Below are 57,671 nucleotides of genomic sequence, written 5' to 3'. Positions count from 1 at the left end.
TGTCTTCGAAAGGAACATTGACTGATGATTATTACTTTACAAAAGCGATTAATGTTTCGGAACAATCTGGAAATGTTTTGGGAGCTGTTGCACAACGTCAAGTTCCTGATAACTTGTTATTGTTTACGCCTGGTGTTAATATTTCTTCGACTGGAGATAACAAAGGACAACAGTACAATACGCCAGAATTGGTTTTCAAAAATTACCACACAGACTTTATGATTGTTGGTCGTGGAATTTACAAAGCTGCTGATGTAAAAACTGCGGCAAAAGAATACCAAACGTTAGGTTGGGTTTCTTACTTACAAAGTTTGAATGACTAAGATTTAGATAAATTTCAAAAATATAAAAGCAAGCTATAATAGCTTGCTTTTTGTTTTTTATTTATGATGAAATTACTTCAACACAAATTTATGCGAAACACTATTTCCATTATCATCTTGAAATCTTGCTACATAAAATCCTGTAGATAAATTAGAAAGATTTACACTTCCGTTAGAATTTTCTGTATTTATTGTTTTAATCATTCGTCCAGTTGCATCAATTATTTTGATCGAAATTGGAGATTTAAAATTTAGTTGGTAATTATAGATTACTAATATTGTTAAAAATTAACATTTTTTTATTTGATCTATGAAAACTTTTTTTTAAAAAGTGATTTTTATAAATTAACGATATTTTAAAAACTATTGTTTTATAAATAAAAATGTTAATTGCGATTATTTTATTAATACTAATTCTAAATAACTAATTTTTGATTGAACTTTTTCAGAAATGATAAAAAAAAATCATTGTATTCCCATAATTAATGTTAAAAATTAACATTTTAATTATGTTAATTTTTGATTAGATGTTAAAAAATCTTTAAAACTTAATATAATTACTTCATCTAATTTACAATATTGATAATTTATTAACTATCTTGAATAAGATATAATAATTAATATTTAAGATGTTAATTGATTTTATAAAATTTTACCATAATTTAACAATAATCTCATTTAAAGTATAGAAATTTGCCGAAGTAAACTTTTAAACTATTTCAAAAGATGAGGTTAAACTCAACTAAGCTTTTACTAGTAGGAGCTTTTGCCTTAATGGCATCATTATCGTTCGCCCAAGTTGTTGAACCAACAGATTCTACAAAGGTTGAACAGGACGAAAACGTATCTTTAGGAGAAACATTAATCATTGGTAAAGGGGTTATCGATATCGTAGAGGATCGTAAAACACCAGTTGCTGTATCTACAATTAGTAAGGCAGCTATCGAAGATAAAGCGGTAGGAAATGTAGATTTCCCAGAAATCTTCGCTACAACTCCATCTGTATATGTTTCTGGACAAGCGGGAGGTTTTGGAGATTCTCAAATGTTTTTACGTGGATTTAGTAGTCAAAATACAGCTTACTTATTGAACGGACAACCAATTAATGGTATGGAAGATGGTAACTTGTATTGGTCTAACTGGTCTGCAATGACTGAAGTTGCAAATGCAGTTCAGATTCAACGTGGTTTAGGATCTTCTAAATTAGCTATTTCTTCTGTTGGTGGTACTGTAAATATGGTAACAAAAGCTACAGATAAAAAGCAAGGAGGTTTTGTAAGATTAAACACAGGTAACGATAGTTACATGAGTGCTACTATTTCTTACAATACAGGTATGAAAGGTAAATGGGGAGCTTCTTTCTTGTTTAACCAAACAACTATGCACAGATCTTGGGCTCAAGGAACAAATGCAAATTCGCAAGCATATTTTGTTTCTGTAGGGTATAAACCAAACGATCGTCATAACATTAACTTTATGATTTTTGGTGCGCCGCAAGAGCACGGACAAAACTATTCTACAAAAAACACGAAGCAATGGGCTGATGCAGAAAAGTATGGATACGGAAATAAGTATAATACAACTTACGGATATTTCAACGGTAAAGGAGAAAATTTAAGAACTAACTTTTACCACAAGCCAGTAGCAAACTTAAACTGGGACTGGACAATTAATGAAAACATGAACTTGTCTACAGTATTATATGCTTCTACAGGTACAGGAGGAGGAACTTCTGGAGTTGGTAAAGCAACAAGTACATTGAAAAATGGATTAGTTGATTTTGATTTAATTCAAAGCAATAACTTATTAGATCCAGACGGTATTGGAAATAATGGAGGTAAAGATGCAAACGGTAAACCAGTATCGAATGGTGCTATCCGTACATCTGTTAATAATCACTTCTGGTATGGAGGTGTAACAAACTTAAACTTTGATACTAAAACAGGATGGAACTTTAACTTAGGTGCTGATATCCGTTTCTATCATGGTAATCACTTCCAACAAATGAATAATTTGTTCGGATTAAAAGGTTGGTCAGAATTGAATAAATCAAACAATCAAACAGTTGTTGTAACAGAAACTTTTGGAACAAATCCTTGGTCTGCATTATTCAAATCGGCTAAAAAAGATCAAAGAACAGCAAGAGATTATTCTGAAGATATTAATTATCAAGGAGCTTTTGGACAAGTTGAATACTCTAATGATATTTTCACAGTATTTGGACAAGGAGCAATCTCTAATCAATTCTACCAAAAATTTGATACTTGGAACTACGGAGGTGTAGAAACAGCTTCTAAAAAAGTAAACAAAACTGGATGGAATGTAAAAGGAGGTTTATCTGTTAATATTAACGAGGAAAATACAGTTTTTGCTAACGCAGGACGTTATTCTCGTCAACCATTCTTAGATAATGTATTCGAATACAACAAAGTTGATTTACGTGAACCAAATGTAGATAACGAAGAAATTACTGGTTTCGAAGTAGGTTACAAATACGAAACAAGAGGTTTAAGAGTTAATATTAATGCTTATTCTACAAAATGGGGTAATCGTTTCTTAGGAATTTCAGGTTCTGTAACGCAACCAGATAACACAACTCGTCCTATTTATACATCTTATACAGATATCACACAATTACACAAAGGTGTTGAAGTTGATTTTGATGCTAAAGTTTCTCAAATGTTTAGCTTATATGGATTCGCATCTTATGGTGATTGGAAGTATGATGGAAAAACTCCATTTGAATCGATGTATACTGATGACGATACAATTTTCGAAAAAGGAAATGTTGATTTGACAGGAACTTATATCGGAGAAGCAGCTCAATTTACTTTCGGTATGGGAACTAAAGTTAACTTTACAAGAAACTTATATTGGGATGTAGATTTTATGTACAATGCTCGTACTTATGGACAAGTTAATCCAGAAGATGTTGTTAAAAGTGCATTAAAAGGAGAAGTTTATCAAGCTGAAAAAATCTCTCCATTTGCAAAAGTTAATACAGGTGTTGCATATGAATTCAAATTTGGTAAACAAAAAATCAAATTTAGAGGAAACGTTCGTAACTTATTCAATGATCAATACGTAAGTAGAATTGATAGAAATGGATACGGATATGCAGTAGGTAGAACATGGAATGCTGGTGTTACTTATAGCTTCTAATAAGAATTAGAATTTCTTAACATATTCAAGTGGACTTAGTAATAAGTCCACTTTTTTTATGAAGTGTTGTGACTGAATTATTTGTCTTAAATTAATAAAACCTTAAAATATAATTTATAATAAATCTAAATAAATTTATTTTAAGAATAATTATTCAATTGTTAATGAATTATTATGCATATTGTTTTTTTTAAGTGTTATTGTTTATTTGGTCTGTTTTTGATAAAGAATTAAAATTCTTATTATATGGTAATTTTATTTTAATTAGATTTTCATATTCATAAAATATTAAGAAAAATATTATAATCATTTAAAATTGATTTTTTAAGTAATAATTATTCTTAATTAACATAACGTTTGTAGTCGTTTTAACATATATACACCTCAACTTTGCAGCGGTAAACATTTAAACTATTTCATAAGATGAGGTTAAACTCAGTAAAGCTTTTATTAGTAGGAGCTTTTGCCTTAACGGCATCATTATCTTTCGCTCAAGTTGTTGAACCAACAGATTCTACAAAGGTTGAACAAGACGAAAATGTATCTTTAAGTTAAACATTAATCATTGGTAAAGGTGTAATCGACGTTACAGAGAATCGTAAGACTCCTGTTGCTTCTACAGTTATTACAAGAGAGGAAATCCTTGATAAAGGAGTTGGAAATGTAGAATTTCCAGAATTATTAAAAAATTCGCCATCTATTTATGTTGCAGACCAAGCTTCAGGTTTTGGAGATGCAAAAATGTATATGCGTGGTTTTGATCAATCAAATACTGCTTTCTTATTGAATGGGCAACCAATCAACGGAATGGATAACGGTAGTTTATATTGGTCAAACTGGCAGTCTGTTTCTGATATTGCAAATGTTATTGATTCTCAACGTGGTTTAGGATCTTCAAAATTAGCTATTTCTTCTGTTGGAGGAACTGTAAATATCGTAACAAAAGCTACTGAGAAAAAAGAAGGTGGTTTTGTACGTTACTTAACAGGTAACGATTCATACCAAAAACAAACTATTGGTTATAATACAGGTATGAAAGGTAAATGGGGTGCTTCATTTATGTTTGATAACTGGTCTGCTCACAGAAGTTTTGCACGTGGAACAGAAGGTAAAGGTCAATCTTACTTTGTTTCTGTAGGTTTCAAACCAAATGCACGTCATACATTCAACTTTATGATTTTTGGTGCTCCGCAAGAACATGGTCAGAACTATTCTAAACCAATGGATACTCAATATCGTAATATTAAAGTTAATGGTGTAAATAAAAGTATTATTGCAACTCCAGGTTATGATATTACGGGTCGCTTAGGAAACTCTAATTATGGTTTCTATAATGGAGAATCTTTATCTGCTAAAACAAACTATTATCACAAACCAGTAGCTAACTTAAACTGGGATTTTACAATTAACGAAAACTTGTCTTTGTCTACAGTGATTTATGCATCTACTGGTACAGGAGGAGGGACAAGTACTTTAGGTAATGGTCCTGGATATACTGATGGAGGTTATAAATCTAATGGAGAAATTGATTGGGATGTAATAGCAGCGAAGAATCAAGAATTAAAAGATGGAATTTCTAATGGAAATAACGGAACTGTTTTAGCTTCTTCAGTAAATAATCACTTTTGGTACGGAGGAGTTTCTAACTTAACTTTTGATACAAAAAAAGGTTTTGTATTTAATGTAGGTACAGATTTACGTTTCTACCAAGGGGAACACTATCAACAATTAAATAATTTATTAGGAGCTTCTGGTCGTGCTGCATCTAATGCGCAACGTTCAAAAGACTATGTAGTTGATAAAACTTTCAGCTCAAGCCCTTGGAATTCTTTATTCAATAGAGCTAAACATAGTGAGAGAATTGGATTTGATAATTCAGAGAGAATTAATTACCAAGGTTTCTTTGGACAAGCTGAATACTCAAACGAATTATTCTCAGCATTCTTTCAAGGTGCTTTATCTTGGCAAGAGTATGAAAAATATGATAACTGGAACTATACTGCAGAATCTGCAGAAAAACAAGGTATCAAATTCAAAAACGGTAAAGCTTATTCAGGTGAGCGTACAGAAATTGGTTATAATTTAAAAGCTGGTTTCTCTATTAATTTAAATAAAGAAAATAGCGTTTTTGTTAATGGAGGTAAATATTCTCGTCAACCATATTTAAATAATATGTTTGTACGTAATACAGTTACTTTTGTAGATCCAACAGTTAAAAATGAAGAGATTCAAAGTGTTGAAGCTGGTTACCGTTACAAAACTCGTACATTAAGAGTTAATGTGAATGCATATTACACTGAATGGGATAATAGAGCAGATACTTACAACGATAGAGATTTTACAGATGCTAATGGTTTAGTACACTCTAATGTTCGTTATTTATTAAATAATTTATCTCAAGTACACAAAGGTTTAGAGGTAGATTTTGATGCTAAAGTAACACGTGATTGGACAGTTAGAGGTTATGCTTCTGCAGGAGATTGGAGATACCAAGGAGATTTTACTTACCAAGTTCAAGATACAGATACACAAGAGATTGTAGCTGGAACAGAGAATGGTAAAGGTAACTTAGACGGTGTAAGAGTAGGTAATGCAGCTCAATTTACATTTGGTATGGGTACTAAAGTTAAAGTAACAAAAGCTTTATCTTTTGATACAGATTTTAACTACTATGCTCGTTTATATGAAAACGTAAACGTTGCTGATGTTGCAAAAGCAAATATTAATGGACAAGTCTACAAAAATGCAAGTATTAGCCCATTTGCTACAGTAGATTTAGGAATGTCTTACAACTTTAAAATTACAAATAGTCAATCTATTAAATTTAGAGGTAACATCAAAAACTTATTCAATGATCAATACATTTCTCGTAAAGATAACTACGGTTACTTCTGGGGGAATGGAAGAACTTGGAATGCAGGTGTAACTTACACTTTCTAAGAAATATTTCATTATCATAACAAAAAGACGAACGCTTGTAGTTCGTCTTTTTTTTGTGTTTACCTTTACTAAAATTTTATAGAAAAATGATTCAACCCGATTTTCTAAAAGAAGGTGATAAAATAGCAATTGTTGCGCCAGCAAAACGAATGTTACAAGGCGAATTGGAGGAAGCAATAGACTTAATAAAATCGTGGAAATTGATTCCTGTTCTTGGGAAAAATATTTATGCTGAATATGATTTTGGCTACAAATATGCTGGAACAGATGAAATCAGAACCGAAGATTTTCAATGGGCATTAGATGATGCTGAAATCAAAGCGATTTGGTGCGCACGTGGTGGATATGGTTCAGTAAAAATTATTGATGAATTAGATTTAACCAATTTCAAAAAATCTCCAAAATGGATAATTGGTTATTCTGATATTACTGTTTTTCATAATCATTTTAACCGATTAGGTTTTCAAACAATTCATGGTGTTACAGCGAAGAAATTAGCAAATACCGAATATCATCCAACATCTTATCAAAGTGTTTACGAAGCATTGTTTGGACATGAAATTAATTACCAAATTCAATCACATGCTTACAATAATTTAGGCGAAGCAAAAGGAGAATTAATTGGCGGAAATCTTTCGATTGTGTATTCACTTTTGGGGAGCGAATCTGCGATTACAAATCCTTCGGATAAGATTTTATTTTTAGAAGATTGGTTCGAGAATTGGTATGCAGTTGATCGAATGTTGATGAATCTTAAACGCAACGGAATTCTTACTCATGTAAAAGGAATTATTTTAGGAAACTTTACGCATATGGATACCGAAGAAGAAAATGCTGATAACTACAATCATCCATTCGATCCAAAAACTTTTGAAGTCATTTATAGTTTTACAAAAAAAATAAATATTCCAGTAGCTTTCGGATTTCCTGCAGGGCATACAGGTCACAATGTTGCACTAAAAATGGGTGCGAAAGTTCAGTTAAATGTTACTTCAAATAATGTAACTTTGCATCATTATACAAACAAATATGAAACAAGATAATTTAACAGTTATTACTCACCCGTTGGTAAAAGCAAAAATTACGCAAATGCGTGATAAAAACACAACAACGAAAGAATTTGGTGAATTAGTAGACGAAATTTCAGGTTTAATGTGTTACGAAATTACACGTAACATCGAGCTTGAAGAAGTAGAAGTTGAAACGCCAATTATCAAAACAATCGGTTACAAATTAAAAGGAAATGATATGGCTATCGTTCCAATTTTACGTGCTGGATTGGGAATGGTAAAAGGAATTCATCAATTAATTCCAACAGCTAAAGTTGGTCATATTGGGCTTTATCGCGATCATGATACATTACAACCAGTTGAGTATTTGTGTAAGCTCCCAACTGATTTAGATTCTCGTGATGTGATTTTGGTTGATCCAATGTTAGCTACAGGAGGTTCTGCAATCAAAGCAATCGAAATTTTAAAAGAAAAAGGAGCAAAATCTGTTCGTTTGGCTTGTTTAGTTGGTTGTCCAGAAGGAGTGGAAGCAGTACAAAATGTTTATCCAGAAGTTCCAATTTTCTTGGCTGCTTTGGATGAAAAATTGAATGAAAATGGATACATCGTTCCAGGTTTAGGTGATGCTGGAGATCGTTTGTACGGAACAAAATAATTTTTTTGAATGAGTATTAGTTACGATTTCGGGAAAGAAGCAGAAGATTTTGCTGTCAATTATTTAATCCAAAATGGATACAAAATATTGGCTCGAAATTATTTTTTCAGAAAAGCCGAAATCGATATTATTGCTCAATTTGAAAATGAGATTGTTATTATAGAGGTTAAGAGTCGTACTTCAAATTATGTTGCCGAGCCAGAAAGTTCTGTTAACACAAAGAAGAAGAAATTGTTAATTCTTGCCGCAGATGATTTTATTCAGAAAAATAATTTTATTTCTGAGGTAAGATTTGATATTTTAGCACTTTTAAAAAAACAACAATCTTGGAGCGTAAATCATATCAAAAATGCATTTAATGCTTCAGAAATTTAATCAACTTTTATGGAAGTATTTATGAGTCTTTTTGACTTTATTATGCATATCGACCAGCATTTAGCAGAGTTTGCAAATGAGTATGGTTTGTGGCTTTATGCAATTTTATTTTTAATCATTTTCGTGGAAACAGGTGTGGTTGTGATGCCATTTTTACCTGGAGATTCACTGTTGTTTGCGGCAGGTATGTTGGCTGCGCAAGAAACAAATGATATGAATGTGTGGATTATGATTGCAATTCTTTTGGTGGCCGCTATACTCGGTGATACGTTGAACTATACCATTGGAAAAAAAGTTGGTTACAAAGCAACTAAAGTGAAGATTTTTGGTAAAAATTTCATCCAAGAAGAACATATCAATAAAACGCATGAGTTCTACGAAAAATACGGTTCAAAAACCATTGTAATTGCTCGTTTTGTACCAATAGTAAGAACTTTAGCGCCTTTTGTTGCAGGAATTGGACGAATGGGATATTCTATTTTCATTACATATAATGTAATTGGAGCTGTGTTATGGGTTGTTGGTTTAACGCTTATTGGATACTTCTTAGGAAACATCGAATGGGTTCAAAAGAATTTTTCTAAAGTAATTTTAGGAATAACAATCGTTTCAATACTTCCAATTTTTGTAGAAATTATCAAAGAAAAGTTCGGCAAAAAAAAGGTAGCTGAACAAGAATAACAATAAAAAATTAACTCGACTTCGGTCGAGTTTTTTTATACCTTTAAATCATGGAAATTTTAGATTACATACTACATATCGATAAATATTTAGAAACCATTTTGAATGATTATCAAAACTGGTTTTACTTGATTTTGTTTCTCTTAATTTTTATCGAAACAGGTTTGGTTGTCATGCCTTTTCTACCTGGCGATTCGCTTTTATTTGCGGCAGGAATGTTGGCTGCAGCTTTTCCAGATCAACTCAATATTTATATCGTATTAGGTTTGCTTTGGGTTGCAGCGATTGCAGGCGACACGGTCAATTATACGATTGGAAAAACCTTAGGAGCGAAATTAGTCACAGCCAAAATTTTCGGAAAACGAATTATTAAAGATTCTGCCATTCAAAAGACTGAAGATTTCTTTACAAAATATGGTTCTAAAACCATTGTAATTGCACGTTTTGTTCCGATTGTAAGAACGCTTGCTCCCTTCGTTGCAGGAATTTCTAAAATGCATTATGGTACATTTATCAAATATAATTTTATAGGTGGAATAATTTGGGTTTTCGGGATTACATTGGCTGGATATTTTCTAGGAACAATTCCATTTATCAAAAACAATTTCGAGATAGTTGTCATGGCAATTATTGTTTTTTCTTTAGTTCCGATTGTTGTAGAATTCGTCAAAGAGAAAATGAAAAAATAAAAAAATTCCGCAAGATTTTCTTGATGGACATAATATTGTACAAGTTAAAGTTTCGAAACTTTTTATTTGGATTTAGATAATCATTCAAATAATTCATATCTTCTATCCTCAAAAAATATCAACTAATGAAAAACCTATTAATTATTTGCTCTATCCTTTTTTCTTTTGTTGTAAATGCACAACAAAGCTATCCCGTTCCTCCAAAATCAGAAAATAGACTATTCTATATTCAGCACAACGACAATAAAAATACGTTTGTTTACGATGCACTTTTTTCGAGCAAAGGGATTTTAGATGATGATAATCCAGTTGATATTTATCGCATTCTTTATGCTGAAGATGGTTCGAAAAAGCCCTTGACTTCTATACAAAAGAAATTGGCATATGGTTTAGATATTAAGAAAATTGAAAGGAATGTTTTTCAGTTGACATTAGTATCTTATCCAACTCAAAAATTAACGCTTAAGCTTGATTCTCAAAAAAATCCAATTGTTCAAACAACTGTTAATAACAAGTTGATAACATTGAATCGCGTTTTCTTAAAACAGAAGAAAGGAACGGCTGGAATCTCCGTAAAGCTTGATTATATTTTATTTTACGGAAAAGATAAAAACGGAAAATCTGTAGAAGAGAAAATTGTTCTCTAAAAAAATCTTCCTAAATTAGAATTTGTAAGACGCAATTTAATAGCATATGATCGAAGTAAGGGAGGTGAACACGCCAAGTGAAATGAAGAAATTTGTCGATTTACCTTTTGAAGTGTATAAAGATAATCCGTATTGGGTGCCTTCTTTAAAGAAAGATGAACTCGCAAGTTTTGATAAAAACAATCCTATTTTTAAAACAGTAGAAGCAAAATACTTTTTGGCTTACAAAGGCGAAGAAGTGGTTGGACGAATTGTTTCGATTATTAATTGGACCGAAGTAAAAGAACTTGGAAAGACTAAAATTCGGTTTGGTTGGTTAGTTTTTAAAGATGATATTAACATTCTGAAAGCTTTATTAACAACTGTTGAAAACATTGCTAAAAAAAATAAACTGAGTTATATAGAAGGTCCGATGGGATTTTCGAATATGGATAAAGCGGGGTTATTAACAGAAGGATTTGATAAAGTTGCAACTTTAATCGGTTTGTATAATTACGAATATTATCAAACATATTTGCAAGAATTAGGTTATCAACCAAAAGCCGAATGGTTAGAATATTCTATTGATATTGCTAATTTGGGTAAGGTAAAACAAATGGATAAATTGTGCGAAATGCTCAAAAAACGTTACGAAATTGATACGTATAAATTTGAAACAATTGACGAAATGTTACCTTATGTTGATGAGATGTTCGATTTGTTGAATGTGACGTATGCAGAATTGCAAAGTTTTGTTCCGATAGAAAAATTTCAGGTTGAACATTACAAAAAGAAATATCTAAAATTTATTCATCCTGATTTTATTTCGTGTGTAAAAGATAAAAACAACAAAATGATTGCTTTTGCGATTACAATGCCTTCATTTTCGAAAGCATTTCAGAAAACGAAAGGAAAATTGTTTCCATTTGGTTGGTGGCATTTGATGCAAGCGCAAAAAAAGAACGATCATGTCGAATTTTATTTGATAGGAATTGATCCTCATTATCAAAATAAAGGTGTAAATGCCTTGATTTTTAAAGAACTTTATGATCGATTTATAGCAAGAGGAATTAAAACTTTAGAGACCAATCCTTTGCTAGAGGAGAATACAAAAGTGCAACAATTATGGAAAAACTTTGATCCGGTTATCCATAAACGTAGAAAAACATTTTATAAAGATATAGAAGCATAAAAAAATGGTTAGAATCTAAATTCTAACCATTTTCTATATCAATTAAGGTTGTGGCTGATAATTTTTCGCATTATCTTCAGCATCATCATCAAACTAATCTCCAAATTTTTGCTTAACAGATTCTTTGATTTGATTCTATTTTTCTTCTAAATAATTATAAATTAATGTTTAAAAAAATGAAGAATAATTTCCTTAGAAAACTGCGAAGTAAATCAAAATAATGATGATAATTACAACCACTATAAATTCAAAAATGGGGATAGTTCTCCCTCCAGATTTCAAATTTCTTTTTCTTTTCGAATACATACCAAACAACTTGTAACCAAATAATTATCTAAATTTATAAAAAATATTATAAAGTAATAAGTCATAAAAAAAGACTTTGAAATATTTTTCAAAGTCTTTGCTGTTGTACGGGCGGGGAGACTCGAACTCCCACACCTTGCGGCACTAGATCCTAAGTCTAGCGTGTCTACCAATTCCACCACGCCCGCTAAAATCTCACCGATTTGGATTGCAAATATACACAAGTTTTCTTTCTAACAAAATTTCGAAATAAAATTTTTTTAATCTTTTTTTACATTCTAAATTTGTACAAAGCTTTTACAAAAATGGAAATTACAGGAAGAATTAAGAAAGTATTTGAAACTCAAAATATTACTGCAAGTTTCAAGAAAAGAGAATTTGTTGTTACAACGCAAGAACAATATCCACAAGATATTTTAATTGAGCTTACACAAGATAAGACTGATGTGTTGAATGCTTACAAACCTGGTGATGAAGTGAAAGTTTCTATCAATATTCGTGGTCGTGAGTGGATTAATCCAGAAGGAGTAGCAAGATATTTTAATACAATCCAAGCGTGGAGAATTGAGAATATGGCGAATGCAGCTGCACAAGCACCTCAAGGTTACGATAATTTTGCACCAGCGCCTCCAGTTGATACTTTTTCTAATGGAGATGATGATGATTTACCATTCTAAGTAAAAAAACATCAATTAATACTAAACGTGTTCTTTATTGGACACGTTTTTTTAATTTTATATAAATTATACACAAAACGATATGTATTGGTTAAGTTCTGATTTAATCTTTCCTGATTACGATGAAGTGAATAGCGAGGGAATTATAGCTGTTGGAGGAGATCTTTCGCCAGAACGCCTAATTTTGGCTTATCAGAAAGGAATTTTTCCTTGGTTTAATGAAGAAGATCCAATTATTTGGTGGTTTCCACAAGATCGATTTGTTTTATTTCCAGAAAATTTACATGTTTCGAAATCGATGAAGAAAGTTTTTCGAGATCAAATATTTACGTATTCAGAAAATAAAGCGTTTCGAGAAGTGATTACAAATTGTTCGCAAGCGTATAGAAAAGATCAGGACGGAACGTGGATTACAAATGATATGATCGAAGCATATTGTACGTTACATGAAATGGGAATCGCTAAAAGTATTGAAGTTTGGCAAAACGACGAATTGGTTGGTGGTTTTTATGGAATTGATATGGGCGATGTTTTTTGTGGAGAAAGTATGTTTGCGAAAGTGAGCAATGCTTCCAAAGCTGGTTTTATACAATTTGTTGCAAAATACCACAAGAAATATAAATTGATCGATTGTCAAGTTTATACCGAACATTTAGCGAGTTTGGGTGCAATGGAAATTCCGAGTGATGTTTTTTTGGAATATTTGGAGAAATAAAAAAAAGCGAAATTCGGATTTCGAACTTCGCTTTTTCAATTTACTTCGTAAAAGTAATAGGATATTTTAAATTTTTATATTCATTTAGATCTGCATTTAACGATCCAACTAATAAACCCGCTTTTATTTTTAGCGGAACTAAGTTATCATCGTCAGAAATCCACATTGTAACCGATTCTGATTCTTTGAAAACACGACCAGATTGTACATACGGACGAATTTTGATTGCTGCAATTTTTCCGAATTTTGTTTTTAGGGTTTCACGTCCCAAAACTTTCAATCGAAATTTAAGCGTTTCATCACCAAGAAAAATATTTTCGTTCAAATAATCTCCTGTTTTAAGAGTGGCATGATTGGTATTACGTAAACTGTAAAAAGCAGAAAGTAAATCTTGCGCATCGTACGGAATTGTTTCTGTCGTTACTTTTCCATCTCGTTTATTTTCAACTTTTGCTTTTCTATTGGCATGATCAAAATAATAGATTTGATGACGTTTGTAACTTCCTTCTACAATATTTCGAACAAATTTTGTTGGTTTCAAATCTGTTTTATCAATATACGATTCGTAATTATCATCTACCTTAAAAAAAGCACGCACAGCACCAGTAGAAGTTCCTTTTCCTACGATATGAAAATGACTTTTTCCGTTCAAAGTAGCTTCTTTTACATCAATTGATGCATATCCTGCATTCAATCCAGAATAATGAACTCTAAACTTTAGATTTTCGCCAACTTTGTAGTTGTTTTGAGCATTTAAAGGCAATGCAAAAGAAAGGATAATAAAAGTAAAAAATAAAATATATTTTTTCATTTTGAATTTTTGGTTTTGTGGTTAAGATTCAAATTGTTTGCCAAAAATAATAAAACGCCTTTATAAATTGATATAAAGGCGTTTTAATTTATGAGAATCTAATGATATTCTAATTTTCTTCTTTTAGTGAAGATATTTGATCTGCTTCAGTTGAAGTTTCAAAATCTGAAACATTGATAACCGAAACGATTTCTGGAACATATTTTTTGATGGTCATTTCAACACCTGACTTTAAGGTCATTTGGTTGACAGAACATGCTATACATGCACCTGTAAGGCGAACTTTTACAATATTATCTTCTACAGATACTAATTCGATATCGCCTCCATCTGAATTTAAGAATGGTCTAATTTCAGTTAAGGCCTTTTCAACTTCTGAATATTTTTCTTCTGGAGTCATGATCTTTTACTTTTTTAATTTTTTGCCGAACAACCTGCCATCGTTGTAATACGAACAGCTTCTGTTGGAGGCAAAGTATTGTTACGTTCTACTAAACTTTGTACTGCGTTACGTGCAATTTCTTTGTAAACATTAGCCACAACAGTATCTTCTTGCATTGCAGCTGGACGACCAACGTCAGCAGCTTCGCGAATAGATTGTACAATTGGAATTTCGCCTAAGAAAGGAACACCAATTTGTTCTGCTAAGTTCTTTGCACCATTTTGTCCAAAGATATAATATTTATTGTTAGGTAATTCTTCTGGTGTAAAATACGCCATATTTTCTACAATTCCTAAAACTGGAACATTAATCGCTTCCATTTGGAACATTCCAACTCCTTTTTTAGCATCTGCTAATGCAATATTTTGAGGCGTAGAAACCACAACTGCTCCTGTAATTGGAACTTGTTGTACGATAGATAAATGAATGTCACCTGTTCCTGGAGGTAAATCGATTAATAAGAAATCTAATTCTCCCCAATGTGCATCACGAATCATTTGATTCAATGCTTTTGCAGCCATCGGTCCTCTCCAAACAATTGCTTGATCTGTATCAGCAAAAAATCCAATTGATAATAACTTGATTCCGTAAGCTTCTACTGGTTTTATTTTCGTTTTTCCATTAACTTCTACAGAATATGGACGAGCATCTTGACAATCGAACATAATTGGCATAGAAGGTCCGTAGATATCAGCATCTAATAAACCAACTTTGAATCCCATGTTTGCTAAACTAATTGCTAAGTTTGATGAAACAGTAGATTTACCAACACCACCTTTTCCTGATGCTACAGCGATAATATTTTTAACACCTGGTAATTCTGAACCTTTGATTTCGTTCGGATTTTTTTCTTCAACTTCAACAGAAATGTTAAGTTTAAGATTTGACTCAGGTAAATTTTCTTTAAATGCATTTTTCAACGCAATTTCCAAACGCTTGCGTTCGTGCATTGCAGGCGAAGGAGAAACAATATCCAAAATAATATCATTTCCCATCACTTGAGCGTTACGCATCCAATTGCGAATACCCAATTCTTCTAATACTTGATATATTTGATCTCTTGTGTAAGCCATCTTTTAAATTTAATGAGACAAAATTACGAAGAATCAAAGACTTTAAATAATCTAAAAACGTGATTTTAATTGTTTTGCTTTATAATTTGATAAATAGACTTAATTTGATGTATATTTAAACTTTAAATCTGACTATGGAAGAGCATATTATTTATCTGACGAATATAAGAAAACAGATTATTGATGAGCTTGAACAACACTCTCTGAAACAACTACTTTATATACCTGTTGGCTATAAAAACAATTTGTTTTGGAATGCGGCTCATGTTTTGGCAACACAGCAATTGATCCATTATTATTTAACCGATAATAGGATGTTGGTCGATATTCAGTTTATTCAGAAGTATAAAAAAGGAACAATCGGAAATACGGAAGTAACGGAAGAAGATGTGACAGAATTGAAGGAAATGTTGGAAAGTACACCAATGCAGATGTTCAAGGATTATCGTTCGGAAAAACTATCGTATTATCGATCATATAAAACAAGTTTTGGTATGACATTAGAATCGATTGAAGATGCAATTTTGTACAACAATATTCACGAAGCAATGCATTTGGGCTATATGATGGCGATGAAAAAGAATATTCCTTTTTAAAATCAAACGCAGAATAAAATTTAAAAATTTAGATGTTAACATACAGAGATGCTAAACGAAGCGATTTAGAAAAAATAACAGAAATTTATAATTCGACAATAGCTTCGCGATTAGTAACTGCCGATACAGAACAAGTTTCAGTTGAAAGTAAAGTAAAATGGTTCGAAGAACATTCACCTGAAAAAAGACCACTTTGGGTTGTAGAAAATGAATCGAAAGACATTGTAGGATGGGTAAGTTTTCAATCTTTTTATGGAAGACCAGCTTATGATGCAACTGTAGAAATCAGCATTTATTTAGATGCAGCGCAACGTGGAAAAGGTTTAGGAAAACAAGTGTTGGAATATAGCATTACGAAAGCGCCAGAATTTGGAATCAAAACTATTTTAGGTTTTATCTTTTCGCATAATGAACCGAGCTTGAAATTATTCAAACATTTTGGTTTCGAAGATTGGGGAAATTATCCCAATATTGCAACTTTAGACGGAATAGAAAGAAGTTTAACTATTTTAGGAAAACGAATCGCATAAAAAACCCTCACTTCAAATGAAGTGAGGGTTTTTGGTTTATAAACTTTTTTTGAGTTTTAATTCTCTTTTTACTTTGGTATTGTTAAATTCACTTAAGCTGAATCTGTACATTTCGCTTGAAAGATCTTTATTATCAACAATTCCACCAAGAATATACATAAAATCATTGTAGATAAATATTTCACCATTAAATGCAAAGATGTTGTTTATTGCATATTCTTTCAGAACTTTTTCCTGTGTATCAAATGTATAAAATATACCATTTTCGTAGATATAAATGAGATGTTCTTTTTTTGCTAATGATGGTCTACTCATGGCGATAGGAAGTTCAAATTCTTTTGTCCATTTTCCATCATTTAGATTAAAAGAATCAATTGATTTTAATAAATGATTTTTGTTACCTCCGATCAAATAAATCTTATTATCAACTAGAATTGCTGGCGCTTCTTTCGCGTCTGGCATAGGATCCATTTCGTACCACAATCCAGTAGAAAGATTGTACATACTAACTTTGTTTGTGAAAAACTTTGTTCCATTATTATATTTTTTTGTAGAACCTCCAAAGAAAAGTACTTTGTTATCAACTTTTACTGATGCAAAATTGACAGCCTGATGAGCCATTACATTATCTATGATTAAAGTGTCATTTTTAACATCATAAACATCTATTTTGTTGTTCAAAAGTTCTCGATTTCTGTTGTTACCGAATCTTCTTCCTCCAAAACTATAAAGCAAACCATTGTGACTAATGATAGAATTATTTGCAATGGTTGAAGATTTAGTTTTTGATGTTTTCCAAAAATCTCGTTCCAAATCATAAATATAAATTTTATTACTAAATCCTTTATATTCTGTTCTCACACCAACATTAGAAACGTCTCCGCTCATCACATATAATTTGTTGTTTTCTACTATAACTCCAAAAGAATAAACACCAATTTCTGGCATGTTTTTCAATTTCTCATATTGTACAGAGTTATTTAATTTAGTTTTAGCGTTGATTTGTACTTCTTCTAATTCTATTTTTTCTTGGGCAAAAGATTTTGTTTGCAGAAAAAAGATAAATAGAAAACTAATTAACGAAGCTGACGATATTGATTTCATATTTAAATAGTTGATTTATGTTGTAAATAATTTTTACCGAACTGTTTTTATAGCCTCTTTAATATGATTTCGAGTGATGAAAAAAATGATAAAGTATAAAAACATTCCGACAAAAATATAGATGTAAGAATAATCGATAGATTCATCATTTAATATGACAGATAATTTTCTTGCGCTTGAAAAAGATAGAAGAATAAAAATCAACATTATAATATAGAAAATATATCCTGCGTAGGAAGAATCTTTCATGAGAAAAATGGATATAATGTTTAAAACTAATGCAATTATAGAAAATAATTTATATTGCTGATAGGTTTCCACTGCAGCATCGTAAGCTGTATTTTTTATTTTTCCAGTTAATTCTAATTGATCCATTTTAATTCCTCTTTGCTCAAGGATTTTAATAGCTTCATTTTTTATTTCAATTGGATAGCCAAATTGTTGATAGCGTTTTACAACATCAATTAGCAGATTCGTCTGCATTGATTTTAATTTTTCGATACGATTGTCCATAGTAGTAGAGAGGTTAATTATTTTATTTCCCAATACTCCAAATCAGAGCTTTTTCTTTAGTTGCTCTGTAAATTGTAGCATGTTCTTCTTTCGGTTCTGGAGAATAATTCCATTGTAGATTTGGAAGTTTTTCTTGCGTTAAAATATTCTTCAAATCATCTGTATAAGGCAAAATATCACTTGCTCCCGATCCTGCAAACCATAACTTTTTTGGAGTAGAAGGAAATTTAGCTAAATAATTTTTTGCATTCAATAACATTTTATGATCGTTCCACCAAAGTGAAGGATCAATTGCGATATAATAATCAAACATTTCGGGTTGTTTCAGAAAAGTTTCCATAATAAATAATCCAGCCAACGATTCGCCAATAATTCCTTTTTGGGATTGAGTGCGATACTTTTTCGTGATTTCAGGAAATAATTCATCCTTGATAAAACTTCTAAATTCATTCGAACCTCCCACAACATCGGCTATTTTTTTATCTTCTTCGTTTTCGGTTGGCGGACTCAAATCTTTGCGACGTTGTATGTTTTCTATTCCAACTAAAATAACTGGTTTTATTTTTTTCGAAATAATCAAGCTATCCAATGTATTTGCAATATGCGGAAAATCCTCTTTTGTTCCGCCATCTGGCATATACAAAACGGATAATGAATCCTGAGAAGTCGAATATTCTTTTGGAACCCAAACATTAATAATTCGCTTTTCATTTAGAATTTTAGAATCAATTGTAAATGTTTCATGTTTTGGAATAGGATCATTGTAAACAACGGGATTAGAGTTTTTGCAAGATGTCAAAAAACTAATAGAGATTACAACTAATAAGTAGTTAAAAATCGATTTCATGTATTTCATATTAAAGTATTTAATCAAATATACAAAAATCATAAAGAGTTGATTTTCTATTTAATAAAAAAGACCACTAAAAAATTAGTAGTCTTTTTCAAATTATTTTCTAAAGAGTTTTTAATACTCTAAAAATCTCACTTTATCTTCGATTGGTTGACGAACAGCTTCTGGAGAATTTCCTTCAATTTTTCCCATATAGAAAACACCAACACATTTTTCGCCTTCTTCCATAGTTGTAAACTCATCAACATTGGCGATAATGTTTGCTGGAGAAGACCAATATGCACCAATGTTTAGCGCACTTGCCATTAACCACATATTTTGAACAGCCATAGAAGTCGCAGCTAATTCTTCCCATTCAGGATTTTTTTCTGTGTTGATAAAATTGATTAATACAATTTTATTCGACTTATCACATTTCTCAATTAATGCATTTATTTTTCTGTCGCTCAATTGATCTGTTGGCGTTCCTTGCACATAAACACGCTTCACGTATTCGCGGAAACGGTCTTTTGCAGGACCTTCTAAAACGACAAAACGCCAAGGTTCAGTTTTTTTATGAGAAGGCGCCCAATTTGCTGCCTCAAAAATTTGATTCAATTCTTCGCGCGTAATTTCTTCTTGATTGTATTGCGGAGGAAATATAGAGCGTCTATTTTTTATGATTGATAATAAATCGTTTGCATTCATGTTGTAACAATTATTAATTTTATTCTACTAATCAAGCAAATTTACATTAATTTCAATTAAACCAACGTTAAGATGAAAACATTAGATTACAACAAAATTGAATATTAAAAAAACAATAAATTTCAATTTGATATTGGGAAATATTTCAATTAATCATTAGAGCTTTTCCAAAACAATTGGCAGCTATTTGTGATTTATGCCCTTATGGTAGCCATTATTTATATGTTTACTTCGTGCACTGTAATTGGTTATTTTTTGTGATGTATCCACTTATAACGGGATTTATGATTGGTGCAGACGTACTGAAAACAAAATGTCGTTAGAGCTAGGTGACTTTTTTGGAGGTTTCAAAAATATAGGAAGCTATTTCCTTTTAACGCTTATCATTATGGGAATTTTGCTAATTTGAGTTTTATATGCAATGCTTCCAGTAAGGTTTCCAAAATTAAAATTATAGTAAATCAAGTAAGTATTTTAAAAAAAAAAACTATCCCAAGGCAAAATTTATTCTTTTTTCTAACGCTCATCAGCACATTTACAAAAAGTCAACGCTAAACCAACAATTTATTTTGTAAAAGAATTGTTTTCCATTCTTATATGAAACAGTTATTTTGAAATTTCATTATTTTTGTACATACTTATAAAGAATGAATCACTCAAAAATAAATTTTTTACTATTTCTTTGTCTTACAACATTCTGTTTTGCTCAGCAAAAACTAGATGAAAAGAAATCTGTAAATTTTGAGTATTATAAAAAATTGCTGAATACAAATTCGAATAACTATAATTTTAATTCTGAAGCCCTTCTTCAAAATGCATAAACTTCTGATGAGAAGTTTTACGCAAATTATATTATGGGTGGAATGAAATATAGAAATGGCTTTTATATTCAAGCAGTCTATTATTATGAAGAAGCTGGAAAAATAGGCAAAAATATTGATTCAATAAATCTAAAAATGGCCTATACAAATGGTTTAGTAATGTCATATAGAAGGGCAGGGCTTATAGAACAATCAAATGATGCTTGGCAAAACTATATTAAATTACAAAAAGAATATAAAAATCCCTTCAAAGAAGCTGAATATTATTATAATCTATCCAAAATCTATGATATTGATGCGGATTATTGTAAAGCTTCTGAAGCTAGAATAAAATATTTAAGTTTAGTACCTTTAGACATTCAAAAAAAAGATCCTGATTACATTTTTGCAGTGTATGCCCAAAATGCTTTTACTCAAATGAAATGCGGTAATATTTTTGAAGCAGAGAAAAATATAAAAAAAGCAGATAACACAATACGTGATGTAACCATAAGGGAAAACTCATCGTTATATGAAATTTATGAATTAGCTAAAGCTCTATTAGCAATAAAAAATGGAAAAAAAGAGGAAGCGAAAACTTATTTTTCTTCAGCATATTCTAGATCTAAAACCAAAAACACAGTTGCAGCTACAAAACTTATTTTAAAAGAGAGACTCGCCGCAAAAATAGATTCACCTGAAGAACAATTATCCTTTGTCGAAGAAATAGATAAGTTAACCCATAATGAAACCTTAAATATACAAGAGTTAATTAAATATGAAACGAGAAAGTCAAAAAATAAGATTCAAGAAGAGAAATATAAAACAAGTATTAGTTTTATTATTATTTTATTCTGTACAATAGTTGTGATTATTTTGATTTGGTATAATAGATTTAAGCGTAAAAAGCTAACTTCTGCATTTCAGGAGATTATTGCTGGTCTTGAACAGAAAAAAAATGTAAAAACAACAACTCATTCTATAATTTTCGAGAAGTCTAGAGAAATTGAAAATGAGGATCAAATTATCAAAAAATTGAAGAATTTAGAGCAAAAACATTTCTTTTTAGCTCAAAATTTTTTAGCAATCCAATTAGCATCGAAACTTAATATCACTCCCAGAAATTTAAGTTTTCTACTGAAAAAATACTACGATCAAGACTTTAATAATTATATGAATGATTTACGAATCGATTATTTTACTCAATTATTAAAGGATAAACCACAATATCGCAAATACAAAATTTCTGCTCTTGCAGAAATGTGTGGTTATAATTCGTACAACCAATTTGCAGTAAATTTTAAGGCTAAAACAAAAATTTCTCCTTCACAATACATTACTTATTTACAAAAAGAATCACATCAATAATAAATTTTTTGTTTAGATGACTCAGCTATTTTTATTGCAAATTTCTTTAATAATTCCATTTTTACCTATCAATTTTATTTGTTTAACTAGATATCATTGTCTCAATGACTACACATCTAAAATTCTTTTTTCAAAAAATTCATATCACTGATAATCAATTGAATGTGTTCAATTGATTATCAGTCATTTAATATGTTGTTATAATTGATTAGTCTTGTATGTTAAGCTTTCATATTGTGTTTTAATGCTTTCTCTTTGTATCTAATTGAGATCATAATCACAAATGAAAATTATGTTTTCGGAAAAAGCACATTCAATATTTTTTACACATTCAATATTTTTTAGAAATAAAAAGTATTGTTGTGCTTTCTTATTTTCATTGATCTCTATTTCTTTTCACGCTCAGATTTTTCAGAGTAGCAATTCACAACTTTATGTTTCTGAGGGAGCCACAGTAGTAGAAATTCATGATGAATCATTTATTGAGAATATCAAACCTACAAAGGGGGAATTTTATATTTCTAAAAATGCTGTTGTATCCGATAATCAAAAAATTCTTTTTGCGAAAGTAGTTGCCTTAAAGGGCTCCAAAATTAGCACTGCTCCATTAAAGCACTTAGCAGTTTCTCACAAGAAACAAAAAGAAAAAGAACAAATAGAACCTACAATAAAATCGTCATACAGCTTTGAATGCTCAAGGTCTTCTTTGTTTTATGATATTGGGAATCAGATAGGAAAGTTTATATCTACAATTAGTAATACACAATTAGTAGGAGTTTTTTCAAGCCAAACAAAAATCGACTATCGAAAAATTATTTTAGGAAAATCAATTAAATCTTTCTATAAAAACAAAGGTTTAAGTAAAATAAGCGAAACATATTTTTCAATTCGACCACCACCTATAGTTTGTTGAATAATAATTAATAAAAAGTAACAAATAAAAATAACCAAATGAATAAAAATCTTTATATAATAATTGCAATTTTAATTTCAGGAGTAGCATTCTCACAAGTAGGAGTAAATACATCAAATCCACAAGGGGTTTTTAATATAGATGGAGGTAGAGACAATCCTCTTACAGGTGCAGGTTCTACTTATACTCCAGCACAACAACTTAATGATGTAGTTGTTCTTAGCAATGGGAATACAGGACTGGGGACAACAACTCCTACACAAAAGTTAGACATTGTAACTGGGGGAACTTCTGCTTCTCCTATTGCAGGATTTAAATTAGATGATGGCACACAAGGTGAAGGATATTTTCTTATGAGCGAAGCAGACGGTACAGCTTATTGGAAAGAAGTAGCAGTAACAAAACCAACCATTTTGGGAACTTGGGGGACTTCTGTCATTACTTCTGATGATTCATCTTCTGCACCTCTAGAAATCTATACGGGAGCAAACATTACCCTTCCAAAAGGAAAATGGGTGGTAAACTTCGGTTTGAATTTAAATATAACAGCAGATGTACCGCATAAATCTGGATTTTGGCAAAAAGCATATCTTTCATCAAGTTCTACTACCAGAGAACAAAATGGTTTTGAAATCATAGGTTCTAATACAACTCCATATATGGGATATGCAACAGCTATCACCAAAAGTACGAATGCTGCTAATTCTATCAATTTTTTATCTGGTTCTTCTGTAGTGGTGGTTACAGGTAATAGTGCTACTATTTATGTTTTACTCAAAAATTCAAAAAGACAATTAGGTGCTACTACGGGAAATATGTGGGAGTTCGACCCATCGTTGAACGATATGTATTTATATGCAATGCCAGTAAACCAATAATAAACCAGCCGATTAGCAATTAATAATAATGATTGTGATACGGCATAATACTTTTATAATATGAAAAACAATATAAAATTTATCTTTTTAGCACTTATTTTGTTGTCTGGTACCGGCTTTTCTCAAGTCGGAATAAACACAAAAAATCCACAAGGTGTTTTCAATATAGATGGTGGAAAAGACAATCCTGAAACTGGAAATGCACATACCGCTGAACAGCAACTAAATGACCTAACGGTTTTAGACAACGGAAATATGGGACTTGGAACAATAAACCCATCACACAAAGTTCACATTGTAACTGGTGGTGATGCAACAACTCCAGTAAGAGGTTTTAAACTGACTGATGGAAATGAGGGCGACCAACGAGTTCTTGCTACTATAAGTGGAGCAGGAATCGGAACTTGGAAAAAACTTGATGCTACAAAGAAACTAGTAGAAGGTGATTTTTCTGCAGTATCTCATATAACATCCGATAATAGCGGTGGAGCAAAATATTCTGGAGCAAAAATTACCCTTACTCCTGGTGTATGGATTGTGAATCTTGGGATGACTTTCTACTACCCAACCACAGGTGCAGGTAGTACTTACGAAAATCCTTACTGGTTACACGTTTATCTATCTACCAGTACTACAACCAATACAAAAGCTGGTTACACACCACTTGGTCCATCTGGAGGAAACAGTGGATATGCAGGTGTGATACTAAAAACCACTGACCCAGGTTCTCCAAATTTTCTTTCTGGTTCTATGGTAATCCGTGTAAATGGCACAGACCCAAGAGAGATTTATGTATTGATAGAAAATAAATCTTTAGTAAGTCCAGCAACAGGTGGTAGTATGTGGCGATATGACAATAGTAGCTGGGAAAATTACCTTTATGCAATTCCTGTAAACGAATAACGCTTTAAACAAAATCAAAATGAAAAAATATATACTTGTACTATGTACATTTTTAGGATATACTTCGGTATTTTCTCAAGTGGGAATCAATACCAATACACCACAAGGTATTTTTAATATAGATGGTGGAAAAGACAATGCAAATCCGCCAACCGCTACACAACAACTCAACGATTTGGTCGTTCTCCCGAACGGAAATATGGGGTTAGGAACTACTACACCCACTACCAAACTAGATATTGTAACAGGGGGTACCAGTGCTTCGCCCGTTACAGGTTTCAAATTATTTGACGGTACACAGGGTACCAATAAATATTTGCGAAGCGATGCCAATGGTGTAGGAACTTGGCAAGAGATTAATATTACAAGAAAAGTACAACTAGGCAAGTTTCCATCATCTCAGACAACAGTATTGTCCGATGGTGGCGCAACGCCCAAATATTCTACAACTTACCTAACATTAGGGCCAGGGAAATGGGTGGTACACGTTGGTTTAACGATTTCTGAAAGATCGTCAGGACTTGCTAATGGAGAAAATTATCCTATTAGACTATATTTATCATCAAATCAAACAGTATTAGAAAATACGACTTTTAATTTTATCGGTAGCAACCAAATAAGAGGAAGAATGATAAGAAATACTTCGAGCTCTTCTCCTGTATTAATACAAGGTGTAAATGTAATTGATGTAACAGACCCAGCAGGTACAACGATATATGTAATGATAGAAAACAAATCTGCCTCTACAGAACAATGGCGTTTTGTTACCACAAACTGGGAAAATTATCTACACGCATTCCCAGTAAACTAAGATTCTAAAAACACAACATAAATGAACTTCAAAAAAAATTCCCTATCACACAAATGATGAGAGAGAGGTTGCAGAAAGTGGGATAGCAATATCCCACATCTGTAACTAAAAAAAGTTGCAATAAAATCTATTGATGTAAAAGGTGAATTTTAAAAATATTCATATAGGCACTTTAATCAACCAAGCTGTTACAGAAAGCGGGATAGCAATGTCCCGCATCTGTAATTTTATGAAATGTGAGGAAGAAGAAGTAAAACAAATATATCTACAGGAAAACCTGTCCACCGACATTCTCCTAAAATGGTGCAAACTATTTCTCTATTCGTCCTCCGCCTGTGGTTGAATTTATTTCGAGTATGTAATTAGAAAAAATTAATTCAAATTTTAAAACAAATGAAAAAAAATATCATAAATTTTTATACTGCAGCAATATTTTTTACACTATCTGGAAATGCAATGGCGCAGGATGGAGGTGTGGGTATCAATACATCAACACCAGCAGCAACGCTAGATGTTGTTGCATCTCCCAACATTTCTACAAGAGTTGATGGCTTTATTGCGCCTCGTCTAAAAGGGTCTGAATTACAATCGAAAGATGCTTTATATACAACAACACAAGATGGTGCAATTGTTTATATCACAGAACCATTAACAACGACAACAGATAAGACAACCAATGTTACATCTATTGGTTATTACTATTTCGATAAGACCCAAGGTACAGTAGGTCGTTGGATGAAAATTGCAAATCCAGCAGCCTACCAAGAACCTTGGAATGATATTACAACACAGGCGCCCGCTACTTCGAATACGCAGAGTATCTACCAAATGGGATCTGTGGGAGTTAGCCGCAATTCTGTGTATGATGGTACTACAACTTCTACCGAAGCTGATAATGCAAATGGTGTCCGTTTGGATGTATATGGTTCTGTGAGATTCGGCGCGAGACAAAGAGGAGCAGTAGGAAATAACAGTTTTGCTGCTGGTTCAGAAAATATTGCAAGCGGAGATCATTCGACTTCTTTTGGTACTCTAAATGAAAATACTGGCGTCTATACATTTGCAACTGGGTACAATAATAAAGTGGGCGGCCGAACAAGTTTGGTATCCGGAGCCAATAATACCAGTACAGCAAATAATTCTTTGATAGGAGGATTCGGTAACATAGTATCGGCAAATAGTGCATTTACAGTTGGAGAAAACAATACTATTAACCAAATTCGTTCTGGTGCAATTGGCTATGGTAATGTACTGAATGCGCAAGATAGCTTCGCAGCTGGGTATGGCAATGTAATAAACGCAGGATCTAATGGTATTGCTATTTTTGGTACTAAAAACAATATAACTGGAGGTTTCTCTTTAGTAGGAGGTGTTTCTAATGTGGTCTATAGTAATAACAATTTAGTTACAGGACAAGAGAATAAAGTTGGCGCTTCTGGAACAAACTATTTTAACAATGCAGTATTTGGCAATAATAATACGGTTTTGGGCGAAAATACTGTAGTAGGCGGAGCTGGTAACAAGTTATTGAATAAAGCAAACGGAAGTTTCATCGCAGGAACTAATAATACCATCGATTCTGGATTTAGTAATTTTGCCGCAGGTGATGGCAACTATATCTATGGGCCAGATTTCCCAACAAGATCATTCAATTTTGTAACGGGGCGCTACAATATTTTGGGTAGTACTACTAAAAAGATTGTTGGAGCTACCGCCTCTGGTTATTATCTTAATCTAACAAATGATTATTCTACTGCATTCGGAAAGTTTAATGCAAACTACTCTAATGCAATTTTTGAAGTTGGAAGTGGTAACAACGGAACAACTTTAAATTCACCATTAGCAATTGCAACAACTGGTACCAACAATTGGGTAGCCATTGGTGCGCCTAGTGCAGCAGCTAGAGGAACAACACTCGCACCAGTTGGATCGGAAAAATTACGCGTGTATGGAAGCATCCAAACGGCGGGCGCTAATTATCCAGATTACGTTTTCGAAGATTATTTCAGTGGAAATTCTAGCATTAATTCTAGTTATAAATTCAAATCAATTTATGATACCGAAAACTTTATTAAAGAAAATCATCACTTACCTGGTGTAACTTCTATTAAAGATTTACAAAAAAATGAAAATGGATATTCTTTCAATATCACAGAACTTTCCACACAGACTTTAGAAAAAGTAGAAGAATTGTATTTGCACACTATTGAACAGCAAAAACAAATCGATGAATTAAAAGCTCTTGTAAAAACACAACAAGAACAAATTAATAAGTTACTGTCTAAATAATAGTTGTGAATTTCAAAGAAATCCATATAGGGAAAATGCTAAAAATAGCAGTTACAGAAAGCGGAATAGAAATGTCTCGCATCTGTAACTTCTTTAAATGCAAAGAAAAAGAAGTTACTGAAATGTATCAGGCTAAAAGTTTAGATACAGAAATTTTATTGAAATGGAGCAAGCTCTTAGAATATGATTTTTTTAGAATATACACACAGCATCTTATTTTGTATGCACCACCAGTCAAACAAGAAGAGAATGAAAATAATAAAAAATCATCACTCCCGCAATTCCGAAAAAATATCTATACCAAGGAAATAATCGATTTTATTCTAGAACAGATTTCAAATGGTAAGATGACAAAAAATGAAGTAATAGAACGGTACAGAATACCAAAAACTACTTTGTACAAATGGATAAGTAAATATAGCGAGATAAAATAAGCAACCATAAACCAAGAGGATGGACTTAACTAAACCATTTTAAACCTAAATTCAAGTTCTGCTAACTGTTGAAAATATGGTTAGCAGTTTTTTTATAATGAACATTTTGAAAAAAAATACTTCAAACAAAGAAGATAAGGTAATAGTTTAATACACAAAAAATAAATATGAAAAATAATCAGCCCAACTATAGAAAAATTTATTCAGATATCCTCAACAAACACCCAGAAAAGAAAGCGGAATGTTTTCCTTTATTAGAAAAGGAAAATCTTTCTGTATTAGACATCATCGAGCTCAACAAAAAAATATTTGGTATTGCCGATAAAGAAACCCAAGCCGAAAACCAAAAACACCGCTCTTATTCCAAATCAGATATTTTAAGCATCCTTGACTATCAGAAAAAACACAAACTAAACAACATTCAACTCGCAAGACATTTCGGACTTAGCAGAAATACCGTTGCCAAATGGAAAAAAATGTTTTTAATTATATAATACATTATACAAATCAAACATCAAAACCCAAGACTGTAATAGAGCTTTTCTATGCTCTTATTTCCTTACTGCCAAAAAAGAATAAATTTTCCTCACCATTCCGGTATATTTCATGTTAAAAGATATGATTTTGACAGATGATGAAAAAACAGAAATTGATCTACTTGGTACAAATCAAGAATAATATTAATTTTATCGAATGTTAGCAAAGCATTCGATTTTTACGAAAATGAATGAATTGGGAGCTGCAAAAGTTCCCTTTTTTTTTATGATCGATTTTTTGAAAGAAAATGGAGAAGTAATTCCGTTAAATGAATTACCTGATGAGATAAAATTTGAAATAGATTCGCGAAAAAAAGAATCTTTTCAGAAAGATTTTAAATTCAATAAATTCCCGATTTCCTTTGACGAATATTTGCCAAAATTCAATTATGTTCATGAGAATCTTTTGTTTGGAAATTCATATTTAACGAATTTAACGCTTCCAACAAAAATCGAAACTGATTTGTCTTTGAATGAAATTTTTCAGTCTTCTGAAGCAAAATATAAATTAAAATATAAAGACGAATTTGTTTGTTTTTCTCCCGAACGTTTTGTGAAAATTGAAGATCAAAAAATCTTTTCAAATCCAATGAAAGGAACTATTGATGCTTCGATTCCTAATGCGAAACAACTTATTTTGGATGATGAAAAAGAAGCTGCCGAACATGCTACAATTGTCGATTTAATTAGAAATGATTTGAGTCTTGTTTCAGAAAATGTTGAGGTGACAAATTATCGATATATCGATGAGGTGAAGACAAATGATGCAACACTTTTGCAAGTGAGTTCCGAAATTAAAGGTGATTTGAACGATGGTTATTACCAAAACTTAGGAACGATTTTCGATCAACTTTTACCTGCTGGTTCTATTTGTGGTGCGCCCAAAAAGAAAACCGTCGAAATTATTTTAGAAGCAGAAAAGTATAATCGAAATTTTTATACAGGAGTTTTCGGTGTTTTTGATGGCGAAAATCTTGATAGTGCTGTGATGATTCGTTTCATTGAAAATAATCAAGGCGAATTGTTTTTTAAGAGTGGAGGAGGAATAACGGCGAAAAGTAAGGCAAAATTAGAATACGAAGAATTAATTCAGAAAGTATATGTTCCAATTTATTGAATCGATTTGTTGTGTGAATAAACAACTTCGAAATTTAGAATTTCATCAAACGAGATTTGATCGAACAAGAAATGATAATTTTACCGAAATCAATCCGATTTTATTAGATGAAATTATTAAGTTTCCGACAGATTTAACGGACGAAAAATATAAAGTTAGAATTGTTTATGATCGAGAAATTCAATCGGTAGAATTTCAACCGTATCAAATCAAACCAATTGAAAGTATTCAACTTTTTGAGATCGAAAATAAAATTAATTATTCCTACAAATATTTAGATCGTTGGTTTTTTGATGAGTATTTAAAAGAATCAAAAACAGATGATTTGGTGTTGGTGAAATCAAATTATATTACCGATTGTATTTATTCGAATATTGTTTTTTTTGACGGTTCTCAATGGATCACGCCACGAACTTTTCTGTTGAAAGGAACAATGCGAGAAGCTTTGTTGCAATCAGGCGAAATTATTCAGAAAAATATAAAGGTTTCAGATTTAGTTAACTTCAAATCATTCAAACGAATCAATGCGATGATGAATTTAGATGAAAGTCAAGAGTTAGATATTTCATTGTTAATTCAATAACTCTATAAAATTGATAGAGTATTATTTGCATTTTCATTTTTTAACATTACCTTTGCATAACTTATCAAGAAAGGTGGAGGGATTGGCCCTGTGAAACCTTAGCAACCAGATGACTTATAATCTAAGGTGCTAAATCCAACCTATTAGAGGGAAAGATGAGTAAAAGTATTTCACTTTTATCTGTTGGTTTCTTGAAAGTTTTATGAAAATTAAAAATGAAAAGAAACAAATTTTTACTTGCTTCATTCGCATTTATTTGCGCATCTACACTTTTCGCTCAAGAAGTTGAAAAGGAGGAAACAAATCTTAACGAGGTTATTTTAATCGGTGGTCGTACATCAGAAAGAACGGTGGTTAATTCGTCAGTTCCTGTCGATATTATCGATGTTGAGAAATTGAAAACGTCTTCTCCTCAATTGAGTGTGAATGATATTTTGAATGTGGTTATTCCTTCTTTTAATTCGGTTCGTCAATCATCTGCCGATGGAACGGAGCATATCGATCCTGTAACATTGCGTGGAATGGGACCAGATCAGGTTTTGGTTTTGATTAATGGAAAACGTCGTCACACAACTTCGTTGGTGAATTACCAAAATACGGTAGGTAATGGTTCTGTAGGAACAGATTTAGGCGCAATTCCGATTTCGGCGATTGACAAAATTGAAGTTTTACGTGATGGTGCGGCTGCGCAATATGGTTCTGATGCGATTGCGGGAGTTGTAAATATTGTTTTGAAATCTAAACCAGGTGGTGATGCATCTTTGACGTATGGTCAGACTTCTCGAAATGATGGTGAAACGTATAATTTTAACGGAAGTTATGGAACGAAATTAGGACAATCAGGTTCAATTGTTTTTTCGGCGGTTGTAAGTGAGCGCAGGAAAACGAATCGTTCTAAAGATCATAATTTAGATATTTTTGGAGATGATTTCGCGTACGATTTTGCAGATGATCCAGATGCAGCAAGAGCTGCGGATGATGCTAAAATTGCTGCTTTAGGGCTTTCGAGAAAAGATTTTAGATTTCAAATTGGAGATGCGGCAATCAAAAATCAACAATTTTTTGTAAATGCTGAAACGACGATTAATGATCGATTAGATTTTTATTCATTTGGAGGAGTTTCTTTACGTCAAGGAAATGGATTTGGTTTTAGAAGATTACCAAGCGAATTGTCTGAAGATGCGTTAAAAATTTATCCAAATGGTTTTCAAGCAACGTTAAAATCTAATGTAAATGATTATTCAAATTCGACAGGATTACGTTATTCATATGATGGATGGAAAGTTGACTTGAGTAATACTTTTGGTTTAAATTCATTCAAATATGATTTAGAAAATTCAATTAATCAATCATTAGGCTTAAACTCTCCAACCGATTTTTACGCAGGAAAACATCAATTTTTACAAAATACAGTCAATTTAGATTTTTCGAAACGAATTAACCAAAATGTTAGTTTAGCGTTTGGTGGAGAATATCGTTTTGAACAATATAAAATTGAAGCTGGAGATGAAGCTTCTTACGCAGGTTCTGGATCTGAATCTTTTGTAGGATTTTCTCCATTAAATGCTGTAAAAGGTGATCGTCATTCAGTTGCGGCTTATGTAGATGGAGAATTGAAATTTGGAGATTTTACGGCTGATTTAGCTGGACGTTTCGAAAATTACTCAGACTTTGGAAGTACAATCAACGGAAAATTAGCGATGCGATATGAATATGCAAAAGGATATTCGGTTCGTGGAGCAATTTCGACAGGATTTAGAGCGCCTTCTTTACAACAAAAGTATTTCAGTAATTCATATACTGATTTATTCTTGAATGATAATGGTGATCAAGTTTTGGTAACAAAAGGAATTATCCGAAATGAGTCTGAATTGTCGAAAGAAATTGGTTTAGATAAATTGAAAGAAGAAAAATCAATCAATGCAAGTTTAGGTTTAACATTTCGTCCAACTTCAAAATTATTTATCACATTGGATGGATATTTTATAAAAGTTGATGACCGAATTGTCTTGACTTCTGATATTACAGATCCTGCTTTAGAAAAATATAATGTTGCGACAGCGCGTATTTTTACGAATGCAATTGATACAGAAACCAAAGGTTTGGATTTAGTAATTTCTTATGATACTCGTTTAGGTCGAGGAAAATTGAATGCAAGTTTATCAGGAAATATCAATGAAACAAAGATTGTCGGTTATCATTTTCCAACAACTTTGACAATTCCAACAGAAGAATTTTTTGGTCCTGATCAAGTCAATATTATCGAATCATTAAGCCCAAAAACAAAAGCAACTTTAGGATTGAATTATGCAATTTCTGGATTCAATTTTATGGTACGTAACACGTATTTTGGAAAAGTGACTAAAGATGGATATCCTTGGGGAAGTATCCAAGAGCACACGGGAAAAGTGGTGACGGATGCTTCGATTGGTTATGATATTACAAAGAATTTCAACTTTACAATTGGTGCAAATAATTTGTTTGATGTTTTCCCAGACAAGCAAGTTTACGAAAATTCTTATTATGGAGTTTTTCCGTATGCACCGGTGCAAATGGGGATGACAGGAGCGTATTATTTTGCGCGTGCAAGTTTTAAATTTTAATCAATAATAAAATATTCTAAGTGTCAATTTTAATGTAAATTCAAACATTCAATTGGCACTTTTTTGTGTATGGCACATTCAAAAATTGGTTGGAAAACCGCAGCAGCATTAGTGATTTCGAATATGATCGGAACAGGTGTTTTTACCAGTTTGGGTTATCAAATTTCTGATCTAAAAAATACAACTTCTATCTTATTATTGTGGGCAATAGGAGGATTGTTAGCGTTGATTGGCGCATTTATTTATTCGGAATTAGCGTCAAAATTTAAACAATCAGGTGGAGATTATATTTATTTATCTCGGACATTTCATCCCGTTTTTGGTTATTTATCAAGTTGGATTTCTTTGTTTGTAGGTTTCTCTGCTCCAATATCTTTAGCGGCTTTGGCAATGGGAAAATACCTCAATGTTTTTGGATTGGATTTAGGAAAAGAATTTGCAATAGCAATGATTTTGATAGTCGCAGTTTTTCAATCATTCAGTCTAAATTTGAGTAGTAAATTTCAGAATGTTTTTACTATTCTAAAAGTTGTATTTATCATCGTTTTAATTGCTTTAGGTTTTTATTTTGCTCCAGCAGTTGAGCCAAACGCGGTACTTTTTGATTCGACTTGGAAAAATGAACTATTACTTCCAGCATTTGCGACTTCTTTGGTTTATGTCACTTTCGCATATACAGGTTGGAATTCGGCTTCATATATCGTAGAAGAAATTGAGCAACCAAAACGAAACTTACCAAAAGCGTTATTTATAGGTGTTATTTTTGTCACGATTTCTTATGTTTTATTAAATTATGTTTTCTTGAAACATTCATCATCAGAAGCTTTGGTTGGACAAGAAAATGTGGCGAATATTTCGTTTGGTAATCTACTTGGAAATAATGTAAAATGGGTGAGTTGTTTTATTGCTTTGCAATTGATTGCGACGATTAGTGGTTATTTGTGGATTGGTTCTCGTTTGACGCAAGCCACAGCGCGTGAAAATAAATTGTGGAATTTTATGGCGAAAGAGAATAAAAATAGAATTCCGGTTCGCGCAATTTGGGTGCATACAGCAATTAGTATTTTGCTGATTTTCTCAGGAGATTTTGAAGTGATTTTTACTTACACATCTTTCGTTTTACAAATATTAGCAACATTAGCAGTTTGTACAGCGTTCTTCATCAAACAAGATCAATTAACCATTATCAAAAGTAAATTCTTTTATGTTTTACCTGCCATATTTTTAGCATTTAGTTTATACATCTGTTATTTCGTTTTGATGCAAAAACCAAAAGAAAGTTTATTTGGTTTAGGTATTATTGCATTAGGAATTGTATTATTTTATTTTGATAAGAGAATTGAGAAAGATAAAAATTAACTATAAATCTTAAGATTAAAAGAATAATTAAACGTTTAAAATAATTTAAACGTTTAATAAGCGGATAATTCATTTATTATATAGAATTTTAACATATTAATTAACATGAATTAGTATGATAAAAAAATTACTTCTATTTAAATGTGTAGTATTGTCATTTTTATTAGGCAATATTTCTTTTGCACAAAACAAACCTATTGAAGTTTGTGGAACTGAAGATTTACAAGCTGATTTTTTTAAAAACAATCCTGGATTTAAAGAAATTTATGAAGCTAAAATTAAAGAATTTGAGCGATCAAGAAAAAATGGGGAATTTGCTAATAAGGCAAATCAAATTATTGAAATTCCTATTGTTGTTCATATTCTAGATGATGGAAAAGGTTTATACGTGCCAACCAATGCCCAAGTAAATGCTTGGATTGCTAGAGCAAATGCAATTTGGGACGGATCAGCATCTGATATTAAGGGTCCAGGAGCTGGAGGTACTACATTACCTGTTCGTTTGGTATTAGCAAAAAGATCACCAAGTTGTGAAGCAACAACAGGGATTATTAACCATGATTTATCAAAAAATCAAACGTATGTAGACAGTGGAATCGCAAATGGATCTTCTAATCCTGGTATTCCTTATACTACGATAAATTCAACATATAATTGGGATCCTAGTTCTTATTTTAATATTTATATTACAAATAAGATAAACGGAGTTAATCCTTCTACTCCTGGAATTGTCTCATATACAGCAGGTTTTGCAACATATCCAGGGCAATCTGTAGATTTATCTGTGATGTTATATCATGTTGTTATAAAATCAACAGATACTGTATTAGCACATGAAATGATGCATGCATTTGGTATAAAACATGTATTTGCAGCTGATTCAGGTTCAGATGATGGGAATGGTGCAACTTGTGGAGGTGTAGTAAATGATGGAATAGAAGATACACAAAGAACTAGAAGTGGACTATTTTTTGGTTCATCAAATAATCAGAATGGTCAATACAATCAATATAAAGTGTATCCAGATAATAACACGATAAATGATTGTACCAATACAAAATTTGATGGTGTACAATATAATATGATGAATTATGGTTCTAAATTAGATCGCTTTACACCTGGACAAGGAAGCTATGCAACTGATGTTATTTATGCGATGAGACCAAGTTTCTTAAAATCTAAAGCTTTAATCTCTATTACGGGTTCAGAAAATAATCAAGCTCCAAAAGAAGCATGTAAACCTGCTAACTTGATAAATAAAGCTCCAGATGGAAGTACTTATAATATTGGAATAAAAAATGTGAAGATTGGAGATATTAATGTTACTTCTGGTGTACCAATAGGTACAACAGGTGTAGTATTCTATTCTGATTATACTAAAAATAGTTGTATATCTAATGCTTTTACAACAGAAATAATGGAAGGTAATACAATAGATATTCAATTAACTGGTGGTGGAAAAATACAAGAATCATTTTATGTTTACATAGATTATAATAACAATGGTACATTTGAAACTGGTGAATTAGTCATGTCAAAAACTGCTACGAATAATATAGCAAGTTCTACGATTAAAATTTCTACAACTTCTGTTAAAAATACACCTTTAAGAATGAGAGTTATTGGTGATTATGGAGGTAGTAACTTAGCTTGTAATGATAGAAATTATGGTGAAGTAGAAGATTATACGATAATTATAAAAGAAGCTGCTTCTACTACTTATGAAAACATGGCTTGGAGTGTTGGAGAACCAAGTGCTACCAAGGAAGCTATTGTAAAAGGCGATTTAGCATTGACTAAAAATATTACGGCAAAGAAATTAACATTAGAGTCTGGATCAGTAACAGTAAAATCAGGAACTGTATTAAAAGTTGAAAACGAAATCATTAATAAATTAACTGCTGATAAATTTATTATTGAAGATGGAGGAAATGTTATTCAAACAAATGCTGTAACAAACACAGGAAGCTTCACAGCAATGGCGAATAGTACACCAATGATTTTTAATGATGCAACATTATGGTCGTCTCCAGTAAATGGTCAAAATGTACGTAGTTTTTCACCAAATACTTTAGATAAACGTTTTTATATTTATAATGAACAAACGAATAAGTTTGCAAGTTTGTTTGTAAATGATCCGTTATATCCAAATAGTAATTTACAAAATCCAGCAACGTATAATTTTGAGAATGGATTAGGTTACCACATTCGTGTAGCAAACAATCATACACAAACAGCTCCAGGAGCCATTTTTGCTGGTAAGTTTATAGGAAACTTAAATAATGGAAATTATACAAAATCTGTTACGAAGCAAAATTTAGGTTATCATTTAATAGGAAACCCTTATCCTTCTTCTCTTGACGCTAAAAAGTTCTTGCAAGCAAATCCTTCTGTAAAAGCATTGTATTTTTGGACACACCAAGCTCCATTAACTTCTGCTGGTTATGCTAGTAATAACTATGCTTCATATAATCTAACAGGAGGAACACAAGCTGCTGCTGGAGGTGTTATTCCGAATGGGATTATAGGTAAAGGACAAGGATTTATTGCAGAAATTAATGCTGCTACTACTTTAAAATTTGATAATACTCAACGTACAGATTTGAGTGCGATTTTTTACAAAAATGAAGATGATTCAAAACGAATTTGGATTGATTTATTTGAAGGAACTCAAGCTAAAAACCAAATATTAATTGGTTATGTACAAGATGCAACAAACGAATTTGACGAAAGAATGGATGCGAAACTTAATCAAAATTATGATGGTTCTGCTATTTACTCATTGATTAATAATTTGTCTGATCGATTTGTAATTCAAGGTAGAGCTTTACCATTTAATAATGATGATATTGTGAAATTAGGACTTGATGCAAAAGCAAATGCATCATATACAATTCAATTGAATAATACAGAAAATATTGCTGAAGATGTTTCAATCTTTTTGTATGATAAAGTAGATAAACAAATTGTTGACTTAAGAAAACAAGCTTACACATTTAATGTACAAGAAGGTATTAATAATGATCGTTTCGAATTAATGTTTACGAATAAAACATTAGGAATTAGTGATGTGACGAAGCAAGAAACAGTTGTATTTAAGAAAAATAATACAATTGTAATTCAATCTCCAAAAGAAATAAAATCAGTAGAAGTTTATGATATTTCTGGACGAAAAGTTTTATCTAAGTCTACTTCTGGAAAAGAAATCTCATTATCTAATTTACCTAAAGCGAATCAAGTATTGGTAATTAAAGTAATCAATACAGATCAAACAATTACTAACACTAAAATCTTATTCTAATGAAAAAAATTATCTTAATAACATTATTTTCATTTTCACATTTAGCTTTTGCTAATGAGCAGGAAGAAGTTTCTTTTTTTTCAAGCTCTAATGCTTCAAATGATATTGCAACTGTAGATGATCCTGATGATCCAAATGCTGCACCAATCTCGGATTATGTTTATCCATTAATAGTTTTAGCAACTGCCGTTGGATTTTATTATACTAGAAAGAAAATAGTAGTCAAAAATTAAAAACAAAACCCACTCAAATTTGAGTGGGTTTTTTACTTTTAGTCTTTTATTCCATTAAAAATATATTGTAAAATCGGATTGATTTCTGGATTTTCAAGATGTTTTTTGAAAATTTTGGTATGATATTTTGGTTTGTTAATCATTTTACGCTCAACTAATTCGTCAATTGTATCAATGTATTCAACCGAAGTTTTTCCAATCAATAAATTATCCAAAGAACGTCCTTGATCAACATAATTCAAAATTGTTTTCAAACCTTTCAAGTAAAGCGCATCTTTTGTAAAACCACCACCACGATAAACGCGAGTTGTCAGATAAAATGCGTCTTCAGGTTGCATTTTATATTCTTCCATCAACGTCATAAATGTTTCATTGAACGATTTTCCATTTGTCAACATATGTACCGCCATAACGCGTAAACCAAGTTCTCTTAATCGGCTATGATTAATAGAATCAGAGTAATATTCGCTTAAAATCGCTAAACCTTCTTGCGTCAACGTATTCACAGGTAAACCAATACTAAAGATTTTTAATGGTTGATCCAATGCATTCATCGTTGTTACCATGTGAACTCCAATTTCGTGCTCGATTAAACCATTTGTAAAACGTTTGTCAAATTTAACGCCACGTTTAATCACAACTTTTCTCTTACTATTGATCACAAGCGCTTTTGATGCGATATCATCCGAAACTTCGATGTCAAATTTGAAGCCATAATCATTTGTAGCATTTCTAAAAAGATCAACCACTTCTTCCTCTGTATAATTGCCTTGTTTATCCATTCTAAACTCAGGACAATAAAGGATAAAGTTCGCATTTTCGATATCTTTTTTAGATGGTTCGCCAAAATAACGCAACGAATTGTACAAAAATTTATCCGTACCAAGATTCGCCAACAAATCTACCTTGTCAAAATAAGCGTTAATCGTGTTAACATACATATTTTGAATACTAATATCATTGATTTTCTCGACTTTAATATTCGATAATTTTCGTTTAAATTCGAATGGATCAATGTTAAGCGGATTGTACTTAAATTGTGGTTCGTATGTATATTTTGAAGCTAAGAATTTCTTCTTTTCAAATTCTAAATTAATCGGATTGATGACACTCAACAACTCAAAATTTTGAACCAATTGATACAATTGTTTATCAATTTTGACCAAATCAGATTCTAATTCATTGTGCAAAATATTCACTTGCTTAGAACCTACTTTGTACGTCGTTTCCGTTTTTACAAACTCGTAAGCGTGGTTAAGAATCGCCGATTTAAAACCTTCTTTTATTTGGTTAATAATCTCTGGAAAAGATTCTCCTGTCAATTCATCGCAATAAATTTTTGAAACTTCTGTCGCTAAAACCAATGTATTTTTGAATCGATTTGTAACAAATTCTAACAAATATCCGCGTCCATAAAATACATCGTTAATCGCTGAATAATTGTGAATATTTTCTAACTCAATATTCGCTAATTCATCGCGCCAACTTTCTACATAATTTCCGTAACGTTCGTTATCAACTCGCTCCGCACCAATGTTGAACACTGGAACCGGACGATCCCAACGTTTCCAATTGTACGAGTGAATATCATAAACCAAACACGACTTAAATTTAGTTTCAAGCTTGTTGATTAAAGCTTCCAAAACCTCATAAAAAGCATGATGTTTTGCAATACTTTTTTGTTTTTGAGAAACCGACAAAGGCTCTTTCCAAACCTGTTTTCCCCAAGCTTCTTCGTACACAGCAGTTTCTGGACCACGATTTAGATCGTATTCAAATCGAGAATCACAACCTTGAATTAAGATTGGAAAAGTTTCTACAAACTCAGCTGTATGCGGATCTTCCTCGTACCAACGTTCATAATTGCTTAATAAACATTTTTCGCGAATATCTTCGCGCATTTGTCCACCATCATGAATGGCAGCACAAACGTAAGGAATGTATTCGTCGATTTTTATTTTGAATGATTCGTCTTCTGCATAAGCTTCAAATACAATTTCGTTCTCAATATTATCTAAAATTTGCTGTATACTTATGGATTTCATGCTTTAAATTCTTTATATTTCTCCAATAACATCGATACGATTTGTTTCTGAATTTCGTTGTTATTGTTTACATTATTGTGAGGAACAATTCCTCCAGGACTTACGACATTTAGCTCAACCATTTTCCCGTTAATCAAATCGATTCCGCAAAAATAAATTCCATCTTCATTTAATTGTTTTCCTATTTTACGGCACAATTCTAACTCATGTTCGCTCATGTCATGTCTAATCGCAGAACCACCAGCCGAAATATTAGAACGGTGATCGCCTTCTGCAGGAACACGCATAATTGCACCAATCGGTTCACCATTAATCACAATGGCGCGAACATCACCTTTTTCTGCACCTTCTATATAATTTTGACAAATAATAGGCTGAGAATTTCCGGTATGATTGATATAAAAATCGCAGATCGAGCTTAAGTTACCAATATTTTTTCGTTCGAAAAGTATAACTCCTTTACCTCCCATTCCGTCTAATGGTTTGATGATAAATTTCTCGAAATTATTTTCCTCTACAAACGATTTTATCAAATCGATGTCTTTTGTAATAAGCGTTTGAGGAACAATTGTTTCTTGACCATCATCAAAAGAAGCAGCGTATATTTTGTTATTTGCTTTACGTAATCCCGAAATTTTGTTAACGAAGAAAACTTTTTCTTCAATTAACTCTAACATATTCAACAAAAGCGGATCAATTGGTGGATCGGCTCTCATAAAAATTATGTCAAATTCGGTCAAATCTTTTATACTACTTTCAAATTTCATGGTGTGATAAAATTCAACACAATCATTTGTTTCTGTAGTTATCATCTTTTTGCAGTTTCCTACAACTTTGCCCTTGGCAATAGAGATATCTTTTTTTGTTAAATAGGATACTTCAAATCCACGATCTACGCATTCTTTAATAATTCGCATAGTGGTGTCTTTTCCTGGTTCAACCTTGTCCCAAGGATACATTACGAAGCATATTTTCATATAAATAAAAAGGGTATTAAAATCAATGCAATAATAACTAAAAGTTTGATACAAAAAATGATCTATAAAAAATTATAGAATATTTATTTTTATTCTATGAAAGATATTGATTTCTAATGATTAATAAAAGAAAATGGTGATTGATTTTTCAATTTCAATCACCATTTGGTTGGTAAACTATAAACTATTTATTTCTTAAACGATCAATTGTTTCTTGAACTTTAGGATCATCAGCTTTTACGCTGTAATAATCTGCAATTTTTCCATTTTGATCAAGAACCAAATATCTCGGTATCCAATTTAAATCAATCCCTGTGCCAAAATTGCCTTTCCAGTTGTTTCCTAAGTAAAAGTGTTGACCCTCAATTTGATATTTTTCAATACCATTTTTCCAAGCTTCCTCATTCTTGTCCATTGAAAGGTAAACAAAGGTTACATCAGGATTTTTTTCGTGCAAAGATTTCAAAGCAGGCATGTTTTTGATACAATCTCCACACCAAGTTGCCCATAAATCTAATAGAACAATTTTTCCTTTATAATTCGAAAAAACTTTTTCTATGGTTGTCGAATTTCCATCCAAATCAACTACACTATCTTGCAAAGCAGCAGCGGGAAATTCAGTTTTCATCACCGACGGAATATTTTGCGCAAAGGCATTCATTCCAATAAATAATATAAAAACGCTAATTATTTTGTTCATGATAAATTTTTATCGATTTCTTGTACTTTCAAAATCTATACCAATTTAGTAGATTTTAAAGCGAAGTTAAATATTTATTTCGAATCATTGCAAAAAGATGTAATTTTGTTTCATGCAAAAATATCTGATTATTGGGCTTGGTAATATTGGTGCTCAATACGAAAATACTCGTCATAATATTGGCTTCAAGGTTGTTGAAGAAGTTGCTAAAAAAGTTGATGCTAAATTTTCTCCATCAAATTTTGGTGAAGTGGCTCAATTCAAATACAAAGCGCGTCCAGTTACGTTGTTAAAACCAAATACATACATGAATTTGAGTGGAGATGCGGTTCGTTTTTGGATGAAAAAAGAAAATATTTCGTTAGAAAATATTTTTGTCATTACTGATGATTTGAACTTGCCTTTCGGAACAATTCGTATGCGTGGAAAAGGTAGCGATGGTGGACACAATGGTTTGAAAGATATTCAGAATAAAGTTGGCGGACAAAATTATGCGCGATTACGCTTTGGTGTAGGAAATGAGTTTTCGGAAGGTAAACAAGTGGATTACGTATTAGGCGATTGGTCGGCAGAAGAAAATGAAAAAATGAATGAACGATTAAATTTGGCTGCTGATGCAGTTTTGTCGTTTGTTTTTCAAGGATTAGGGAATACAATGAATCAATATAATGGTAAATAAAATTTTAGGAGTTGCAATGATTGCAGGAACACTTTTTTTAGGTTCTTGTGCAAGCAATTCGTCAAGTTCAGAAGGAAAAGAAGCGAGAATAGAAGAAGTAACTTCGACTTTAGACAATGTAAATGAAATCAATTTCAAGAACAAAAAGAATGTTTTGTTAGACGTTCGTACACCTGAAGAATTTGCTGAAGGTCATGTTCCTGGAGCGGTAAACATTGATGTTAAAAATCCAAATTTCGAAGAAGAAATTCAGAAATTAGACACAAAAAAGAATTATTTCATTTATTGTAAATCTGGTGTTAGAGCAAAATTAGCAACAGAAAAAATGCAAGAAAAAGGTTTCAAAAATGCGAAGAATTTCAAAGATGGAATGTCGACGTACAAAGGAACTATAGCAAAATAATGGAAGGATTTCATCCCGAAATATTAAAAGAAATTGTCACAACAAAAATGCCTTTCGGTAAATACGAAGGGCGATTGTTGTGCGATTTACCTGTTTCTTATTTGGAATGGTTTGTTGGTAAAGGTGGTTTTCCGAAAGGAAAATTAGGTGTTTTATTATCGACCGTTTACGAAATAAAACTAAATGGTTTAGAAGATATTATCTACGAATTGAAACGTCAATTTGGCTAAACTTCCCATTCATAAAAATTTGCATCATCGCGCAATTGAAATCCAGCACTTGGATACAACGAATTTCCAATATCATTCGTAACACTAGTTTCTAATAACATCGCGCAAGCATCTGTTTTGCGACATAAACTTTTTGCTTCTTCTATCAATTCTCTTGAAAAACCTTGTCCGCGAAATTCTGGCGAAACAAATAAATCGTTCAAAATCCAGAAACGTTTCATTCGTGTAGATGAAAATGAAGGAAATAATTGTACAAAACCAACTGCTTTTTCGTCTTCATTATAGGCTAAAAAGATAACCGATTCATCATTTACAATTCTGGCTTCTAGAAATTCTTCCGCTGCTTTTACATCAGATTTCTTACTATAAAATTGACGATACGCATCAAATAAAGGAACTAATTCGTCTAAATTATTTATAGTAGCTTGTTTTGTCATGATTTTTTAGTTTACGATAAATTATTAGTGTATATAAGATTAGAGAAGTGGAGAAAACTGTAATTAAGAAATATTTTGTTTGATTAAATTCAGATTTTGATATTAAAATATTTTTGCCTTTTTCTAATTGAATGATAGAAATTGTATTTTGATATTTTTGAGGTTTTTCATAATAAATGTTTACATAATCTCCTTTTTTAATTTTTTGAGTTATAAGGTGTTTTTTGATTGAATACGAATATTTATTTGAATCATTTTCCAATTTTAGAAAAAACACCATCTTTTTATTAGAAAGATTTCGAAGACTTTTTTGTCTATATATACTTTCAGTTAAACCAATCTCTGATACTTTTCCTTTAATTAAATTGCTTTCAGAAGTATTTATATCTATGATAGAATTAATTATTAAAAAAATTAATACTATTGGAAGAATAGAAAAGGCTATCCATTTTTTTAAATCAGAAATACTCAAATTATTAAATTAAAATTAAAAAATTAACCATACAAATTACTTCCATCCAAATATTCCCAAACTTTTGGAGGTAACATAGGCTTGATATTTTTTCCATTTTTGATTGCATTTCTGATAAATGTAGAAGAAATTTCCATCAAAGGGGCTTCAACCATTTCGACATTATCGAAATTTTCTTCTTGCGAATAACCAGGACGCGGATAAACATACAATTGATAATCGCGCATTAAAATATCGGCATTTTTCCATTTCGAGATTCCATCCAAATTATCAGAACCCATAATCAGTGCAAAGTCATGTTCAGGAAATTTTTCGTTCAGATGAATTAACGTATCAATTGTATACGACGGTTTTGGTAACGTAAATTCGATGTTCGACGCACGCAGATTAGGATAATCTTTTATCGCTAATTCTACCATTTCTAATCGATCATATTCATTTGCCAAAGAACTTTTTTTCTTCAACGGATTTTGAGGCGAAACCACAAACCAAACCTGATCCAAATCGGTGAATTGTTGAAAATGATTGGCAATAATTAAATGTCCGACATGAATAGGATTGAATGATCCAAAATATAAACCGACCTTCATAAAATTGATTTTTTAGAAAAACAAAAATACGATAATTGTAGAATAAAAAAATCCAGCCGAAGCTGGATGATATGTTTAGAATTTTACCAATTCTTTATATAGCTTATGCGTAGGAAGTCCCATTACATTGAAATAACTTCCATTCATATTGTCCACACCAATGTAACCAATCCATTCCTGAACGCCGTAAGCACCCGCTTTATCGAAAGGTTTGTAATTATCGATATAGAAATATATTTCTTCGTCTGTTAAATCTGCGAAAGTCACTTGTGTTTCGTCCGAAAAAGTAACTTCTTTCTCTAAAGAACGAATCGTAACTGATGTATAAACAGAATGTGTTTTTCCGTTTAATTTTTTAATCATTTCGTACGCTTCTTCTCTATTCGAAGCTTTTTCTAACGACTCATCATCAACCCAAACAGTTGTATCCGAAGTAATAATCAAATCATTTGGTTGAATATCCGTATAAGCTTTGGCTTTTTTAGCGGAAAGATATTCGGTGATTTGTTCTTTCTTGAATTCGTTGCGATCAAATGTTTCGTCAATATCCAATGAAATTGTCGAAAATTGTAATCCTAATCCAGCTAAAAGTTCTTTTCTTCTTGGCGATTGTGATGCCAAAATGATATTGGTATCTTTTAATTTTTCTGTTAATAACATTTTTATGATTTGTTATTCTGATGAATTCTTATCTGTTATTTCTGACTAAAATTTTATACTTCTTTCATTTTTGTCTTGACACAAAAACGAAACAAAAAAGTCAAGGCTGTAAATCTATTCACTAAAAATGTTTTCATTTCACTAAAGATTTTAAAAACCCAACGGGCTAAAATCTTCTTAACGTTACATTCGAACATTTTCTTAACGTGATAGATTTAATACCGATTTTAAGCAGAAAATTAAATATTTAATTTGTTCAATTCTTTTATATAGAAGCTACTTCTTCTACATTATACCATTTGTTTTGAACTTTCAAGATTTGTTCTAATAAATCGCGAACACATCCTTTTCCTCCATTTTCTGGTGAAATATATTCCGACGCTTTGCGGACATCCATACACGCATCATTTGGACAAGCAGATAATCCTACTAAATTCATCACAGCTAAATCTGGATAATCATCGCCCATATACGCAATTTCATCAGGATCTAATCCATAAGAAAAAAGTAAATCTTCAAAGGCTTCTACTTTATCACGTTTGTTCACGTAAATATCTGTTAAGCCTAAATATTTTAAACGATTCACAACAGCTTCATCTCTTCCGCCTGTAATCACCGCAATTCGTATTCCTTGTTTGATGGCTAATTGCATTGCATAACCATCGCGCGTATTCATTGTTCTCACCATTTCGCCAGTTGGTAATAAAATTAAATTTCCATCTGTCAAAACTCCATCTACATCTAAAATAACGGTTTTAATGTTATTTAGTTTTTCTTTATAACTTATCATTTTTCGTAAACTCGTTTGATTGAATCTGTCAATATTTGGTAAATCTGTAATAATCTCGAATCATCTTGTAAGGCCTCTAAATGACGATCAATAATCACTTGATCTCCACGTTTTGCTGGACCAGTTTGCGCATCTTTTGGACTCATTTCGATGACTTTATTTGCTGTTTCCTGTATAAGAGGTAACAAAACATCGAACGGAACATTGTTTTGCTCACAAATATTTCCAGCGATATAATATAAATGATTGACAAAATTATTTGCCCAAACACCTGTCATATGCACTTGCATTCTACTTGCAAAATTTAGTTCATGAACTTCGTTTGAAATACGATTCCCTAATTCATTCAATTTCTTCAAATCTTCAGAATTTTCCGCCTCGATGAAAAATGGAATATTATCATAACGCATTGTTCTTTCTTTCGAAAAAGTTTGCAATGGATAAAAAACGCCTTTTCGGTAATCGCCTTTCAGAACAGACATTGGAGACGAACCAGAAGTATGCACAACCAAAACATCATCATACGGAATATAATGAGAAAACTCTTCGATTCCAGAATCGGCACTCGCAATAATATAAATGTCTGCTTTTTCTATTTCAGAAATTTTATCGGTATACGAAATTCTATTTGCTTCTCCGATTTCTCTAGCGTGTTCTAATGTTCTATTGAAAATTTGTCGAACATTGCAAGTGTTTTCGATTAATGCACGAGTTAAGTGAAACGCAACATTTCCCGCACCTAATATGACAATTGAACTCAATGTTTTAGCAATTTTTTGATTAATATTAATTGAATGATAAATGTAAGTTTTTCAGTCGAGGAAAAAAATTTTTAAAAAAAATTAAAAATTCTTGTAACATTTTGAAAGTTGTTGCGTCTTATTAGTAAAATCATCCAACGATTAGGTTTACGTATTATGTAAAACATAGTACTTGAAAAATTTGAAAAAAGTTTAAATATTTTGTAACAAAACATTTTTTAAAACGTCTAATTAGGAAAAAGTACGGACAACTCTTATTATGTATTATGTAAAACATAGTACTATTAAAAAATATTAACTATGAGATTAAACAAATTTACTTTAGCTATTCTTTTCTCCGTTTGCTCTATTTACGGATTCTCACAGGAACAACATCCTGTGAAAGGAAAGATTGAAAATGCAAAAAATGAAGCGGTTGGTATGGCTGCAATTCAGATTTATAAAGCAGATTCAAAAGAATTATTCGATGAAGTGTATGCAAATGAAGACGGAACATTTGAGATTCCAGATTTGGAAGACGGAAATTATCGTTTGGTGATTACAGAATTTGGTTATCAACAATCTGTAACAACTGCAGAGGTAAAAGGAGGTGAATTAAATTTAGGTAACATCATTTTACAAGTAGAAAAAGCGGAAACCGTAGAACTGAAAGGTGCATTTGTTCGTGCGCAAACTTCTCAATATCGCAACGAAATAGATAAACGTGTTGTTGAAGTAGGAAATGATTTGATTTCTTCTGGAGCAGATGCTGCTGCGGTTTTGAATAATATTCCGTCTGTAAATGTGGATCAACAAACAGGAGCATTGTCATTAAGAGGAAACGAGAATGTAAAAGTTTTTGTAGATGGTAAACCTTCTTCTCAGTCAGCAGCGCAATTGTTAAAGCAAATTCCTTCGAATCAAATTCAACGAATTGAAATTATTACCAATCCTTCAGCAAAATATGAAGCGGATGGAAACTCTGGAATCATCAATATTGTTTTGGTTAAAGGAACTAAGAAAGGTTATAATATTGGGTTAATTGCAGGTTATGAACAAGGGAAGAAAAGCCGTTTTAATACATCATTGAATACAAATGTGAATGTAGGGAAATTCAATTTATTTGGAAATATTAATTACGCTGATCGTCCATCAAAACAAAATGGTATTGGTCGTAATTATGATGATCAAATTGATCAATTATTTGATATTCAAAATACAAAAAATAGAAATTTATCATATAAAGCAGGATTCGATTGGTTTATCAATGATAAAAATGCTTTAACGATTTATACTAATCAGTGGGATGGAGATCATGCTGCTTTAATCAATACAAATGTTTTAAAAACTAATTTTAATAAATTAAATAGAAATGATATTTGGTCAGATTCGAGAAGTTCTGATTATAGTTTGAATTATAAATTAGATTTCAATAAAAAAGATCACAATCTTGTTTTAGATGCATTTTATTCGATTAATAAAGAGGATGATGATAGAGATTACTTTAATACATTTCCAAAAGACGAGTTTTATCAAGAATATCGTTACGATAAAACGCAAACAACTCGTATTAATTTAGATTATACCAATCAAATTGAAAATGCAGGAAAGTTAGAAGCAGGAATTCAATATCGTAAAGAGTCTAATGATAATGATATGGATTCTACTAAAGAATTAACAAATCCTCTTAATGGAAATATATACAATCCGTCAGTAGATTTTCAGTTCGATCGTTCGTTTTATTCTGCTTATACAAATTACAAACAGAAATTTAATAAGTTTGGAGCGCAAGTTGGATTACGTTTAGAGCGTGTTGAAGATAATGCAGATTGGTTTTATTCACCAAATGAAGCAGGAACTCTGAAAAAAGATTATACAGATTTATTTCCTTCGGCTTTCTTAACGTATGATTTGACTGAAAAAGCGCAATTATCATTAAACTATAGCCGACGAATTAATCGACCAGGAATTTATCAATTAACTCCAGTTCCTCAATATTCAACAGCATTAATGTCGAGCGAAGGAAATCCAAATCTTCGTCCAGAATATACAGATTCTTATGAAATTGGTTATTTAAAACAATTAACAAAAGGTTCTATTTCTGCGAATTTATTTTACAGAAGTGTAAAAGATAATATCATTCAATCATTCAAAAAGGATGAAGATATCGAGTCAGCAATTATTCAGTACAATTTGAACTACGATAAAGTAAATAAATTTGGAGTTGAAGCAAGCTGGAATTATAAATTGGCTAAATGGATGAATGTTTATTTGGCAGGAGATTTCACTTCTTCTGAGATGCAAAATGATCACAAGAAAATTACAGCAAATGTATTTTCTGCTCGTATGAATAATACGTATAATTTATCTAAAAAATTAAGTTTACAACAATTTGGATTCTTTAGAGGCAAAACTAAATTTTTGCAAGGAGAAATGTTAGAAATGTGGCGAATGGATTTAGGCTTACGTTACACGTTTATGGACGGAAAAGCAGCTTTATCAGCTCGTGTTAATGATGTTTTCAAAACGATGCGAGCAAGAGTTCATATGGATGATCCATATTATGGATATGCAAACTTTAACTGGGAATCTCAAACAGCTTACTTAGGATTTACATACAATTTCGGAGGAAAAGTTAAATCAAGAGCCGAAGCTCAGCAAAATAAAACAGAGCAAAACGGTGGTGGAATCGGTATACAATAAAAAAAACATTCTTCATTTATTTAAATATTCTTAAAACTAAAAAGAGTTCCAATATTTTTGGAACTCTTTTTTTATTTGGGTTAATATTTTTTTTATTGAACTTCTTTCTTGAATAATTTATTCAACGTTACAGCAATAGCTCCATCTCCAGTTACATTTCCTGCTGTTCCAAAACTATCCATTGCGATATAAAGTGCAATCATCAATGCTTGATTTTCTGCATTAAATCCTAACATCGAAGCAATAATTCCAATCGCTGCCATAATCGCTCCACCAGGAACGCCAGGCGCTGCAACCATCGCAATTCCAAGCATCATCATAAATCCTAAAAATTGAACAAAATCAATTTCTATTCCTTGGATTAACATCAATGCTAAACAACAACAAACGATTTTTAACATCGAACCAGATAAGTGAATTGTTGCACACAAAGGCACTGCGAAATTGGCAATTTCGTCGCGAACACCAATTTTCTTTACTTGCGCAATTGTTACAGGAATTGTAGCCGCCGAAGATTGTGTTCCTAATGCTGTGAAATAGGCGGGTAACATCAATTTCAACATAGTAAAAGGATTCTTTTTTGCAATAATTCCGGCAATTGTAAATTGAAGCACTAACAAGAAAACATGTAGCACGAAAATTACACCAATAATTTTCAAAAATACATTCATAATTGTTACCACTTGTCCTGAATATGACATGTTCAAGAAGATTCCGAAAATGAAAATTGGTAATAGTGGAATGATTAAATTTTGAATTAAATACGTAATAATTGATTCGAAATCATCTGCAAATTTTCCAAAAGTCGAATCTTTCAATCGTGATAATCCAATTCCGAAAAGAAATGAAAAAACTAAACCTGGCATTACACCAAATAATGGAGGAAATTCGATTGAAAAGTAAGGTGCAAATTCTTTGGCTTTTTCTGCTAAATTAATTTGACCAGTTTGATTTTCTAATAAACTTGGAAATACAGACATACTTACAGAATAACCTAATAATCCTGAAAAAATGGTTGATCCGTAAGCGATTAAAACAGTTGCTAATAATAATTTTCCGGCTGTTTGTCCTAATCTCCCAATTGATCGAACAATTAATCCAACAATGATTAATGGAATTAAAAAGTTAAGTAATTCGCTAAAAAAATCATTGAAAGTCATAAAAATACGACCAACAGCTTCTGGGATAATTCCACCGAGTACAATTCCGAGTACAATGGCTAGAATAACTTTTACGAGTAAATTGTCTTTAAGTTTGTGCATAGTCAAATTTAGAAAAAATCCGTTCAATACAAGGTTTTAATTCAAAATGTTGATAAAAAGAAAAAAGCGATGCTAAAATTTAGCATCGCTTTTTGGTATATAATTTTTGATAAAATTATTTTTTAGGTAAACGAACAATTCGGCTAGCATCGTTCGTATAAGCTTTACTTCCGCTTATTTTTTTGTATGCAAACTTCGATGCCAAACGTGTATTTTCTGTTGTAATATTGTTGGTAACATCACCTTTATTATTCATTCTGTCCACAATATCATACGTTACATCGTAGCCTAATTGCTCGTAACGCGTCGGAAATTCACAATAAACTTCCTTGAAATCTTTGATCACACTTTGCACTTCCGTATCTCTTGTATTGATTAATCGCGCAGTACTAAACACAAAACCAAATTCGCGGAACGCATCGATATTTTTCGCATTATCTGCACTATAAACATCATAAACCGAAACCGATTTTATTCCGTAAGCTTTGATATTGTCTTTGTTAAATGTTTTTAATTTTTCTAAATATTGTTTTCCCAAATTATCATCATCACCAACTAAAACCGTAATAATTGGTGTGTAATAATCTTCGCCGTTCACTTTATCGTGTGGTTGAACAATTTTTGCAGCACTATCTACAATGACAACATTTGCTTTCAACTGTTTTTCTAATTGCTTTTTCGTGTAATTTGCTAACTCTTGATCATCACGATTTGTCAACAAATAAACTTGTTCTCCTGCAAAGTTTTTTCCAATTTCTTCGATAATTTGATCTGCAATTACTTCATCTTTTGGATTAGAAATCAATAAATCATTGAAAGAATTTAACGAATCGTCATTTGCATAAGGCGAAATCACCGCGATTCCAGAATTGCTGAAGAAATTCGCAACTTCCGTGACATCAGACGTATTCAATGGACCAATAACGGCATCCGTTTTACTAAAATCTGTTGTAGATAAAATATCTTGTAAGTTTCCGCTTTTCGTGTCGATCACTTTTACATTTACATTTTTACCTTTTTTTGCTAAACGAGTCAACGCCAATTTAGCTCCAGTAAAAAATTGCATCGCTTGCGAATTTTTCAATTGCGGATTATTTGCAACATCAAAAGGTAGCATAATCGCAACATTAATTTCGTTGTCGTTCGCACGTTTCAGCTTTCCTGCAGTTCCGTATTTGATGATTTTAGCATTTTTTTGCAATGGAATTTTAAGTGTCATTCCAGCTTTTAAACCATTTATTAAATCAGGATTTAAACGCAATAATTCATCTAAATTCGTATTATATTTTTCTAAAATTCCGTAAGCCGAATCTCCATTCTGAACAACATAATTGATCGTATTTTCTTCAATCACAACAGAACCAGATTTTTTAGGAATCGTAATCACCATTCCTTCTTTTACACCTGTTTGTAAAGCTGGATTTTCTGCATATAAATCGTCAACACTTACATTATATTGTTTTGCTAAAGTGTATAAAGTTTCTCCTTTTTTGATTAAATGTGTTCCTTTTGGAACAGAAAAAACTTTGTTTGACACATCTTTTGGAAGCTTGATTACGTCACCAACTTCTAAACCTCTTTCTTTGATTTGAGGGTTTAATGAGTTCAATGTTTCTTCCGAAATTTTATATTTTTTTGTCAAATTGTAAACCGTTTCTTTTGGCTCAATTGTAATATATTGATAATTATCGTCCGAAGTATTTACGTTTGACGTAGTCGTTTGTGTATTGGTTTCAGTTGGTTTGGTTGTCGTAGTTCCTTTACCTGGAATCACAATCAAATCACCTGGATGAATCCCATTTTTTTCAATTTTAGGATTGGCTTTATACAATTCTTCTTGCGAAACACCATATTGTTTCGAAATTCCGTAAACGGTTTCTTTTGCTTGAACTGTATGCGTTTTTTGTTGAGCATAAAGTGCTGATGCACCAACAAATAACAATAAAGCTAATATTTTTTTCATTTAGATGAATTTTCGTGGTCAAATATACAAATTATGTTTTGTTTAGAGTTCCTCTTTCAATGTATTTATGATGAACTCAAAATCAAAAGGTCGAAGACTATCTTCAATAAAATCAATGAAATACTGAATATTAATGTAATCAAAATCAGCAAAATTTTTCACACGTTCTTGTAAACCATTTTGTTGAGAAAGATCATTCAGTAATTGCTCGATTCTCTTCAATAAATCCTCATTTTTTTTCACTTCTGCATGCACCAAACGTTGTTTTATTTTCTCAAAACCTTTCAACTGTTTTGTACGCTGCGCTTGTATCATATCCGCAAAAGAAGATTCTGTTAACGAACTCAAATGTTCCAAACGATCAAAAATACTTTTTAATTCTTCTTCCAATTCAGGAAGTTTTGGAGCAATTTCTGAAGAATTTATCGAACGTTTTTTTGTGATTGCTAAACTATTTGAAAATAAATCTTCGTTTGATAAATCTAATTTTTGTTGTTTTTCGTGTTGTTTTTCAGTTCGGATTAATAATGAATTTCTCAAAACTAAAAGTGGAAAATCAACTTCAAATTGATTGAACATTTCTTTCAATTGTAACCAATAAGCCATTTCGCCACCTCCACCAACATAGGCAATATTTGGTAAAATTGTTTCTTGGTACAAAGGTCTCAAAATCACATTTGGACTAAATTTATCTGGATTTTGATGTAAATCGGCAACAATTTCTTCTTTCGAAAATTTGATTGAAGTGTTATTGACAAAATACGTTCCATTTTGTTCAACAATACGTTCGCGAGAATTATTTTGATTAATATAAAACAAGTTTATCTCACGAGGATTTACTTGAATAGAATAACCCAATTGTTCTAATTTCTCATTTTGAGGTATTACTTTTTTGAATGATGTTGACTGAATTAATTCTTCTTCGAAAGTCGGAATCATCAGTTTTTTCAATTCTTTATCATCGCCATCAATCATTAACAATCCAAGATCTTTGAACAATAGATGAACCAATTTTCGTGTTGCATCCGTCAAATTATCATTCGATAAATAAGAGGCTTCAATTAGATTTTGTAATTCAGTTTTCTTTTTTCCATTTGGAATTAATGACAAAAATGAATCAAAAACTTTTTGTAAACCATCTGTTGATAAACGGCCAACAGGCCCGCCAAACTCTTTTTCCCAATGAATAATTCGATCTCCAAATTTGAAATGATTAATTTCTTCAAAATCGTGATCTTCTGTCGCCATCCAAAACATCGGAACAAAATTGATTTCACTTTGTTCATTATTTAATTCCTCGCATGCTTTGATGACTTGCAAAATTTTATAAAAAAAGAAAATTGGACCTGTAAATAAATTTAATTGGTGTCCAGTCGTAATCGTTACTGTATTCTTTTCTCTTAATTTTTGTAGATTATTTTGTTGCTTTTCCGATAAATCTAAATGACTTAATTGTTTCGAAATTTGGTCAACAAGAATTGCTCTATTTTTATAATGTTCAAGCTTATTTTTTGCTTGTTTTATATAGTTTTCTTTGATTGGAAATAGGTTGTAGAAGTCTTTCAAATTCTCGTCTTGATTGATATAATTTAGCATCAATTTTGAGAAATAATTTGAATCCTTAAGAGATATTGTTTCCATTTAATTTTTATTAATCGTTTGATGTACATCCATTGCTCTGTCCGTTGCAAAAATGTCGACACCATCTTTTTCTAAATCGCGGTAAAGTTGTCCATTTTTCGCCGAAGCACTTTTGTCTAAGTTTCCTAACGTTCCAAAAATGACCAAAATATCTTTGTCATGAATTTTATTTAAAAATGATTTATCATTGCGTCGAGTTCCCGTAAATGCAACCATTTTGTCAGTTGGAATTCCGCTGTTCATCATTTCATTAAATTCGTGTTCGTTTCGCATCGAAACAGACAATAACATATCTGGCGCAAGTTGATGCAATTTTTTCGCTTGACCAACTGTATACGTCACCAAAACAACCTGATTTTGCATGTTTGCTTGCTCTATTGTTTTCACAATATCACGATAATCAACACCTTTTTTGATGTCAACCATAAAATAAATTGGTTTACTTTTTCCCCAATTTAACGCTTCTGCAAAAGTTGGAATTTTGTATGACGTTTGTTGTCCAAAATGATCTACCAAAAAGTATTCCTTAATGGTTTTTAAGTCAACTTGATTGACATCTTGTCGCCCAGTACTTGTCCGTTGCAACGAATTATCGTGCATTAAAATAAGTTGATTATCCTTTGTTTCGGCAACATCAATCTCAAAAATTTGTATTCCTTTTTGATAAAGATGATCCAAAGTTTCGATACAATTTTCAGGAAAACCATGTATGCCACTTCCACCACGATGCGCGCTGACAAAATTTTTGTTTTTGGTCGAATATTTGAAGGTTATTTCTTCGGATGTATTATTTTGATGTATTTCGGATTGATTTTTATTCGGATTACAACTAAAAATAGTCAGTAAACTGAACATTAAAATTCCGAGATAATATCGTTTAAAATAGTTGAAATTCATATTTTTAAATAAAAAATTAAATTAATTCATTCTAAAATTGCAAATGAAGCTGTAAATTTAAACTGAAAATAATCAACAAAATAAATTATTATGGGACTTAGAACTTTTTTGAAAAGAATTTTAGGAAAAACGGAAACTGCGATTGATGTTGCGGGAGATAAATTTGACGATGTTTCGGCAACAGTAAAGAAAACAGGAACCTTGATTGCAGATGATGCATCGGATTTTGCGCGAAAAACAATCAATAATATAAAAGATGCTTCGGGAGATTTGAAAGCGCAATCGAAAGAAGCTGCAAAAGATTTTAAAGAAAGATCGAAGCAAGATTATAACGAAGTAAAAGATATTGCGGAAAAGCAAATGAAAGAAACAAGTGCTTTTGTGAAAGAGAAAGTTTCAGATTTGAAAGAGACTTTTAAAGAAGAAAAAACAGATTTGGAAGAAAAAGCAGATGAATTGAAAACGGAAGCCGAAAATAAATTGGATGAAGTTTCTGAAAACATTAAAAAAGAGACAAACGACTAAGATTTTGATCAATTTGTAGAATTTTGCTACAATTCTTAAATGTTAAATTTTTCATTAGTTATAGACATTTACAAAAATGGTTTAATTTTTGTGTCGAAGTTTATTCTTCGAAATAATTAAAATGACAGAATATAAAGATCTCGAGCCCTCTACAAATCCTAAACATAAAAAAGAGTTCGTAAAAAACATTATTATAGCTGTTTTAGCTGTAGCCTTGTTATTGGCTATTGGGTATATTGTATATTCTAAAGAAGCAAATGCAAAATCTTCGATAGAAATGCAAAGTGATATCAATGATTTGGAACGATCTAGAGAAATTCTGAAACAAGAATTACGTATTATTAGATCTGATTTTGACGATGCTAAAACTCGTGTTGTAAAAAAAGATTCTTCTTTAAGTTATCAAGATCGATTGATTTTGGAGAAACAAAAAGAGATTCAATCAATCTTAAATAAAGAAGGAATTACAAGTGGAGAATTGCAGCGTGCTAAACGTTTGATTACTTCTTTGCAAGCAGATATTAAGGTTTATAAAGAAGAAATTGTTCGCTTGAAAGACGAAAATAAAAAGCTGACAAACAAGAATACAGAGTTAACTTCGGAAAATTCTCATTTGAATGAGCAGAAAAAAACTGTTGAATCAAATTTGAGTACTGAAAAAGAAAATCATCAGAATTTAATCAAAGAAACGAATTCCACTTTATCGATTTCAAATTATACGATTAAAGGTTTGCGAGTAAAATCAAGCGGAAAAGAAGTGGAAACAACGCGAGCAAGAAGAATTGATAAGGTTAGAGTATCTTTCGATTTGGATAAAAACTTGAATGCGACTTCAGAAACCAAAGAATTGTATGTATCTATTTATAAACCAAACGGCGAGATAGGAAAATTTAAAGGTGCTGATGCTGGTGAAACAACTTTACGTTCTGGATCTTCTGTAGAATATTCTGATCGTGTAAAAGTTAATTACAATAATATGTCTGGTTCAAGAGTTAATTTTGACTGGGTTGATTATGACTTTCCAAAAGGTGAATATAAAATCGATATTTACCAAAATGGATACAAAGTTGGTCAAAATGTGATTACACTTCGATAAATATTAAAATTATAAATACATAAAAAAATCTCTTCAGTATTATTGAAGAGATTTTTTTATTTAACAATATTTTTTTTTCACCCCAAAACCAACCAAACTAATAAAACCACTCATTCCGATAACGACAATGATGTTGCCTAATCCAATTTCTATTGGAAAGAAAACTAATCGTATTGCAGAAATAATTGTTGTGAATAAGATTATTTTTAACCAAAAGAAGTAATCAAATTTAGTTTTAGGAAGGATTTGTTTTGGCATTTTATACATCCCAAAAGCAATAAAAATCGCACCGATAAATGTGCTAAAATGTTGTAGAAATTTATAACCTTTTACTTCGAAATTATTGAAAGGAATTTGAAACCAAGTTTCTTCTAAAGCTGGAATTAATTTCGAAAAATATCCCCATTCGTGAGTAAAAGCATCCCAAAAAAGATGCGAATAAGCTCCTATTATAATTGAAAGAATCACAATTATCCAATGTTTTTTAAAATAGTAAATCCAATCAAAATTTAGAAATTGAGCAAATCGTTCTTTTAAAAAAATTGGTAAATGATTGATTAAAATGTTTCGAACAAATATGTGAAAAACGAAACAATAAATAAGAGCAATTGGTAAATCGAAATACAAAACACCCCAAAACAAATGACTGTGCGTTGCTACAATCTCCATTCGAGAGAAATATTCTAAATCTGGCGACATCGAACCAATAATTAATCCTGTCATCGAAAACCAATTTGATTTTAGCTTTTTTAGCGGAAGAATAATTGCTGGAT

Annotated in this window: 57 protein-coding genes, 1 tRNA gene and 1 riboswitch (2 of these 59 running past the window's edge); of the genes, 35 read left to right on the top strand and 23 right to left on the bottom strand. The window is 31.5% G+C overall.

The features are described 5' to 3' along the window. Nucleotides 1-323, top strand: partial view of an orotate phosphoribosyltransferase gene (locus HXZ74_RS08385; protein ID WP_286474853.1) — the end only. Its footprint begins 1,033 nt before the window's first position; 323 of the gene's 1,356 nt are visible here — the last part of the coding sequence; its start codon lies beyond the left edge, outside the window; its stop codon occupies nucleotides 321-323. Between the two features lie 72 nt (nucleotides 324-395). Here the strand turns inward: HXZ74_RS08385 and HXZ74_RS08380 are convergent, their stop codons facing one another. Continuing rightward, nucleotides 396-593: a T9SS type A sorting domain-containing protein gene (locus HXZ74_RS08380; protein WP_286474876.1), complete on the bottom strand. Its 198-nt coding sequence runs from the start codon at nucleotides 591-593 to the stop codon at nucleotides 396-398. Nucleotides 594-1,049: 456 nt separating this feature from the next. Between HXZ74_RS08380 and HXZ74_RS08375 the strand changes: the two genes are divergently transcribed. From HXZ74_RS08375 to HXZ74_RS08330, 10 genes are all read left to right on the top strand, one after another. After that, complete coding sequence (locus HXZ74_RS08375; RefSeq protein ID WP_038336427.1) at nucleotides 1,050-3,485, top strand: TonB-dependent receptor; 2,436 nt, start codon at nucleotides 1,050-1,052, stop codon at nucleotides 3,483-3,485. A 423-nt stretch (nucleotides 3,486-3,908) separates the two neighbouring features. After that, nucleotides 3,909-4,040 carry a hypothetical protein gene (locus tag HXZ74_RS08370; RefSeq protein WP_262487870.1) on the top strand — a complete coding sequence of 44 codons (132 nt, stop codon included), beginning with the start codon at nucleotides 3,909-3,911 and terminating at the stop codon, nucleotides 4,038-4,040. A 6-nt stretch (nucleotides 4,041-4,046) separates the two neighbouring features. Then, the gene (locus HXZ74_RS08365) at nucleotides 4,047-6,425 is read left to right on the top strand and encodes a TonB-dependent receptor (protein ID WP_353655979.1); all 2,379 of its coding nucleotides are present in this window, start codon (nucleotides 4,047-4,049) and stop codon (nucleotides 6,423-6,425) included. Between the two features lie 86 nt (nucleotides 6,426-6,511). Continuing rightward, complete coding sequence (locus HXZ74_RS08360; protein WP_280062774.1) at nucleotides 6,512-7,468, top strand: S66 peptidase family protein; 957 nt, start codon at nucleotides 6,512-6,514, stop codon at nucleotides 7,466-7,468. Then, a complete protein-coding gene (gene upp / locus HXZ74_RS08355; RefSeq protein ID WP_125349581.1) occupies nucleotides 7,455-8,090 on the top strand; it encodes a uracil phosphoribosyltransferase in 636 nt (211 codons plus the stop codon). The genes HXZ74_RS08360 and upp overlap by 14 nt, the downstream gene beginning before the upstream one ends. Before the next feature lie 9 nt (nucleotides 8,091-8,099). After that, nucleotides 8,100-8,465, top strand: a complete 366-nt coding sequence (locus HXZ74_RS08350) for a YraN family protein (RefSeq protein WP_125349580.1) — start codon at nucleotides 8,100-8,102, stop codon at nucleotides 8,463-8,465. Nucleotides 8,466-8,474: 9 nt separating this feature from the next. Then, nucleotides 8,475-9,146: a DedA family protein gene (locus HXZ74_RS08345; RefSeq protein ID WP_280062773.1), complete on the top strand. Its 672-nt coding sequence runs from the start codon at nucleotides 8,475-8,477 to the stop codon at nucleotides 9,144-9,146. 50 nt (nucleotides 9,147-9,196) lie between these two features. Further along, on the top strand, nucleotides 9,197-9,835 hold the full coding sequence (locus HXZ74_RS08340) for a DedA family protein (protein ID WP_280062771.1): 639 nt from the start codon (nucleotides 9,197-9,199) through the stop codon (nucleotides 9,833-9,835). 125 nt (nucleotides 9,836-9,960) lie between these two features. Continuing rightward, nucleotides 9,961-10,482, top strand: a complete 522-nt coding sequence (locus tag HXZ74_RS08335) for a DUF4833 domain-containing protein (RefSeq protein ID WP_286474850.1) — start codon at nucleotides 9,961-9,963, stop codon at nucleotides 10,480-10,482. Between the two features lie 46 nt (nucleotides 10,483-10,528). Continuing rightward, nucleotides 10,529-11,653, top strand: coding sequence for a GNAT family N-acetyltransferase (locus HXZ74_RS08330; RefSeq protein WP_286474848.1), 1,125 nt, complete (start codon nucleotides 10,529-10,531; stop codon nucleotides 11,651-11,653). Between the two features lie 412 nt (nucleotides 11,654-12,065). On the opposite strand, the gene HXZ74_RS08325 is transcribed toward HXZ74_RS08330, so the two are convergent. Beyond that, nucleotides 12,066-12,147, bottom strand: a tRNA-Leu gene (locus HXZ74_RS08325). Between the two features lie 117 nt (nucleotides 12,148-12,264). On the opposite strand from HXZ74_RS08325, the gene HXZ74_RS08320 reads away from it, so the two are divergent. Continuing rightward, a complete protein-coding gene (locus HXZ74_RS08320; protein ID WP_019976879.1) occupies nucleotides 12,265-12,636 on the top strand; it encodes a DUF3127 domain-containing protein in 372 nt (123 codons plus the stop codon). 82 nt (nucleotides 12,637-12,718) lie between these two features. After that, nucleotides 12,719-13,351: a leucyl/phenylalanyl-tRNA--protein transferase gene (gene aat / locus HXZ74_RS08315; protein ID WP_114998700.1), complete on the top strand. Its 633-nt coding sequence runs from the start codon at nucleotides 12,719-12,721 to the stop codon at nucleotides 13,349-13,351. Nucleotides 13,352-13,391: 40 nt separating this feature from the next. On the opposite strand, the gene HXZ74_RS08310 is transcribed toward aat, so the two are convergent. The 3 genes from HXZ74_RS08310 to HXZ74_RS08300 form a co-directional block, all read right to left on the bottom strand. After that, nucleotides 13,392-14,162 (bottom strand): DUF3108 domain-containing protein, encoded by a 771-nt coding sequence (locus HXZ74_RS08310; RefSeq protein WP_286474846.1) that lies wholly within the window; start codon nucleotides 14,160-14,162, stop codon nucleotides 13,392-13,394. Nucleotides 14,163-14,271: 109 nt separating this feature from the next. After that, nucleotides 14,272-14,562, bottom strand: a complete 291-nt coding sequence (locus tag HXZ74_RS08305; RefSeq protein ID WP_114998704.1) for a NifU family protein — start codon at nucleotides 14,560-14,562, stop codon at nucleotides 14,272-14,274. Between the two features lie 14 nt (nucleotides 14,563-14,576). Next, the gene (locus HXZ74_RS08300; RefSeq protein ID WP_114998705.1) at nucleotides 14,577-15,677 is read right to left on the bottom strand and encodes an Mrp/NBP35 family ATP-binding protein; all 1,101 of its coding nucleotides are present in this window, start codon (nucleotides 15,675-15,677) and stop codon (nucleotides 14,577-14,579) included. A gap of 134 nt (nucleotides 15,678-15,811) precedes the next feature. On the opposite strand from HXZ74_RS08300, the gene HXZ74_RS08295 reads away from it, so the two are divergent. Continuing rightward, nucleotides 15,812-16,273 (top strand): DinB family protein, encoded by a 462-nt coding sequence (locus tag HXZ74_RS08295; RefSeq protein ID WP_038336414.1) that lies wholly within the window; start codon nucleotides 15,812-15,814, stop codon nucleotides 16,271-16,273. Nucleotides 16,274-16,305: 32 nt separating this feature from the next. After that, nucleotides 16,306-16,803, top strand: coding sequence for a GNAT family N-acetyltransferase (locus tag HXZ74_RS08290; protein ID WP_286474844.1), 498 nt, complete (start codon nucleotides 16,306-16,308; stop codon nucleotides 16,801-16,803). Nucleotides 16,804-16,839: 36 nt separating this feature from the next. Here HXZ74_RS08290 and HXZ74_RS08285 read toward each other — a convergent pair whose 3' ends face one another. The 4 genes from HXZ74_RS08285 to HXZ74_RS08270 all read right to left on the bottom strand — a co-directional run bounded on the left by HXZ74_RS08285 (nucleotide 16,840) and on the right by HXZ74_RS08270 (nucleotide 19,960). Further along, the gene (locus HXZ74_RS08285) at nucleotides 16,840-17,907 is read right to left on the bottom strand and encodes a Kelch repeat-containing protein (protein ID WP_286474842.1); all 1,068 of its coding nucleotides are present in this window, start codon (nucleotides 17,905-17,907) and stop codon (nucleotides 16,840-16,842) included. A gap of 33 nt (nucleotides 17,908-17,940) precedes the next feature. After that, nucleotides 17,941-18,453 (bottom strand): hypothetical protein, encoded by a 513-nt coding sequence (locus HXZ74_RS08280; RefSeq protein ID WP_286474839.1) that lies wholly within the window; start codon nucleotides 18,451-18,453, stop codon nucleotides 17,941-17,943. Beyond that, the gene (locus HXZ74_RS08275) at nucleotides 18,443-19,276 is read right to left on the bottom strand and encodes an alpha/beta hydrolase (RefSeq protein ID WP_286474837.1); all 834 of its coding nucleotides are present in this window, start codon (nucleotides 19,274-19,276) and stop codon (nucleotides 18,443-18,445) included. Before HXZ74_RS08275 ends, HXZ74_RS08280 begins: the two co-directional genes overlap by 11 nt. 111 nt (nucleotides 19,277-19,387) lie before the next feature. Further along, complete coding sequence (locus HXZ74_RS08270; RefSeq protein WP_286474835.1) at nucleotides 19,388-19,960, bottom strand: nitroreductase family protein; 573 nt, start codon at nucleotides 19,958-19,960, stop codon at nucleotides 19,388-19,390. Nucleotides 19,961-20,814: 854 nt separating this feature from the next. Here HXZ74_RS08270 and HXZ74_RS08265 point away from each other — a divergent pair. From HXZ74_RS08265 to HXZ74_RS08200, 14 genes are all read left to right on the top strand, one after another. Continuing rightward, complete coding sequence (locus HXZ74_RS08265) at nucleotides 20,815-22,128, top strand: helix-turn-helix domain-containing protein (protein WP_286474833.1); 1,314 nt, start codon at nucleotides 20,815-20,817, stop codon at nucleotides 22,126-22,128. A 292-nt stretch (nucleotides 22,129-22,420) separates the two neighbouring features. Then, nucleotides 22,421-23,041: a hypothetical protein gene (locus HXZ74_RS08260; RefSeq protein WP_286474831.1), complete on the top strand. Its 621-nt coding sequence runs from the start codon at nucleotides 22,421-22,423 to the stop codon at nucleotides 23,039-23,041. 38 nt (nucleotides 23,042-23,079) lie between these two features. After that, nucleotides 23,080-23,919, top strand: a complete 840-nt coding sequence (locus HXZ74_RS08255) for a hypothetical protein (RefSeq protein ID WP_286474828.1) — start codon at nucleotides 23,080-23,082, stop codon at nucleotides 23,917-23,919. A 60-nt stretch (nucleotides 23,920-23,979) separates the two neighbouring features. Further along, nucleotides 23,980-24,822 (top strand): hypothetical protein, encoded by an 843-nt coding sequence (locus HXZ74_RS08250; RefSeq protein WP_286474826.1) that lies wholly within the window; start codon nucleotides 23,980-23,982, stop codon nucleotides 24,820-24,822. Between the two features lie 175 nt (nucleotides 24,823-24,997). Beyond that, entirely contained in the window at nucleotides 24,998-25,633 is a 636-nt protein-coding gene (locus tag HXZ74_RS08245; RefSeq protein ID WP_286474824.1) for a hypothetical protein, read from the top strand. A 393-nt stretch (nucleotides 25,634-26,026) separates the two neighbouring features. Then, complete coding sequence (locus HXZ74_RS08240; protein WP_286474820.1) at nucleotides 26,027-27,922, top strand: hypothetical protein; 1,896 nt, start codon at nucleotides 26,027-26,029, stop codon at nucleotides 27,920-27,922. Between the two features lie 5 nt (nucleotides 27,923-27,927). After that, complete coding sequence (locus HXZ74_RS08235) at nucleotides 27,928-28,356, top strand: transposase (RefSeq protein WP_286474818.1); 429 nt, start codon at nucleotides 27,928-27,930, stop codon at nucleotides 28,354-28,356. Between the two features lie 167 nt (nucleotides 28,357-28,523). After that, complete coding sequence (locus HXZ74_RS08230; RefSeq protein ID WP_286474816.1) at nucleotides 28,524-28,850, top strand: helix-turn-helix domain-containing protein; 327 nt, start codon at nucleotides 28,524-28,526, stop codon at nucleotides 28,848-28,850. A gap of 199 nt (nucleotides 28,851-29,049) precedes the next feature. Beyond that, on the top strand, nucleotides 29,050-30,009 hold the full coding sequence (locus HXZ74_RS08225) for an aminodeoxychorismate synthase component I (RefSeq protein WP_286474813.1): 960 nt from the start codon (nucleotides 29,050-29,052) through the stop codon (nucleotides 30,007-30,009). After that, the gene (locus HXZ74_RS08220) at nucleotides 29,993-30,592 is read left to right on the top strand and encodes an aminotransferase class IV (protein ID WP_286474811.1); all 600 of its coding nucleotides are present in this window, start codon (nucleotides 29,993-29,995) and stop codon (nucleotides 30,590-30,592) included. Before HXZ74_RS08225 ends, HXZ74_RS08220 begins: the two co-directional genes overlap by 17 nt. A 58-nt stretch (nucleotides 30,593-30,650) precedes the next feature. Further along, a riboswitch (SAM riboswitch) is annotated at nucleotides 30,651-30,754 on the top strand. 53 nt (nucleotides 30,755-30,807) lie between these two features. Next, the gene (locus HXZ74_RS08215; RefSeq protein WP_286474808.1) at nucleotides 30,808-33,195 is read left to right on the top strand and encodes a TonB-dependent receptor plug domain-containing protein; all 2,388 of its coding nucleotides are present in this window, start codon (nucleotides 30,808-30,810) and stop codon (nucleotides 33,193-33,195) included. Nucleotides 33,196-33,264: 69 nt separating this feature from the next. Then, nucleotides 33,265-34,554: an APC family permease gene (locus HXZ74_RS08210; protein ID WP_286474805.1), complete on the top strand. Its 1,290-nt coding sequence runs from the start codon at nucleotides 33,265-33,267 to the stop codon at nucleotides 34,552-34,554. Nucleotides 34,555-34,705: 151 nt separating this feature from the next. Then, nucleotides 34,706-37,855 (top strand): RemA C-terminal-like gliding motility protein, encoded by a 3,150-nt coding sequence (locus HXZ74_RS08205; protein WP_286474803.1) that lies wholly within the window; start codon nucleotides 34,706-34,708, stop codon nucleotides 37,853-37,855. After that, nucleotides 37,855-38,088: a hypothetical protein gene (locus HXZ74_RS08200; protein ID WP_280045821.1), complete on the top strand. Its 234-nt coding sequence runs from the start codon at nucleotides 37,855-37,857 to the stop codon at nucleotides 38,086-38,088. The genes HXZ74_RS08205 and HXZ74_RS08200 overlap by 1 nt, the downstream gene beginning before the upstream one ends. Before the next feature lie 38 nt (nucleotides 38,089-38,126). Here HXZ74_RS08200 and HXZ74_RS08195 read toward each other — a convergent pair whose 3' ends face one another. From HXZ74_RS08195 to HXZ74_RS08185, 3 genes are all read right to left on the bottom strand, one after another. Beyond that, entirely contained in the window at nucleotides 38,127-40,133 is a 2,007-nt protein-coding gene (locus HXZ74_RS08195; protein WP_280045819.1) for a flavohemoglobin expression-modulating QEGLA motif protein, read from the bottom strand. Continuing rightward, nucleotides 40,130-41,110, bottom strand: a complete 981-nt coding sequence (gene gshB / locus HXZ74_RS08190) for a glutathione synthase (protein WP_280061731.1) — start codon at nucleotides 41,108-41,110, stop codon at nucleotides 40,130-40,132. Before gshB ends, HXZ74_RS08195 begins: the two co-directional genes overlap by 4 nt. Nucleotides 41,111-41,294: 184 nt before the next feature. Then, nucleotides 41,295-41,810, bottom strand: coding sequence for a TlpA family protein disulfide reductase (locus HXZ74_RS08185; RefSeq protein WP_280061732.1), 516 nt, complete (start codon nucleotides 41,808-41,810; stop codon nucleotides 41,295-41,297). Nucleotides 41,811-41,922: 112 nt separating this feature from the next. Here HXZ74_RS08185 and pth point away from each other — a divergent pair, with 112 nt between their 5' ends. From pth to HXZ74_RS08170, 3 genes are read left to right on the top strand one after another with little or no spacing between them, the layout of a single operon-like run. After that, nucleotides 41,923-42,489 carry an aminoacyl-tRNA hydrolase gene (gene pth / locus HXZ74_RS08180; protein WP_286474801.1) on the top strand — a complete coding sequence of 189 codons (567 nt, stop codon included), beginning with the start codon at nucleotides 41,923-41,925 and terminating at the stop codon, nucleotides 42,487-42,489. Then, nucleotides 42,479-42,892, top strand: coding sequence for a rhodanese-like domain-containing protein (locus HXZ74_RS08175; RefSeq protein ID WP_286474799.1), 414 nt, complete (start codon nucleotides 42,479-42,481; stop codon nucleotides 42,890-42,892). The genes pth and HXZ74_RS08175 overlap by 11 nt, the downstream gene beginning before the upstream one ends. After that, nucleotides 42,892-43,122 (top strand): DUF3820 family protein, encoded by a 231-nt coding sequence (locus HXZ74_RS08170; RefSeq protein ID WP_286474796.1) that lies wholly within the window; start codon nucleotides 42,892-42,894, stop codon nucleotides 43,120-43,122. The genes HXZ74_RS08175 and HXZ74_RS08170 overlap by 1 nt, the downstream gene beginning before the upstream one ends. Here HXZ74_RS08170 and HXZ74_RS08165 read toward each other — a convergent pair. From HXZ74_RS08165 to HXZ74_RS08140, 6 genes are all read right to left on the bottom strand, one after another. After that, nucleotides 43,119-43,559 (bottom strand): GNAT family N-acetyltransferase, encoded by a 441-nt coding sequence (locus HXZ74_RS08165; protein WP_280061734.1) that lies wholly within the window; start codon nucleotides 43,557-43,559, stop codon nucleotides 43,119-43,121. The genes HXZ74_RS08170 and HXZ74_RS08165 overlap by 4 nt on opposite strands. Further along, nucleotides 43,534-44,031, bottom strand: a complete 498-nt coding sequence (locus HXZ74_RS08160; protein WP_280061735.1) for a hypothetical protein — start codon at nucleotides 44,029-44,031, stop codon at nucleotides 43,534-43,536. The genes HXZ74_RS08165 and HXZ74_RS08160 overlap by 26 nt, the downstream gene beginning before the upstream one ends. 23 nt (nucleotides 44,032-44,054) lie before the next feature. Next, nucleotides 44,055-44,621 carry a nicotinate (nicotinamide) nucleotide adenylyltransferase gene (gene nadD / locus HXZ74_RS08155; RefSeq protein ID WP_280061736.1) on the bottom strand — a complete coding sequence of 189 codons (567 nt, stop codon included), beginning with the start codon at nucleotides 44,619-44,621 and terminating at the stop codon, nucleotides 44,055-44,057. A 75-nt stretch (nucleotides 44,622-44,696) separates the two neighbouring features. Then, nucleotides 44,697-45,281: a Maf family nucleotide pyrophosphatase gene (locus HXZ74_RS08150; RefSeq protein ID WP_114998733.1), complete on the bottom strand. Its 585-nt coding sequence runs from the start codon at nucleotides 45,279-45,281 to the stop codon at nucleotides 44,697-44,699. A gap of 265 nt (nucleotides 45,282-45,546) precedes the next feature. Beyond that, entirely contained in the window at nucleotides 45,547-46,071 is a 525-nt protein-coding gene (locus HXZ74_RS08145) for a KdsC family phosphatase (protein WP_084106935.1), read from the bottom strand. Next, nucleotides 46,068-46,832, bottom strand: a complete 765-nt coding sequence (locus HXZ74_RS08140) for a Rossmann-like and DUF2520 domain-containing protein (protein ID WP_038336382.1) — start codon at nucleotides 46,830-46,832, stop codon at nucleotides 46,068-46,070. Before HXZ74_RS08140 ends, HXZ74_RS08145 begins: the two co-directional genes overlap by 4 nt. A gap of 300 nt (nucleotides 46,833-47,132) precedes the next feature. On the opposite strand from HXZ74_RS08140, the gene HXZ74_RS08135 reads away from it, so the two are divergent. Further along, nucleotides 47,133-49,514 carry a TonB-dependent receptor gene (locus HXZ74_RS08135; RefSeq protein ID WP_286474795.1) on the top strand — a complete coding sequence of 794 codons (2,382 nt, stop codon included), beginning with the start codon at nucleotides 47,133-47,135 and terminating at the stop codon, nucleotides 49,512-49,514. A gap of 92 nt (nucleotides 49,515-49,606) precedes the next feature. On the opposite strand, the gene HXZ74_RS08130 is transcribed toward HXZ74_RS08135, so the two are convergent. The 4 genes from HXZ74_RS08130 to HXZ74_RS08115 form a co-directional block, all read right to left on the bottom strand. Beyond that, complete coding sequence (locus HXZ74_RS08130) at nucleotides 49,607-50,776, bottom strand: dicarboxylate/amino acid:cation symporter (protein ID WP_286474792.1); 1,170 nt, start codon at nucleotides 50,774-50,776, stop codon at nucleotides 49,607-49,609. A 115-nt stretch (nucleotides 50,777-50,891) separates the two neighbouring features. After that, nucleotides 50,892-52,739 (bottom strand): LysM peptidoglycan-binding domain-containing protein, encoded by a 1,848-nt coding sequence (locus HXZ74_RS08125; RefSeq protein ID WP_280061738.1) that lies wholly within the window; start codon nucleotides 52,737-52,739, stop codon nucleotides 50,892-50,894. A 42-nt stretch (nucleotides 52,740-52,781) separates the two neighbouring features. Beyond that, nucleotides 52,782-54,380, bottom strand: coding sequence for a bacillithiol biosynthesis cysteine-adding enzyme BshC (gene bshC, locus HXZ74_RS08120; protein WP_286474789.1), 1,599 nt, complete (start codon nucleotides 54,378-54,380; stop codon nucleotides 52,782-52,784). Beyond that, nucleotides 54,381-55,277, bottom strand: coding sequence for a glycerophosphodiester phosphodiesterase family protein (locus HXZ74_RS08115; protein ID WP_286474786.1), 897 nt, complete (start codon nucleotides 55,275-55,277; stop codon nucleotides 54,381-54,383). 90 nt (nucleotides 55,278-55,367) lie between these two features. Here HXZ74_RS08115 and HXZ74_RS08110 point away from each other — a divergent pair, with 90 nt between their 5' ends. Together HXZ74_RS08110 and HXZ74_RS08105 are read left to right on the top strand one after the other, a co-directional pair. Beyond that, a complete protein-coding gene (locus HXZ74_RS08110) occupies nucleotides 55,368-55,802 on the top strand; it encodes a hypothetical protein (RefSeq protein ID WP_280061741.1) in 435 nt (144 codons plus the stop codon). Between the two features lie 121 nt (nucleotides 55,803-55,923). Continuing rightward, the gene (locus HXZ74_RS08105) at nucleotides 55,924-56,898 is read left to right on the top strand and encodes a DUF8428 domain-containing protein (RefSeq protein ID WP_280061742.1); all 975 of its coding nucleotides are present in this window, start codon (nucleotides 55,924-55,926) and stop codon (nucleotides 56,896-56,898) included. A gap of 60 nt (nucleotides 56,899-56,958) precedes the next feature. Here HXZ74_RS08105 and HXZ74_RS08100 read toward each other — a convergent pair whose 3' ends face one another. Continuing rightward, nucleotides 56,959-57,671, bottom strand: partial view of a DUF4184 family protein gene (locus HXZ74_RS08100; RefSeq protein ID WP_280061743.1) — the 3' portion only. Its footprint extends 19 nt past the window's final position; the window shows 713 of its 732 coding nt (coding positions 20-732); its start codon lies beyond the right edge, outside the window — the gene reads right to left on this strand; its stop codon occupies nucleotides 56,959-56,961.

This window comes from Empedobacter sp. R750, from assembly GCF_030324345.1.
GTDB classification, from domain to species: Bacteria; Bacteroidota; Bacteroidia; order Flavobacteriales; family Weeksellaceae; genus Empedobacter; species Empedobacter falsenii_C.
Note: the sequence above shows the minus strand (reverse complement) of the source record. Positions and strands in the feature narration are given on the sequence as shown.

Coding starts and splice junctions, on each gene's coding strand:
- HXZ74_RS08375 (WP_038336427.1), top strand. CDS start 1,050: ATGAGGTTAAACTCAACTAAGCTTTTACTAGTAGGAGCTTTTGCCTTA.
- HXZ74_RS08370 (WP_262487870.1), top strand. CDS start 3,909: ATGAGGTTAAACTCAGTAAAGCTTTTATTAGTAGGAGCTTTTGCCTTA.
- HXZ74_RS08360 (WP_280062774.1), top strand. CDS start 6,512: ATGATTCAACCCGATTTTCTAAAAGAAGGTGATAAAATAGCAATTGTT.
- upp (WP_125349581.1), top strand. CDS start 7,455: ATGAAACAAGATAATTTAACAGTTATTACTCACCCGTTGGTAAAAGCA.
- HXZ74_RS08350 (WP_125349580.1), top strand. CDS start 8,100: ATGAGTATTAGTTACGATTTCGGGAAAGAAGCAGAAGATTTTGCTGTC.
- HXZ74_RS08345 (WP_280062773.1), top strand. CDS start 8,475: ATGGAAGTATTTATGAGTCTTTTTGACTTTATTATGCATATCGACCAG.
- HXZ74_RS08340 (WP_280062771.1), top strand. CDS start 9,197: ATGGAAATTTTAGATTACATACTACATATCGATAAATATTTAGAAACC.
- HXZ74_RS08335 (WP_286474850.1), top strand. CDS start 9,961: ATGAAAAACCTATTAATTATTTGCTCTATCCTTTTTTCTTTTGTTGTA.
- HXZ74_RS08330 (WP_286474848.1), top strand. CDS start 10,529: ATGATCGAAGTAAGGGAGGTGAACACGCCAAGTGAAATGAAGAAATTT.
- HXZ74_RS08320 (WP_019976879.1), top strand. CDS start 12,265: ATGGAAATTACAGGAAGAATTAAGAAAGTATTTGAAACTCAAAATATT.
- aat (WP_114998700.1), top strand. CDS start 12,719: ATGTATTGGTTAAGTTCTGATTTAATCTTTCCTGATTACGATGAAGTG.
- HXZ74_RS08310 (WP_286474846.1), bottom strand. CDS start 14,162: ATGAAAAAATATATTTTATTTTTTACTTTTATTATCCTTTCTTTTGCA.
- HXZ74_RS08305 (WP_114998704.1), bottom strand. CDS start 14,562: ATGACTCCAGAAGAAAAATATTCAGAAGTTGAAAAGGCCTTAACTGAA.
- HXZ74_RS08300 (WP_114998705.1), bottom strand. CDS start 15,677: ATGGCTTACACAAGAGATCAAATATATCAAGTATTAGAAGAATTGGGT.
- HXZ74_RS08295 (WP_038336414.1), top strand. CDS start 15,812: ATGGAAGAGCATATTATTTATCTGACGAATATAAGAAAACAGATTATT.
- HXZ74_RS08290 (WP_286474844.1), top strand. CDS start 16,306: ATGTTAACATACAGAGATGCTAAACGAAGCGATTTAGAAAAAATAACA.
- HXZ74_RS08285 (WP_286474842.1), bottom strand. CDS start 17,907: ATGAAATCAATATCGTCAGCTTCGTTAATTAGTTTTCTATTTATCTTT.
- HXZ74_RS08275 (WP_286474837.1), bottom strand. CDS start 19,276: ATGAAATACATGAAATCGATTTTTAACTACTTATTAGTTGTAATCTCT.
- HXZ74_RS08270 (WP_286474835.1), bottom strand. CDS start 19,960: ATGAATGCAAACGATTTATTATCAATCATAAAAAATAGACGCTCTATA.
- HXZ74_RS08265 (WP_286474833.1), top strand. CDS start 20,815: ATGGGTGGAATGAAATATAGAAATGGCTTTTATATTCAAGCAGTCTAT.
- HXZ74_RS08260 (WP_286474831.1), top strand. CDS start 22,421: ATGTTTTCGGAAAAAGCACATTCAATATTTTTTACACATTCAATATTT.
- HXZ74_RS08255 (WP_286474828.1), top strand. CDS start 23,080: ATGAATAAAAATCTTTATATAATAATTGCAATTTTAATTTCAGGAGTA.
- HXZ74_RS08250 (WP_286474826.1), top strand. CDS start 23,980: ATGAAAAACAATATAAAATTTATCTTTTTAGCACTTATTTTGTTGTCT.
- HXZ74_RS08240 (WP_286474820.1), top strand. CDS start 26,027: ATGAAAAAAAATATCATAAATTTTTATACTGCAGCAATATTTTTTACA.
- HXZ74_RS08230 (WP_286474816.1), top strand. CDS start 28,524: ATGAAAAATAATCAGCCCAACTATAGAAAAATTTATTCAGATATCCTC.
- HXZ74_RS08225 (WP_286474813.1), top strand. CDS start 29,050: ATGTTAGCAAAGCATTCGATTTTTACGAAAATGAATGAATTGGGAGCT.
- HXZ74_RS08220 (WP_286474811.1), top strand. CDS start 29,993: ATGTTCCAATTTATTGAATCGATTTGTTGTGTGAATAAACAACTTCGA.
- HXZ74_RS08215 (WP_286474808.1), top strand. CDS start 30,808: ATGAAAAGAAACAAATTTTTACTTGCTTCATTCGCATTTATTTGCGCA.
- HXZ74_RS08210 (WP_286474805.1), top strand. CDS start 33,265: ATGGCACATTCAAAAATTGGTTGGAAAACCGCAGCAGCATTAGTGATT.
- HXZ74_RS08200 (WP_280045821.1), top strand. CDS start 37,855: ATGAAAAAAATTATCTTAATAACATTATTTTCATTTTCACATTTAGCT.
- HXZ74_RS08195 (WP_280045819.1), bottom strand. CDS start 40,133: ATGAAATCCATAAGTATACAGCAAATTTTAGATAATATTGAGAACGAA.
- gshB (WP_280061731.1), bottom strand. CDS start 41,110: ATGAAAATATGCTTCGTAATGTATCCTTGGGACAAGGTTGAACCAGGA.
- HXZ74_RS08185 (WP_280061732.1), bottom strand. CDS start 41,810: ATGAACAAAATAATTAGCGTTTTTATATTATTTATTGGAATGAATGCC.
- pth (WP_286474801.1), top strand. CDS start 41,923: ATGCAAAAATATCTGATTATTGGGCTTGGTAATATTGGTGCTCAATAC.
- HXZ74_RS08175 (WP_286474799.1), top strand. CDS start 42,479: ATGGTAAATAAAATTTTAGGAGTTGCAATGATTGCAGGAACACTTTTT.
- HXZ74_RS08170 (WP_286474796.1), top strand. CDS start 42,892: ATGGAAGGATTTCATCCCGAAATATTAAAAGAAATTGTCACAACAAAA.
- HXZ74_RS08165 (WP_280061734.1), bottom strand. CDS start 43,559: ATGACAAAACAAGCTACTATAAATAATTTAGACGAATTAGTTCCTTTA.
- nadD (WP_280061736.1), bottom strand. CDS start 44,621: ATGAAGGTCGGTTTATATTTTGGATCATTCAATCCTATTCATGTCGGA.
- HXZ74_RS08150 (WP_114998733.1), bottom strand. CDS start 45,281: ATGTTATTAACAGAAAAATTAAAAGATACCAATATCATTTTGGCATCA.
- HXZ74_RS08145 (WP_084106935.1), bottom strand. CDS start 46,071: ATGATAAGTTATAAAGAAAAACTAAATAACATTAAAACCGTTATTTTA.
- HXZ74_RS08135 (WP_286474795.1), top strand. CDS start 47,133: ATGAGATTAAACAAATTTACTTTAGCTATTCTTTTCTCCGTTTGCTCT.
- HXZ74_RS08130 (WP_286474792.1), bottom strand. CDS start 50,776: ATGCACAAACTTAAAGACAATTTACTCGTAAAAGTTATTCTAGCCATT.
- HXZ74_RS08125 (WP_280061738.1), bottom strand. CDS start 52,739: ATGAAAAAAATATTAGCTTTATTGTTATTTGTTGGTGCATCAGCACTT.
- bshC (WP_286474789.1), bottom strand. CDS start 54,380: ATGGAAACAATATCTCTTAAGGATTCAAATTATTTCTCAAAATTGATG.
- HXZ74_RS08115 (WP_286474786.1), bottom strand. CDS start 55,277: ATGAATTTCAACTATTTTAAACGATATTATCTCGGAATTTTAATGTTC.
- HXZ74_RS08110 (WP_280061741.1), top strand. CDS start 55,368: ATGGGACTTAGAACTTTTTTGAAAAGAATTTTAGGAAAAACGGAAACT.
- HXZ74_RS08105 (WP_280061742.1), top strand. CDS start 55,924: ATGACAGAATATAAAGATCTCGAGCCCTCTACAAATCCTAAACATAAA.